At 31.2% G+C, this 57,671-nt stretch carries 52 protein-coding genes, 1 tRNA gene, 1 pseudogene and 1 riboswitch (2 of these 55 cut by a window edge); of the genes and pseudogenes, 13 read left to right on the forward strand and 41 right to left on the reverse strand.

What is annotated here, in order from left to right:
* The 5 genes in view from der to aspS are tightly spaced (at most 42 nt apart) and all read right to left on the reverse strand, a layout consistent with a single transcriptional unit that may run on beyond the window.
* Positions 1-706, reverse strand: the 5' portion of a protein-coding gene (gene der, locus PKN74_RS00255; RefSeq protein ID WP_472307403.1) for a ribosome biogenesis GTPase Der. It extends 692 nt beyond the left edge of the window; 706 of the gene's 1,398 nt are visible here — the first part of the coding sequence; it begins with the start codon at positions 704-706; its stop codon lies beyond the left edge, outside the window.
* A gap of 37 nt (positions 707-743) precedes the next feature.
* Complete coding sequence (locus PKN74_RS00260; RefSeq protein WP_472307405.1) at positions 744-2,330, reverse strand: S1 RNA-binding domain-containing protein; 1,587 nt, start codon at positions 2,328-2,330, stop codon at positions 744-746.
* 42 nt (positions 2,331-2,372) lie between these two features.
* Positions 2,373-3,218, reverse strand: a complete 846-nt coding sequence (gene ispH, locus PKN74_RS00265) for a 4-hydroxy-3-methylbut-2-enyl diphosphate reductase (protein ID WP_472307407.1) — start codon at positions 3,216-3,218, stop codon at positions 2,373-2,375.
* The gene (cmk, locus tag PKN74_RS00270) at positions 3,199-3,897 is read right to left on the reverse strand and encodes a (d)CMP kinase (protein ID WP_472307409.1); all 699 of its coding nucleotides are present in this window, start codon (positions 3,895-3,897) and stop codon (positions 3,199-3,201) included. The genes ispH and cmk overlap by 20 nt, the downstream gene beginning before the upstream one ends.
* A 15-nt stretch (positions 3,898-3,912) precedes the next feature.
* Positions 3,913-5,697 (reverse strand): aspartate--tRNA ligase, encoded by a 1,785-nt coding sequence (gene aspS, locus PKN74_RS00275; protein ID WP_472307411.1) that lies wholly within the window; start codon positions 5,695-5,697, stop codon positions 3,913-3,915.
* A 102-nt stretch (positions 5,698-5,799) separates the two neighbouring features.
* On the opposite strand from aspS, the gene PKN74_RS00280 reads away from it, so the two are divergent.
* The gene (locus PKN74_RS00280; RefSeq protein ID WP_472307413.1) at positions 5,800-6,807 is read left to right on the forward strand and encodes an S-layer homology domain-containing protein; all 1,008 of its coding nucleotides are present in this window, start codon (positions 5,800-5,802) and stop codon (positions 6,805-6,807) included.
* 55 nt (positions 6,808-6,862) lie between these two features.
* Here the strand turns inward: PKN74_RS00280 and PKN74_RS00285 are convergent, their stop codons facing one another.
* The 4 genes from PKN74_RS00285 to PKN74_RS00300 form a co-directional block, all read right to left on the reverse strand.
* Positions 6,863-7,516 (reverse strand): TIGR00153 family protein, encoded by a 654-nt coding sequence (locus PKN74_RS00285; RefSeq protein WP_472307415.1) that lies wholly within the window; start codon positions 7,514-7,516, stop codon positions 6,863-6,865.
* A gap of 31 nt (positions 7,517-7,547) precedes the next feature.
* Positions 7,548-10,307 carry an isoleucine--tRNA ligase gene (ileS, locus tag PKN74_RS00290; RefSeq protein ID WP_472307417.1) on the reverse strand — a complete coding sequence of 920 codons (2,760 nt, stop codon included), beginning with the start codon at positions 10,305-10,307 and terminating at the stop codon, positions 7,548-7,550.
* Between the two features lie 20 nt (positions 10,308-10,327).
* On the reverse strand, positions 10,328-10,687 hold the full coding sequence (locus tag PKN74_RS00295) for a response regulator (RefSeq protein WP_472307419.1): 360 nt from the start codon (positions 10,685-10,687) through the stop codon (positions 10,328-10,330).
* An 83-nt stretch (positions 10,688-10,770) separates the two neighbouring features.
* Positions 10,771-13,566 carry an ATP-binding protein gene (locus tag PKN74_RS00300; RefSeq protein WP_472307421.1) on the reverse strand — a complete coding sequence of 932 codons (2,796 nt, stop codon included), beginning with the start codon at positions 13,564-13,566 and terminating at the stop codon, positions 10,771-10,773.
* A 263-nt stretch (positions 13,567-13,829) separates the two neighbouring features.
* Between PKN74_RS00300 and PKN74_RS00305 the strand changes: the two genes are divergently transcribed.
* Positions 13,830-16,295, forward strand: a complete 2,466-nt coding sequence (locus tag PKN74_RS00305) for an ATP-dependent Clp protease ATP-binding subunit (protein WP_472307423.1) — start codon at positions 13,830-13,832, stop codon at positions 16,293-16,295.
* 18 nt (positions 16,296-16,313) lie between these two features.
* Here PKN74_RS00305 and rd read toward each other — a convergent pair whose 3' ends face one another.
* Genes rd through PKN74_RS00320 form a run of 3 tightly spaced genes read right to left on the reverse strand, consistent with a single transcriptional unit; the run spans position 16,314 to position 17,402 of the window.
* A complete protein-coding gene (rd, locus tag PKN74_RS00310; protein ID WP_472307425.1) occupies positions 16,314-16,478 on the reverse strand; it encodes a rubredoxin in 165 nt (54 codons plus the stop codon).
* Between the two features lie 47 nt (positions 16,479-16,525).
* Entirely contained in the window at positions 16,526-16,879 is a 354-nt protein-coding gene (locus tag PKN74_RS00315; protein WP_472307427.1) for a class II SORL domain-containing protein, read from the reverse strand.
* A 13-nt stretch (positions 16,880-16,892) separates the two neighbouring features.
* A complete protein-coding gene (locus PKN74_RS00320; RefSeq protein WP_472307429.1) occupies positions 16,893-17,402 on the reverse strand; it encodes a rubrerythrin family protein in 510 nt (169 codons plus the stop codon).
* An 899-nt stretch (positions 17,403-18,301) separates the two neighbouring features.
* On the opposite strand from PKN74_RS00320, the gene PKN74_RS00325 reads away from it, so the two are divergent.
* Both PKN74_RS00325 and PKN74_RS00330 read left to right on the forward strand, forming a co-directional pair.
* A complete protein-coding gene (locus tag PKN74_RS00325; RefSeq protein WP_472307431.1) occupies positions 18,302-18,646 on the forward strand; it encodes a hypothetical protein in 345 nt (114 codons plus the stop codon).
* A gap of 17 nt (positions 18,647-18,663) precedes the next feature.
* Positions 18,664-19,218 (forward strand): HD domain-containing protein, encoded by a 555-nt coding sequence (locus PKN74_RS00330; RefSeq protein WP_472307433.1) that lies wholly within the window; start codon positions 18,664-18,666, stop codon positions 19,216-19,218.
* Positions 19,219-19,220: 2 nt separating this feature from the next.
* Here PKN74_RS00330 and PKN74_RS00335 read toward each other — a convergent pair whose 3' ends face one another.
* Entirely contained in the window at positions 19,221-19,472 is a 252-nt protein-coding gene (locus tag PKN74_RS00335) for a hypothetical protein (RefSeq protein WP_472307435.1), read from the reverse strand.
* 271 nt (positions 19,473-19,743) lie between these two features.
* Here PKN74_RS00335 and PKN74_RS00340 point away from each other — a divergent pair, with 271 nt between their 5' ends.
* Positions 19,744-20,310 carry a 2'-5' RNA ligase family protein gene (locus PKN74_RS00340; RefSeq protein ID WP_472307437.1) on the forward strand — a complete coding sequence of 189 codons (567 nt, stop codon included), beginning with the start codon at positions 19,744-19,746 and terminating at the stop codon, positions 20,308-20,310.
* Here PKN74_RS00340 and PKN74_RS00345 read toward each other — a convergent pair.
* From PKN74_RS00345 to PKN74_RS00360, 4 genes are all read right to left on the reverse strand, one after another.
* Positions 20,307-21,149, reverse strand: a complete 843-nt coding sequence (locus PKN74_RS00345; protein WP_472307439.1) for a DUF368 domain-containing protein — start codon at positions 21,147-21,149, stop codon at positions 20,307-20,309. The two genes, PKN74_RS00340 and PKN74_RS00345, sit on opposite strands and share 4 nt — an antisense overlap.
* Positions 21,150-21,243: 94 nt before the next feature.
* Positions 21,244-22,080, reverse strand: a complete 837-nt coding sequence (locus tag PKN74_RS00350) for a PHP domain-containing protein (protein ID WP_472307441.1) — start codon at positions 22,078-22,080, stop codon at positions 21,244-21,246.
* Positions 22,081-22,121: 41 nt separating this feature from the next.
* Positions 22,122-22,394 carry a hypothetical protein gene (locus PKN74_RS00355; protein ID WP_472307443.1) on the reverse strand — a complete coding sequence of 91 codons (273 nt, stop codon included), beginning with the start codon at positions 22,392-22,394 and terminating at the stop codon, positions 22,122-22,124.
* 303 nt (positions 22,395-22,697) lie between these two features.
* On the reverse strand, positions 22,698-23,645 hold the full coding sequence (locus tag PKN74_RS00360; RefSeq protein WP_472307445.1) for an ROK family protein: 948 nt from the start codon (positions 23,643-23,645) through the stop codon (positions 22,698-22,700).
* 171 nt (positions 23,646-23,816) lie between these two features.
* On the opposite strand from PKN74_RS00360, the gene ispD reads away from it, so the two are divergent.
* The gene (ispD, locus tag PKN74_RS00365; RefSeq protein WP_472307447.1) at positions 23,817-24,500 is read left to right on the forward strand and encodes a 2-C-methyl-D-erythritol 4-phosphate cytidylyltransferase; all 684 of its coding nucleotides are present in this window, start codon (positions 23,817-23,819) and stop codon (positions 24,498-24,500) included.
* Between the two features lie 6 nt (positions 24,501-24,506).
* On the opposite strand, the gene PKN74_RS00370 is transcribed toward ispD, so the two are convergent.
* From PKN74_RS00370 to metG, 20 genes are all read right to left on the reverse strand, one after another.
* Positions 24,507-25,622, reverse strand: coding sequence for an amidohydrolase (locus PKN74_RS00370; RefSeq protein WP_472307449.1), 1,116 nt, complete (start codon positions 25,620-25,622; stop codon positions 24,507-24,509).
* Positions 25,619-26,758, reverse strand: a complete 1,140-nt coding sequence (locus tag PKN74_RS00375; protein ID WP_472307451.1) for an aspartate aminotransferase family protein — start codon at positions 26,756-26,758, stop codon at positions 25,619-25,621. Before PKN74_RS00375 ends, PKN74_RS00370 begins: the two co-directional genes overlap by 4 nt.
* A complete protein-coding gene (locus PKN74_RS00380) occupies positions 26,755-27,954 on the reverse strand; it encodes an aspartate kinase (protein WP_472307453.1) in 1,200 nt (399 codons plus the stop codon). The genes PKN74_RS00375 and PKN74_RS00380 overlap by 4 nt, the downstream gene beginning before the upstream one ends.
* A gap of 61 nt (positions 27,955-28,015) precedes the next feature.
* Positions 28,016-28,720 carry a 2,3,4,5-tetrahydropyridine-2,6-dicarboxylate N-acetyltransferase gene (dapD, locus tag PKN74_RS00385; RefSeq protein WP_472307455.1) on the reverse strand — a complete coding sequence of 235 codons (705 nt, stop codon included), beginning with the start codon at positions 28,718-28,720 and terminating at the stop codon, positions 28,016-28,018.
* A gap of 16 nt (positions 28,721-28,736) precedes the next feature.
* Entirely contained in the window at positions 28,737-29,384 is a 648-nt protein-coding gene (locus PKN74_RS00390; protein WP_472307457.1) for a 4-hydroxy-tetrahydrodipicolinate reductase, read from the reverse strand.
* Positions 29,381-30,259 carry a 4-hydroxy-tetrahydrodipicolinate synthase gene (dapA, locus tag PKN74_RS00395; RefSeq protein ID WP_472307459.1) on the reverse strand — a complete coding sequence of 293 codons (879 nt, stop codon included), beginning with the start codon at positions 30,257-30,259 and terminating at the stop codon, positions 29,381-29,383. The genes PKN74_RS00390 and dapA overlap by 4 nt, the downstream gene beginning before the upstream one ends.
* Before the next feature lie 27 nt (positions 30,260-30,286).
* Positions 30,287-31,543 carry a diaminopimelate decarboxylase gene (locus tag PKN74_RS00400; protein WP_472307712.1) on the reverse strand — a complete coding sequence of 419 codons (1,257 nt, stop codon included), beginning with the start codon at positions 31,541-31,543 and terminating at the stop codon, positions 30,287-30,289.
* A 24-nt stretch (positions 31,544-31,567) separates the two neighbouring features.
* The gene (locus tag PKN74_RS00405; protein ID WP_472307461.1) at positions 31,568-32,539 is read right to left on the reverse strand and encodes an aspartate-semialdehyde dehydrogenase; all 972 of its coding nucleotides are present in this window, start codon (positions 32,537-32,539) and stop codon (positions 31,568-31,570) included.
* Positions 32,540-32,619: 80 nt separating this feature from the next.
* A riboswitch (Lysine riboswitch) is annotated at positions 32,620-32,799 on the reverse strand.
* 105 nt (positions 32,800-32,904) lie between these two features.
* On the reverse strand, positions 32,905-35,190 hold the full coding sequence (locus PKN74_RS00410) for a POTRA domain-containing protein (RefSeq protein WP_472307463.1): 2,286 nt from the start codon (positions 35,188-35,190) through the stop codon (positions 32,905-32,907).
* A gap of 83 nt (positions 35,191-35,273) precedes the next feature.
* Positions 35,274-35,978 (reverse strand): FAD-dependent thymidylate synthase, encoded by a 705-nt coding sequence (thyX, locus tag PKN74_RS00415; RefSeq protein ID WP_472307465.1) that lies wholly within the window; start codon positions 35,976-35,978, stop codon positions 35,274-35,276.
* The gene (locus PKN74_RS00420) at positions 35,965-37,116 is read right to left on the reverse strand and encodes a tetratricopeptide repeat protein (RefSeq protein WP_472307467.1); all 1,152 of its coding nucleotides are present in this window, start codon (positions 37,114-37,116) and stop codon (positions 35,965-35,967) included. Before PKN74_RS00420 ends, thyX begins: the two co-directional genes overlap by 14 nt.
* A complete protein-coding gene (locus PKN74_RS00425; RefSeq protein WP_472307469.1) occupies positions 37,116-38,510 on the reverse strand; it encodes a DUF342 domain-containing protein in 1,395 nt (464 codons plus the stop codon). Before PKN74_RS00425 ends, PKN74_RS00420 begins: the two co-directional genes overlap by 1 nt.
* Positions 38,511-38,523: 13 nt before the next feature.
* Positions 38,524-39,336: an epoxyqueuosine reductase QueH gene (locus PKN74_RS00430; protein ID WP_472307471.1), complete on the reverse strand. Its 813-nt coding sequence runs from the start codon at positions 39,334-39,336 to the stop codon at positions 38,524-38,526.
* Positions 39,333-39,845 carry a ComEA family DNA-binding protein gene (locus tag PKN74_RS00435; protein WP_472307473.1) on the reverse strand — a complete coding sequence of 171 codons (513 nt, stop codon included), beginning with the start codon at positions 39,843-39,845 and terminating at the stop codon, positions 39,333-39,335. The genes PKN74_RS00430 and PKN74_RS00435 overlap by 4 nt, the downstream gene beginning before the upstream one ends.
* A gap of 6 nt (positions 39,846-39,851) precedes the next feature.
* Entirely contained in the window at positions 39,852-40,610 is a 759-nt protein-coding gene (locus PKN74_RS00440) for a hypothetical protein (RefSeq protein ID WP_472307475.1), read from the reverse strand.
* A 2-nt stretch (positions 40,611-40,612) separates the two neighbouring features.
* Positions 40,613-41,605, reverse strand: coding sequence for a dehydroquinate synthase/iron-containing alcohol dehydrogenase family protein (locus tag PKN74_RS00445; RefSeq protein ID WP_472307477.1), 993 nt, complete (start codon positions 41,603-41,605; stop codon positions 40,613-40,615).
* A gap of 16 nt (positions 41,606-41,621) precedes the next feature.
* Positions 41,622-42,065, reverse strand: a complete 444-nt coding sequence (gene rpiB, locus PKN74_RS00450) for a ribose 5-phosphate isomerase B (protein WP_472307479.1) — start codon at positions 42,063-42,065, stop codon at positions 41,622-41,624.
* A gap of 19 nt (positions 42,066-42,084) precedes the next feature.
* Positions 42,085-42,729: a transcriptional repressor LexA gene (gene lexA / locus PKN74_RS00455; protein WP_472307481.1), complete on the reverse strand. Its 645-nt coding sequence runs from the start codon at positions 42,727-42,729 to the stop codon at positions 42,085-42,087.
* Positions 42,722-45,154: a DNA gyrase subunit A gene (gyrA, locus tag PKN74_RS00460; protein ID WP_472307714.1), complete on the reverse strand. Its 2,433-nt coding sequence runs from the start codon at positions 45,152-45,154 to the stop codon at positions 42,722-42,724. The genes lexA and gyrA overlap by 8 nt, the downstream gene beginning before the upstream one ends.
* A gap of 16 nt (positions 45,155-45,170) precedes the next feature.
* Positions 45,171-47,141, reverse strand: coding sequence for a methionine--tRNA ligase (metG, locus tag PKN74_RS00465; RefSeq protein WP_472307483.1), 1,971 nt, complete (start codon positions 47,139-47,141; stop codon positions 45,171-45,173).
* Between the two features lie 454 nt (positions 47,142-47,595).
* Between metG and PKN74_RS00470 the strand changes: the two genes are divergently transcribed.
* A complete protein-coding gene (locus PKN74_RS00470; RefSeq protein ID WP_472307485.1) occupies positions 47,596-49,338 on the forward strand; it encodes a proline--tRNA ligase in 1,743 nt (580 codons plus the stop codon).
* Positions 49,339-49,421: 83 nt separating this feature from the next.
* Here the strand turns inward: PKN74_RS00470 and PKN74_RS00475 are convergent.
* Positions 49,422-49,498 (reverse strand) — tRNA-Ile (locus PKN74_RS00475).
* Positions 49,499-49,582: 84 nt separating this feature from the next.
* On the opposite strand from PKN74_RS00475, the gene PKN74_RS00480 reads away from it, so the two are divergent.
* The 3 genes and pseudogenes from PKN74_RS00480 to PKN74_RS00490 all read left to right on the forward strand — a co-directional run.
* On the forward strand, positions 49,583-49,756 hold the full coding sequence (locus PKN74_RS00480; RefSeq protein ID WP_472307487.1) for a hypothetical protein: 174 nt from the start codon (positions 49,583-49,585) through the stop codon (positions 49,754-49,756).
* Positions 49,757-49,807: 51 nt separating this feature from the next.
* Positions 49,808-51,388, forward strand: a complete 1,581-nt coding sequence (locus PKN74_RS00485; RefSeq protein ID WP_472307489.1) for a bifunctional aspartate carbamoyltransferase catalytic subunit/aspartate carbamoyltransferase regulatory subunit — start codon at positions 49,808-49,810, stop codon at positions 51,386-51,388.
* A 152-nt stretch (positions 51,389-51,540) separates the two neighbouring features.
* Positions 51,541-51,783 (forward strand): annotated as a pseudogene (locus tag PKN74_RS00490) (DapH/DapD/GlmU-related protein); the annotation flags it as partial.
* Between the two features lie 4 nt (positions 51,784-51,787).
* On the opposite strand, the gene murB reads toward PKN74_RS00490, so the two are convergent.
* The 3 genes from murB to PKN74_RS00505 are packed head-to-tail and all read right to left on the reverse strand — an operon-like array spanning position 51,788 to position 54,326.
* A complete protein-coding gene (gene murB, locus PKN74_RS00495; protein ID WP_472307491.1) occupies positions 51,788-52,711 on the reverse strand; it encodes a UDP-N-acetylmuramate dehydrogenase in 924 nt (307 codons plus the stop codon).
* 13 nt (positions 52,712-52,724) lie between these two features.
* The gene (locus PKN74_RS00500; protein WP_472307493.1) at positions 52,725-53,672 is read right to left on the reverse strand and encodes a sulfotransferase; all 948 of its coding nucleotides are present in this window, start codon (positions 53,670-53,672) and stop codon (positions 52,725-52,727) included.
* A gap of 54 nt (positions 53,673-53,726) precedes the next feature.
* Positions 53,727-54,326 carry an HAD family hydrolase gene (locus PKN74_RS00505; protein WP_472307495.1) on the reverse strand — a complete coding sequence of 200 codons (600 nt, stop codon included), beginning with the start codon at positions 54,324-54,326 and terminating at the stop codon, positions 53,727-53,729.
* A 469-nt stretch (positions 54,327-54,795) separates the two neighbouring features.
* Here PKN74_RS00505 and upp point away from each other — a divergent pair, with 469 nt between their 5' ends.
* From upp to dnaA, 3 genes are all read left to right on the forward strand, one after another.
* Complete coding sequence (gene upp, locus PKN74_RS00510; protein WP_472307497.1) at positions 54,796-55,425, forward strand: uracil phosphoribosyltransferase; 630 nt, start codon at positions 54,796-54,798, stop codon at positions 55,423-55,425.
* A 33-nt stretch (positions 55,426-55,458) separates the two neighbouring features.
* Positions 55,459-56,952 carry a murein biosynthesis integral membrane protein MurJ gene (murJ, locus tag PKN74_RS00515; protein ID WP_472307499.1) on the forward strand — a complete coding sequence of 498 codons (1,494 nt, stop codon included), beginning with the start codon at positions 55,459-55,461 and terminating at the stop codon, positions 56,950-56,952.
* 319 nt (positions 56,953-57,271) lie between these two features.
* Positions 57,272-57,671 carry the beginning of a chromosomal replication initiator protein DnaA gene (gene dnaA / locus PKN74_RS00520; RefSeq protein WP_472307501.1) on the forward strand. 965 nt of this gene lie beyond the right edge of the window, so 400 of the gene's 1,365 nt are visible here — the first part of the coding sequence; its start codon is at positions 57,272-57,274; its stop codon lies off the right edge, out of view.

The following is a 57,671-nucleotide window of genomic DNA, read 5'->3' on the forward strand; positions in this document are numbered from 1 at the left end:
TAAACTTTTGATTATCAATTTCAACTTCATAATCTATGGAATCCCGTGTAGTCCCCGGGATTTCCGAAACTAAGGCCCTTTCAATGCCAACTATCGAATTAAATAGAGAAGACTTCCCTACGTTTGGCCTACCAACAATAGCTACTTTTATTGTTTCTTCAGAAGTTGCTTTTGGTTCCTCAACAAATGAAGCTAGATCATTTTTTATCAAAAAATTGGTAATTTCATCCAAAAGTTCACTGATATTTTTATTATGTTCGGCCGAAACAGGTATTGCTTCACCAAATCCTAAAGAATATAGTTCTGGCCTTATCTCAATTTCAAATTTATCAAAGTTTTCAGCTTTATTAGCAACTAACAAAACTTTATCAGCGTATCTTTTTAAATTCTCAGCTATATGAAAATCTTCAGATGTGAGACCATTTCTTCCATCAACTACAAACAATATCAAAGCCGCTTCTTCTCTACTTTGAAAAATAAGCATTTTCTGTCTTTCTTCTATGTAACTTTCAGGATTTTCCAAAATACCACAAGTATCTACAACTGTAAAGGAAACTCCATCCCATTCAGTTTCTCCATACACAAAATCCCTAGTTACTCCCGGTAAATCATGAACAATTGACTTTCTTTCTCCAATTATTCTATTAAACAATGTAGATTTACCTACATTAGATTTTCCTACTATTAAGACTTTTGGTCTAATCATGTCGATACACCTCAATGCCGAAAATTATATATGTTTATTATTCTAAATCCCTCAAAATTTCTTCTGCTTCTTTTCCTTCAAAATTATTTAGATTAATTATGCTAACAACCATATTGCCTCTTTTGTTCTCATTTTCTAAATTTACCTCTAAAACTTTGACTTTTACTTCTTCTCCAATTTCAAAAATGTCCCGGACATTTTTTGAATCAAAAGATGCCTTACTCGAAGGTAAATATGCTTCTACGTTATGATCATCTACTAGAACTATTGCTCCTCGGTCAACAAATCTTGTAATTTTGCCTTTTACAATATCTCCTGGTTTTATTTCTTTTATCACTTTTTTCCAAGGATTCTCTGTCGATTTTCTTACAGATAATCTCATTTTTCTGTTGTCTTTATCTATGCTTAAAATCTTTACCATAACTGTGTTTCCTTCTTTTAAGTAATTGTTTACGTTATCGATAAAATTCCATGAAAGCTCAGAAACATGTAAAAAACCAGTTAATCCCTCTTTAACTTTAATAATTGCTCCATTTTCTAAAATCTTTTCAACAACCCCTTCAACAATTGTCCCTTCACTGTATTTCTCTTCAATATTTTCCCATGGATCACCCAAAGCAAGTTTATAACTCAAATTCATTTTTCTTTTATTTTTATCTATTTCTAACACTTTCACGCTAACTATATCTCCGACTTTTACCACATTTTCGATTCTCCCTCGACGTCCCCAAAAAATTTGAGATTCATGAACTAATCCTTCTACACCTTCTTCTATTTCTACAGTGAATCCAAAGGGGAATATTTTCGTTACTACTCCTTTTACAATACTTCCTACAGGATATTTTTCTTCCACTGTTTCCCAGGGGTCATTTTTTAACAGTTTCATAGAAAGATTTATTTTTTTATTTTCTTGATCGATATTTGTTATTATAGCCTTTATTTTTTTCCCTTTCTTTAAAAATTCTTTTAAATCCACTTTATTATTCCAACTAACTTCGTTTCGGGGTAGAAAAGCGGTTACATATTCTGATAATCTAACAAATGCACCAAAATCCTTTACATCTTCAATTATACCTTCTACTAACATTCCCATTTTATAAATATTGAAAAAATCATCGAGTTTTTCTTCAACATAATCTTTTCTAGATACAATTATGTTTTTCCCATTCTTCGCAATCACTTTTACTCCGACTTCTTCAGAAGGCATTTCGTCATATACCCTTAGTAAGGATAATGACCCAGGAAGAAAAGCCTTTACGGTTCCTTCAATCAACACAGTATAACCATTTTTTACTCTTTCTTTAAAAATGGCTTTGTAGTTTTCTCCTTCCTTTATTTCATTAAAAATTTTTTCCCACATAGCTTTCTTTTCAGATGCTAAATGTAAACCTTCTGCATCATTTACTTTCAAAATTTTAACAGTAATTAAATCTTCAATTTTGTAAGTTTCCTTTGACTTTGAAAGTTCATCCTGGGTTACAAAGACATCTCCTGGGCATCCTTCTAACGCAACCCATAGACCGTCATTATCTATTTCAAGAACTTTTCCTTCAAAAATTTTCCCTCTTTTCAATTCAATGATTTCTAGATCTTCCATTAACTCTTCAAAACTCTGTTTTTCCATATCAATATCCTCCTTACAATCAGATTATCCCACCGTTATAACCTAGGATTTAAATTTTTCTAAAAAATTTATAACTCTTTCTAGTTCAATTTCAGGTGTTGATGAACCAGTTACAATTCCTACAACATCTGATGAGTTGATATCAATTTGCTCAAGTTCCTCGACTTTTTCTATATGAAAAGTCCTTTTACAATTCTTTTTTGCTATGTTATAAAGTTTTTCGGTGTTAGAGCTATGCTTACCACCTATTACCAAAATAAGATCACATTTTTTAGATAGGGAAAAGGTTTCTTGTTCTCTAATAATTGTTTCTGAACAGATGGTTTTTTTAATCAAAACTTCCGAGAAAGAATTACATTTTATCATACCAACTATAAATTCTTTAAAATCGGATTCTGCCATAGTAGTTTGTGAAACAATTAATGTTTTTTTTACTTTGATTTCTAATGGTGAAGAAGTTATTAAAAGTTTTTCCTCTTCAACATTTCCTCTTAATCCCACTACTTCAGGATGATCGGGTTTGCCATACAACACTACATAGTAATTCTTTTTCTGTTTCTGTTTCACAAACTTCACAAGATTTTCTACTATAGGACAAGTCATATCCACTACTTCTAAAAAATTATTTTCTAAAACTTCTTTTTCTTTTTTTGTTACCCCATGTGCTCTTATAACAACAATTTTAGAATTAGAATCTTCTGGTATTTCTTCAAGATTATTTATAACCGTGGCTCCCAGTTCTTTTAACTCATTCATTACTTGTTTGTTATGAACCAATTCTCCATATATATAAACCTCTTTTTTTTCATCCAGTACCTTTTTTACCTCTTCGATTGCTCTTGAAACTCCAAAACAAAAGCCAGTTCTTTTAGCTACAATTATTTCCATATAAACCTTTCTCCTTTAAAAGACAGCTAATTTCTTCAACTACATCTTCGATTGTTTTGTCGGTGGTATCAATAATAATTGCATCCTCTGCCGGTTGTAAAGGTGAAATATCTCTTGTTGAATCGGCTTTATCTCGTTCTTCTATTTCTTTTAATACCTCCTCATAAGAAATATTTTCCTCTTTTTCTTTTAATTCTTTCCATCGTCTTCTAGCCCTTTCTTCTAAAGAGGCAGTTAAAAATATTTTTAAGTCGCTATTTGGTAAAACTACAGTTCCTATGTCCCTTCCATCTATTACAATGCTATTCTTCTCTGATATTTCTCTAATTATATCATTAACTTTTTTTCTTACAACAGGATTTTTTGAATAAATGGAAGCAAGCATTCCTGATTTTGAACTTTTAATTTTGTCGGAAACATCTTCTCCGTTTAAAAAATATCTATTATCTTTAATTTCTATTTTAACTTCTTTTAGAATTTGAACAATTGAATCGGAATCTTCAGGATTAATTTGTTTACAGTCTAAAAAACATCCAATAATTCTATATATTGCTCCACTACTTAAATAGAAAATGTTTAACAAATCAGATATTTTCTGAGCTATCGTTGATTTTCCTGAGCCTGCAGGACCATCGATAGCAATTTTTATTGTTTTATTATTTGAATTTTGAAATCTCATTCTTATCCCAACCACTCATCTTTCTTCTTTATCAATCGGCTCTCTCAATAAGGCTAAGTTTAATTCCTCTAACTGCTTTTTAGAAACTGGAGATGGTGCTCCCGTCATTGGATCAGAACCAGAAGCTGTCTTTGGAAAGGCTATCACTTCTTTTATTGAGTCTTCCTCTACAAGAATGCTCACTAGTCGATCCATCCCTATTGCTATTCCTCCATGAGGAGGGACACCATATTTAAAAGCTTCGATTAAAAAACCAAATTTCTCTTCAATTTCTTTTTCATCTAAACCTAAAACCTTAAACACTTCTCTTTGAATATTTCTATCATGTATTCTAATACTACCACTAGCGATTTCATAACCGTTTATTACCAAATCATAAGACTGAGATTTTATTCTCAAAGGATCAGTATCTTTAAATTTTTTAAATTCTTCCAAGTTTGGCATAGTAAACGGATGATGTTCAGCCACAATCTTTTGTTCTTCATCTCCCCAAGAAAACATTGGAAAATCGGTAACCCACAAAAAGTCAAATCCGACTTTTTTCTTCAATTCTTGTTTTATAATATGTACCCTTAATTGTCCCAAGATTTCGTTAACTTTATCTTTCTCTTCTAATATCATTAACATCACATCGTTCTTTTTAATTATACCACCTTCTATGAGTTTTATTATTTCAGTTTCTGCTGCTTTTTTTATATTTGATCTAATATCATCAGAATTAGCTATCCATATCATACCAGAACTTCCTAGGTCCTTTGAAAATTCAACAAGCTCGTCAAACTTACTTCTTGTAAAGTTCTCTGCTTTTTCAGGTATCACAAAACCTTTTAACAACGCTCCTTGGGTTAATTTTTCTTTTATGAATTTAACTTTGGTTTCTTTAAAATACTCGTTCAATTCAATGAACTCCATACCATATCTAGTGTCAGGTTTATCTGAACCAAATTTGTTCATTACCTCATCATATGTATATCTTTTGAAAGGAACTTCGATACTCTCATTTATAGCTTCCTGAAAAATTTCTTTAATTAATTGCTCAGTAAAATTAAAAATGTCTTCTCTTTTAACAAAAGAAGCCTCAATATCGATTTGGGTGAATTCTGGTTGTCTATCTGCCCTAAAGTCCTCATCTCTAAAACATCGGGCAATTTGAAAATATCTATCAAAACCTGAAACCATAAGTAATTGTTTGAACAATTGTGGAGATTGAGGCAAAGCATAAAAAGTACCTGGTTTTAATCTTGAAGGTACCAAAAAATCTCTTGCGCCCTCTGGAGTTGACTTGGTAAGATAAGGTGTTTCTATTTCTACAAAATTATTATAAGAAAGAAAATCTCTAGAGGCTTTCATAACTTTATGTCTAACAAGAAGATTTGATTGCATTTTTTCTCTTCTTAAGTCTAGGTATCTGTATTTCAATCTAAGATTTTCTGAAACCTCTTCGTCTTTGTTGACGTAAATAGGCGGAACTTCAGACTGAGAAAGAATTTCTAAGTGAGTCGCTAAAATTTCAATTTCTCCTGTCTTCATATTCACGTTAACATCCTTTTCTGGTCTTAGTCTTACCTCGCCTTCTATCGAAACTACATATTCGTTTCTTAATCGCAACGCTTTTTCATACACCTCTTTATTTTCATTGGGATCAAAAACTATTTGCGTCTTCCCATATCTATCTCTTACCAAAACGAAAATTAAGCCTCCCAAATTTCTTATTCTATCAACCCACCCATTTAGTACCACTATCTTTCCAGCGTCTTTTTTTGTAAGCTCTCCACAAGTGTGTGTTCTTTGTTGAAACAAAAATAACACCTCCTCTGATTATTCATTTTATTTTACCATTTTTTGTGGTAAAATAAAACTAGTAAATTACTAAGGACATTATAAAATACAGGAGGTGTTACCGTGAAAAAAGTAGGGATTTTATTTCTTGTAGTAATTTTGTCGGTAGGATTATTCTCACAAACTTTTAAGGACGTGCCTATTAACCATTGGGCCTATGATGCTGTAGAAAGACTGTCAAAAATTGGCGTTATCGAAGGATACCCTGATGGTACCTTTAAAGGTTTAGAAAACATGAACAGGTATCAACTTACAGTGGCTCTTTCAAGAACTATAGATTATATCACTCAATCCGTTGTAGGGCCAGTAGCTCAGAATGTATCAAATTTGGAGAAAAAAGTTAATGCTTTGTCTGTTCCTCAAGGGGTTTCTAGTGCGGAATTACAACAAATTCAAAGTAGGTTAGATTCAATTTCAAGCAACGTAGCTAACCTACAGAGTTCAGTCACAAGGCTAGACAATTCAGTTAAAGAGTTACAAAATTCTTATGAATTATTAGGCTATACAACTACAAAGATCACCGAATTAGAAAGAAAAATAGATAGTTTAACTGTACCAACTCCCGCCGTAAGCAAGAGCGACTTTGACAGCTTAAAATTACAAGTTTCTCAACTACAAACTTCTGTAAAGAGTCTTGAAAGCAATTATCAAAACTTGTCCTTAACAACATCTCAACTTCAAGATGAAGTTAAGAAAATCTCTGACGTTCAAAGCTCCCTTAGCAAAACCAATCAAGAAGTAGAGAAAATAAACGCTTTAGTTAGCAACCTTAATACGAAAATAGATACTAAAGCAGATGCAACCGATGTAGCTCAATTAAAAAATGATACTCAGCAATTAAATACAAAAATAAACACTAATACACAAAGCATCACTCAATTAAGTTCTCAGCTCCAAGTCGTTCAAAAGAATGTGACTGATTTATCCCAAGAAGTTGCTAATGTAAGGAAAGTTGCCGAAAGTGCAAGCAAAGGAAAAGGAATTAATTTTGTTGATATTATTATAGCGGTGGTAGTATCTACAGGAATTTCCTTTCTAATTTATAATCTAATGCCAGCGAATGGAAGTTAATCAATTCTTAATATTAAATACTAAAATATGCCGCGAGATTGTAGCGCGGCATATTTTATTTTACTCTTCTTTTTAAAACAATTACGGCAACCATATCAGAAGCATCTTCTGCCCTATCCGCTATATCTCCTATCTGTGAAAACAAATCTCTTAGCTCTAATTTTTCTGCCAATCCCAAATAATCCAAAGAGAAAAGCTTTTTAATCATGTCTTTTTCTAAAATATCTTCTTTATGTTCTAATTCTTCGACTTTTAATATGTAACTATTTGTTTCTTCAATATTTAAAAATAGAGTTTCTACTGCTTTCTTTAAATATTTATAAGTTTCTCTAACCAAGTGGTTCTGCTTTAATAAGTCTTCTCTGAACTCTTCAGGAATTTTAGGCCTTTGAAAATCAATGCACTCAGCAACGGATTGTACCTTATTCATAACTTTATCCACACTCTCTATTAAAGCTAAAAGCTCGCCTCTTAAATTTGGCAAAAATGCACCTTCATACATAACACTTATTGTTTTTCTGCGCAAAATATCAGCTTGGTTTTCAAATAAAGATACCTTTTGCACTTTTTCTTTCATTTCATCTAATTGATCAGCTAAGTATAATTCAATAACCTCTTGAAAAACGTCCATTCCCTCTTGAATTTTTTCTAAATGTTTAAAAAAAAGATCCTTAACTTTCTCTTCTTTTTTTCCAACAAAGAGTCGCATACATCACCCCCACTTTAAACCAATAAAATTCTTAAAATTCTTCAGATTTTAAAACTTCCGCACATCTTGGGCATACCTCAGGGTATCTTTCATCTTTTCCAGTTTGGGGATGTATCTTCCAACATCTTTCACATTTCTCTCCCTCGGCTTTCATTATTTTTATTTTGGCGTTTTTTCCTTCAAAACCATTTTCCACATCTCCAAACTCACATTGTGAAACTATAAAAAAATCAGCTAAAAAGTTTTCATCAAAATCCTTTAAAAACTGTTTTAACTTTTCATTTTGAACTTCTAAAATCACTTTTGCATCTAGCGAATTTCCTATTACTTTCTCCTTTCGTTTTTCTTCTAAAGCCTTCAGCACATCTTCTCTGAGAGAAAGGACGGCTTCCCATTTTTCTTCTAAGTTAGAATTTATGTATTTTTCATTGTATTTAGGCCATCGCTCTGCAAAAATTGTTTCATATTTTTTTATGCTAGTTGGAAGATGATCATAAACCTCCTCAGCAGTGAACGATATAATTGGTGCCATCATTTTTGTTAGGGCAACTAAAGCTTCATAAAGTACAGTTTGAGCAGATCTTCTTAATTTAGATTTTTTACCTTCTACATAAATACGATCTTTAATTATATCTAAATATATTGCACTCATATCAATAGTGCAAAAATTATTTATTAAATAATGAACTTTATAAAATTCATAATTTTCATAGGCATTTGTTACTTCTTCAATCAGTTTATGCAATTTCAACATTGCCCATTTATCAATTTCGTGCATTTCTTCATACTCAACAAAATCTTTTTCAGGATCGAAATCAAAGATGTTACCTAACAAAAATCTTAGGGTGTTTCTTAACTTTCTATATATTTCTACTTGTTGCTGTAGTATGTTATTAGAAATTTTAATATCCATTGTATAGTCTGAGGACGCCACCCACAATCTCAATATATCAGCACCATATTGATCTATCACATCTTTCGGATTTATAACGTTTCCAAGAGATTTAGACATTTTACGCCCCTCTTCATCTTTAATAAATCCATGAGTTAAAACTGTTTTATAAGGTGCTTTCCCATGTTTGGCTACCGACAAAAAAATTGAACTTTGAAACCATCCTCGATGTTGATCGCTACCTTCAAGATATAAATCAGCAGGGAATCTTTTTAATTCTTCTCTTGTGTTAACTACGGCTTCAAAAGATGCACCAGAATCTATCCATACATCTAATATGTCTTCTTGTTTTGTAAAATCAGAGCCACCACATTTAGGGCAAAAGAAATCTTTTGGCAATAAATCTTTAACATCCTTTTCGAACCATGCATTACTTCCCAGGTCTTTGATTATTTCTATAACATTATCTAATATTTGAACATTTAATATTAAATCACCACATTTCTTGCACTTTACCGCTGGAATTGGAACCCCCCAGGCTCTTTGTCTTGAAATTACCCAATCAGGTCTTTCCTTAACCATGGAAGTTATACGATTTTCACCCCATTTTGGAATCCAATTAACCTGTTTAATTTGTTCTAAAACTTTTTCTCTATAATTATTTTTTTCCAAATCGATAAACCACTGTTCTGTAGCTCTAAAAATTATGGGATTTTTACATCTCCAACAATGCGGATAAGAATGAACCATCTTATCAGAAGATAACAAAAAATTAGATTTTTTTAGGTCATTTATTATGACCTCATTTGCTTTCCAAATCTTCGAGCCTGCATATTTACCGGCTTCTTCTGTAAAATACCCTTTATCATTTACTGGTGAGATTATTGGAAGATCGTATTTTAAGCCTGTTTTATAGTCATCAACTCCATGGCCTGGCGCTGTATGCACACAACCTGTACCTTCATCCAAAGTCACATATTCGGCAAGTACAATTAAACTGTCTCTATTCATAAATGGATGAACAGCTTTTTCTCCTTCTAGTTTTTCCCCCTTAAACGTTTCTATTATTTTATATTGGTCAATTTTTATTTGTTCTAAAGTTTTAGTGATTAATTCTTTAGCTAATATCCAATATTCTCCATCAACCATAATTTTTGCGTATTCATAATCTGGATGTAAAGCAATAGCTACATTTGCTGGTAAAGTCCAAGGTGTGGTCGTCCATATTACTATATATGTATCCTTCTCATTCTTCATAGGAAATTTTACATATATAGAATCAGATTTTTGGTCATGGTACTCTACTTCTGCTTCTGCTAGAGCAGTTTCACACTCTGTACACCAATATATAGGTTTTTTGCCTCTATATACATTTTCAGTTTCTACTAAACTTTTAAGAACTTCTAAAACTTTAGCTTCATATTCAGGTTTCAAAGTCAAGTATGGATTATCCCAAAAACCAATAACCCCAAGTCTTTTAAAACTGTCTCTTTGAATATCAACATATTTCATTGCAAATTGTTCGCATATTTTTCTTATTTCGAGTTTATCAAACTGCTCAGCTTTTTCGCCTAGCTCTGTTATGACACTATGTTCTATTGGAAGACCGTGAGTATCCCATCCGGGAACATACGGAGAATTATACCCCTGAAGAGTCTTATACTTTATTACAATATCTTTTAATACTTTGTTAAGTGCTGTACCTATATGAATATCTCCATTTGCATAAGGCGGTCCATCATGCAATATAAATTTTTCAGCATCTCTTCTTTTTTCCATAAGATAGTTAGCAATGTTGATATCTCTCCATTTTTCCAAAATAGATGGTTCTAAGGAACTTAAATTTGCTTTCATTTTAAAATCAGTTTTAGGAAGATTTATTGTGTCCTTATAGTTCAAAATGTGCACCTCCACATTATTTATTTGATTTTTATTAGATTATTTATTGTGTCTATTAATTCCGTTAAATCCATCGATTTAACTACATATGCATCGGCAGCCCAAGATGCCATTTCGCTCTTGTAATGCGAATATGCCGTAAGAAATATTATTTTTTTGTTTGAATATTTCTTTCTTATTTCTGCTGCTAACTCTAAACCATTTACATCATGCATTTCAATATCCGTACAAATAATCTCTATATCTTCGTTCTCCTCTAAAATTTCCAAAGCCTTCTTAGCGTTTGGAGCACAATAAACTTCAAAACCTGCATCCTCCAATTCCTCTTTTATTAAAGTCCTTATATTTTCTTCATCATCAACAATTAATATCTTTGGCAACTTAATCCCTCCACTTTTTTCTTTCTTGGCAATAAATTCATCCATGAAACATGAAAACACATCAAAATATTTAACTTTTGATCCTATTTATCATTGTTATTACTGTTGTTGCTAGTATTATGAGTTAAAGGTATCTCAAATCTGAAAGATGTACCAGTTTCATCTGATTTCACTAAATAAATTTTACCTTTGTGTTCTTCTTCAATAATCTTTTTACATATGGCTAATCCCAATCCTGTTCCTTTACTTTTTGTCGTAAAAAAAGGCGTAAATAATTTATCTCTTACATCATCAGAAATCGGAGCACCGTTGTTTGTTATTTCAAAAAAAGCCCTATCTCCATCTATCCCGACTTTTATGTCGATTTTACCGTTCTCATCAACAACTTCTATAGAATTTTTTATTAGGTTTATAAGAACTTGTTTAATTTTATCTCGATCTGCTCTCACAAACAACTTTTCATTTAACCATTCAACGTTCAACATAATGTTCTTCTGTTTTATGAAATCTTCGTACATCAGCAAAACTTCTCTTATTACCTCTATTAAATCAAATTCTTCAACTTGCATTAATTTTACTCCCCGAGTATACTCAAGTATATCGTTGACAATATTTTCTAAACGATATAATTCTTCCAATATTATTTTGGTATATTTTTGAACGTATTCGTTATCTCCAGCCTTTTTATTAAGCCTATTTAAATATCCCCCTATAACAGTAAGCGGGTTCCTAATTTCATGAGCAATTTTTGCCGCCATTTCACCCATTGCAGCTAGTTTTTCCCTTTTTTCCATCTCTTTTTGTAAATTATACAATTCTGTAACATCATCAAAGACAATAATAATTCCTTCAATTACACCTAAATCTTCATTTCGTAAAGGAGAAAATTGTATATCAAAAACTCTTTCATCATCTGACAAACTTAGTTTGTAATTTTGAAGTTTTAGATAATTTCTAGAATGATATACTTTTTGAATTATATTTATTATATCATCTCCAAGAATACCTACTAAATCGACTATAGTAGTACCAATAACGTTTTCTCTAGGCCTCGAAAAAATATTTTCGGCTTTTTTATTCCATTCTGTAATTTTACCCCCTCGATCTACAACTATTATAGCCACTGGTAAATTTTGCAAAATATTATCTTTAAAGCGCCGATAGTAATCCATTAAATCTTTTTGTTCTTCTAGTCTTTTTGTTTTTTGACTCAATTCTTGATAGTTTTCGATCATTTCTATGGCTAAACCTACATTATCTTTGAACAATTTTATAATTTCTATATCCATTGGAGTGATAGGTTTCTTTGTTATTTTGTTGTCTACGATGATAACCCCTTTAGTTTCTAACATACCCGTAATCGGAAAAATCAAAAATTCATCTGTTCGCACAATATCATAAATATCTTCTAAATCTTCCCATTTTATTTTCAACATTTGTGGAACAACATGAATCACTTGTTTTTTTTCAACAACTCTTTCTAAAATGGGATGCCCTTTATAGGCCAAAACTTTGTTTTGCATACTTAAAGTCAATTTATTATTGCTAGGAAGGTTTATCCCTTCTTCTTTAAGATATTGAGTCAGGCTTCCATATTTTATTGCCTGTATATTCGCTTCTTTCCATATTTCATTAGCATCTTCATCTTCATCTGGACCTACCCATAACTTAGGAATTAAAAGACCACGCACATTATCTTTTTCTAAATAAAGAGCCCGATTGAACTTTAACCCTCTACCAGACGTTAAACCTAACAACATTATTTTTATAGCCATATTTTTGTCGTAAACAGATCTAACTGCTTGAGATATTTTATCTAAAGCATTCATCCTATCCAAGTATTCTTTTTGCATCTCTATAAGTTTTTCATGACTTTCTTTTAAATTGGTAAGTTTACTTACTTCATCCTGAAGTTTTCGGTATAACTTCATTCTGTGAAAAGAAAAAGCCAACCTTTTTGCAGAATCATTTAACACGCTAAAATCAGTTTCATCAAAATTTTTATAAGTTCTATAATCAAAACCTTCTTCCCTGTTGTATGCACTTAGCACCCCATAAATTTCGTCATTCTGTTCAACTATGGCATGAATTGAAGATTTTAAATCTATTTCAAAAGCTAAAGGATAATTTTCAAAATTCTCTCTTCCTATCAGAATAAAACTACTTCTTTCTCTTAATGCTTTTCCTTCCAAAGAATCTTCAATCTTTAAAGTTTTGAATTTTACTTTATCTTCTTCTAAACCTAAAAAATAATTCAATACCAATTTATTTTCTTCATATTTCCAATAAGCTAAACACTCTGCGTGTAAAGAATCTTTAATTAGATGTAAAACGTTTTTAATTAATATATCTTCCTCTGTTATTTCTTCTAAAACGCTAGTTAACTGGACCATTAAAGATATTTTTTCCTTTAACTCTTGAATTTTCAAAGTTTCTAAAACTAAATTTATCAATATAGAAAAATAATATAGTTCTTCTTTTAACAATTGTTCGTCTGTAGGATCTTCAAAAAAACCTACAGCACCTATCAATTTATCATTCAAGACGATCGGGTATAAATAGAGAGATAGCTCCTTGCTACTAATATCACTTGCATCAAAATTTTTTGAAGTGAATTTATAGAACACCTTCTGTCCTGCAGATAGTTGATTTTTTAGTTCATCATCATTTGTCAAATGAATTCGAATTTGATCGATATTTAATAAGGTAGAAGATAAAGATCTCAAGATTTCTCTGTTTACTTCGTATATAAACACAATATTTTCTAGCCCCAACTTGTATTTTAATCGATTTGAAATTTCCTCAAAAGTTGACTTTAGTAGTTTTCTTGGATCTTCTTTTGATATAATATTTAAAAGATTATCCATCACATTTATCATACCTCCTAAGTTTCTAAAAATTCAGAGAGAATTAAAGGTATCAAACCTCTAATCTATTCTAATTAATTATTAAAATTTTCTCAACACTACTAATAAATTATACCACTTTATTTATCAGAAAACCATAACAATTTTAATAAAAAAGTTAAAGATTTTCTTGACAAAAAAGAAGAAAAATATTATAATTGATATGAATTAGCAAATAAAGATTTCAAGTGATAAAACATTTTATTAATTTATTATTAACTTGGAGGTGAACAATAATGAGATTTAATCCAAATGATTTCACAGAAAAAGCTTTAAAAGCCATTCAAGAAGCTCAGAATACGCTATCGTACAGTGGAGGTAATATTTTAAAACCTGAACATTTGTTACTTTCAATTTTGAACTTGAATGATGAAAGTGTAGAAAGAGTTTTCGAAGGGAAAGACGTTAATCTCTTAAAACAAAGATTAGAAGATGCCATTTCTAGAGAAATGGGCATTTATTACTCTTTTCCTTTTGCAAGCCAACAAGGTATATATATATCAAACAATTTAGGAACCGCTCTTCAAATAGCAAAATCTGAATCTAATAAATTAGGTCTTAAAAAAATCCCCCTATTGGCTTTATTGCTTGGTATATTACTTGAAGGAACTTCATATGCATCTAAACTATTGTCATCTTTCACAACTGAACGAAAAATCAGAGAAGCTTTGAATGAACTAGTAGAAACGGGGGATGAAGAACTTGAGGAAGGAATAGCAGATCCCTTAAAAAAATATACCGTAGATTTAACAAAAGAAGCCAAAAAGGGGAAACTTACCCCAGTAGTTGGTAGAGAAAAGGAGATAAGAAGAGTCATTGAAATTCTTTCAAGGAAATCAAAAAATAATCCCGTTTTAGTTGGAGATGCTGGAGTAGGTAAAACAGCTATTGTAGAAGGTCTAGCACAATTAATAGTAAATGAAAATGCACCTGATTTCTTGAAGAATAAAAAAATACTACAATTAGATATGGCATCCTTATTAGCTGGAACAAAATATAGAGGAGAATTTGAAGAAAGACTTAAAGCTGTAATAGATAGTGTGAAAAAGAATAGTGATGAGATAATCTTATTCATTGATGAATTGCATAATATAATTGGTGCAGGAGTAGCAGAAGGTAGTGCTATGGATGCTGCCAATATATTAAAGCCTTCTTTAGCAAGAGGCGAAATTAAAGTCATCGGAGCAACAACTTATGATGAATATAGAAAATATATAGAAAAAGACAAGGCTTTGGCCAGAAGGTTTCAACCAGTGTATGTACAAGAGCCATCGGTTGAAGATACTATTGAGATATTAAGAGGTATAAAAGAATCCTACGAGAAACATCACGGAGTTAAAATATTAGACGAAGCATTGGTTGCGTCTGCAAAACTCTCTAGTAGATACATAACTGATAGATATTTACCAGATAAGGCTATTGATTTAATAGATGAAGCATGTGCAAGAGTGAAATTAAGAAGTTCTGGAAAACCTGAGAAGGTTTTGGAATTAGAAAGAAAAATGGCTCAATTAGAAGAAGAGATAAATAAATTAACATTAGAAGAAAAATACGAAGAGGCTTCTAAGAAAAAAGCAGAATATTTCGATGCCCAAAAAGAATTGGAAAACCTTAAAAAATTGGAAAAGAATCTAAAAAGTGAAATGAACAATATAGTTGATGAAGAAACTGTGGCATCTATAGTCCAAGAATGGACAGGCATCCCTGTTACCAAAATGCTTGAAGATGAAAAAAGAAAACTTGCCAACCTCGAAAATGAAATTCATAAAAGACTTGTTGACCAGGAAGAGGCCGTTAAAATTGTTGCTCAGCACATAAAAAAAGCAAGGGCCGGTTTAAAGGACCCAAGAAGACCTATTGGTTCTTTCCTATTCCTAGGTCCAACTGGAGTTGGAAAAACCGAGCTTGCAAAAACCTTAGCAGAAATCTTATTTGGTAGCGAAAATGCTTTAATTAGATTTGATATGAGTGAATACATGGAAAAATTCAATGTCTCAAGGTTAATTGGTGCTGCGCCTGGATATGTAGGATATGAAGAAGGAGGACAATTAACAGAAGCCGTTAGAAGAAAGCCTTTTTCTGTAATACTATTCGATGAAATTGAAAAAGCACATCCAGATGTCCACAATATTTTACTACAAATATTGGATGACGGTAGATTAACTGATGCACAAGGTCGAACAGTGAATTTTAGTAACACTATTATAATAATGACCTCAAATATCGGTTCAGATAAAATTAGTAAAACAAAAAGAAGCGTTGGATTCATTGAAGAAGAAAACTTAGAAGAAAGTTACGAAGCTATTAAAGAAGAAGTTATGTCACAAGTTAAAACTGTTTTTAGAGCGGAATTTTTAAACAGATTAGACGATATAGTAGTATTCAAACCATTAAGCATGGAACATATTAGAGAAATAGTTGATATTATGATAAACAGATTAGAAGACCGTCTGAAGGAGAAAAAGATACGAATTCAAATAACCGAAGCTGCAAAAGATGTTTTAGCAAAGGAAGGTTTTGATCCCGTATATGGTGCAAGACCTTTAAGAAGGGTAATCGAAAGGAAGATAGAAACTCCTCTTGCAAATATGATCATTGAGGACGAAATATCTGAAGGTGATTTAGTAATTGTAGATTCAAAAGACGGAGTAACCTTAGAGATTAGAAAAGCAGCAGGAGATATACTTACAAAACGGGACTAAAAAGTCCCGTTTTTATTTTTATTCATCAAAAGGTTCAAAATCCTCTTTTGAGGCACCGCAAATGGGACAAGTCCAATCATCTGGTAAATCTTCAAAAAGTATACCTGGTTTTATTCCAAAATCTGGATCTCCATAAGCAGGATCATATATATAACCACATATTGTACATCTATATTTCTCCATATTTATTCTCCCCTTTTTATTTTAATTTAATATGTTTTTACCAATGACTAATATACTTCAACTCTTTTAGTATTTTCCCATAATCCATGAATGTTACAGTAAGAAAGAGCAATCAAAGTACCTGTTTTTGAGAGATTGATTGTAGCCTTCACATGCGGCTCTCCTACAGTCGGACCGAAAATAAATCTTCCTATATGTACAGTATTGGGATCATTATCGTAATGCACAAACAAATCTATCCATACAATATGATGTTCAATTGTGTTAGGGTGCTTTATCTCTTTACCCACCTGAACTTCCACCTCAAATTCTTCATTAGCTTTAACTTTTTCCATACAATCAATTGTAGGAACATGTTTTTCATTTTTGAAATCTTGAATTTTAATAACATCCCCTAACATTTTAACTCCCCCTTTAAAATTCTATAAATTCATTTTTCGGAGCACCACAAATTGGACATTTTTCTGGTGCTTCGCCTTCGACTGTATATCCACAAACATTACAAATATATATCTTTCCTTTTTCAATATCCTTTCCTTCTTTAGTGGCTTCCTTAGCATTCTTATACCATTCTTCATGAATTTTTTCTGCTTCTAGGGCAAAATGTGTGCTCCTCACAGCTTCACTCTCGTTTTGAAAGCGAGCAACATTATTATACACTGGATACATTTCATGAATTTCAAAATGTTCACCATCGATAGACTGTTGTAGATTATCTTGTATAGAACCTAAATGACCTAATGCTTTAAAATGATTTCTAGCATGAACATACTCTGCATGAGCAATAGCCCTCCACATCCGAGCTAAATTTTTCAAACCTTTTTCTTCAGCGTCGTCTGCAAAAATTAGGTACATCATATGTGCTTTGGACTCACCACAAAAAGCCTCCTCCAAAAACCGTCTAGTCATCTCTCTTTTAACCATAAATCATCTACCTCCTTTTTCAAGACATGATTTAAAATTCTTTTTAAATTACAGATTTCCTACTTTATGCTTATTATAGAAATCAATATGGAAAAGTCAATTTTCATAAAATCCCCTTAATCCGAAGTTTTGTTAATTTAAAATTTTTACTTTTATATTCTGTATTTTAACAAAAAATCAACAATTCTCTGTGCTTTTAACCATTTAAATTCTTTATCTTATCTTTCAAAGATTTGTAAAGATTTATATTATTAATTGTAAATTACACTGATACATCTAAATTCTAACAAAAAAATTAAAATAGGTCGTCATTGCATCAAATTAAATTCTAAACGTTTTTTGAGAAATTTCTTTATTTTGCTATAATAACTTAGATTTTGTACTTTAGAAAAGTGAAGGTAGAAAAGATCGACCTTCAGTTGTATAAAATAACCCCCGATCTTTAAAAAATCTTCTAGGCTTAAATTGTGCAACCCGGGTTAATCATTTCATCAAAAATATTTAATAAGATTATTAATACACATATAATAAAGTAATTTATTTTATTACAAACCTTTAAAAATTATACCATAAAATTGGTGAAAACATAACTACTTCTTACATGTTAAACACCAAAAATGATATAATTAAAATCAAAGCTCAAAAACCATTGAAAAGGTTAACACTTTGTATAATGTAGTGAAAAATAATTGTAAAAAGGAATATATAGGTGAGTTCACGAGCGGCGGTCCGTCTTCCCCTTTTTCGTTAAAAGCGTCAAAATTTTATAAAAGCTTAAGGTGAGCTTATTTGAATGAGAAAAATTTTTAAAAATCTAAATTTAAAATAATAATAGCTTTAAAATCTAAGTTTTATCATTTCTAAAGAGTTATTAAGAAAGAAAAAAGGAGGATCTTTTAGTGTCAAACTTCAATAAAAATGATCATGAAGTAACTGAATCTAAACAATTAGAAACACAATTAAAAGAAAAAATAAATACCCTAGAACAAGAATTAAAACAGTATAAAGAAACACTCGAAAATCTGGAATATAATACTTTAAAATTGAAGAGCCATTTGAAAAATCTTTCTCGATATTTAAAAATTTTATTCTGGCTTCTTTTGGGATTATTTGGTTGTGGTATTGCCTTCATATTATTAATGCCACCCGTTGTGATTGGTCTGTGGATAATTTTTGCTGCAATACTTATTGTTATAGCAATTTTTTATTACTTAATAAAATTGACTTTTAGCAAATTTGATTAAGTGAAGGAGTGATATTTTTGAATAAGGAAGAAGCTCTGCAATTACTTGATGAATATATAAAAACTGACACCCTTATCTCTCATTGTTTGACAGTTGGAGCGATAATGAAAGAATTGGCTGAAAAATTGAATGAAGATTCTGAAAAATGGGAAATTGCTGGTATATTACACGATTTGGACTATGAATTGACCAAAAACAATCCTGATATTCATGCTATTAAAACGGTGGAAATTCTCGATGATCTTGTGGATCAAGAGGTAAAAGACGCTATTCTTGCACATAATGAAAAAAAGAAGGTTGAAAAAGATATGGAAATAGCTCTTTATGCAGCTGATCAACTTTCAGGACTAATAATTGCAGCCGTATTAGTTAGACCAGACAAAGATATAAGTGGTTTGTCAGTTAAATCATTAAAGAAAAAATTCAAAGATAAAGCTTTTGCAAGAGGTGTAGAAAGAGATAAAATTAATGAAATTACACAGTTAGGAATATCTATAGAAGATTTTTTTGAATTGGCCATAAAAGGTATCTCAAAAATAAAAGACGAATTAAACCTAGACTCATATTCGTAATTTTATATTTTATTTTTTTTATCCTCGCTGTCTGAGTCCTTTTTTAGCTCGTCAAGTTCTTTTACTCTTAGATTTACTAATGTAAAAAACGAAACACTCAACACGCCAAAAGTAGCAAAAACCCATATAATAAGAATCAACCAGAAAATTTTTTCTAAAAAAAAGTAAAATAAACTAATGATTCCTATCGATATAACAAAATAATAAATTAAGAAATTAATAATTCTTTTTGATTCTTTGCTTAGTTTTTTCATTGTTGGAACTTGTTCCTCCTTATCACAAGATTAGAATCATCTCAAAAGTTCTAAACTAAGTATTTTATAGATATTCTAGATGAAGATTATTAATCTTTTTGATCGTATCAATTACAAATTTTTTAACTTACTCTGTACTTGCATACAGGATGGGACGAAGAGCAATGATATAATTATCATTTAAAGTCAAGAGTTTTTTAGAAAATTTACATTTTCTAAAGCACCAAACAAAATCAATTCAAAGGAAAGTAGGTGATTTTTTATACAAGCATTGTTAAGCATCCTGCCACAACCTCATTATGACAAGGTTTTAAAAATATGGGAAGATCTCGAAAATAGATTTAATATAAAATGGGTAAAAGATAATATTTCTATCCCTCATTTAACTTGGAACGTAGCAGAAAAATACAATATTGAAAATTTCAACGATGTAATAAAAAAATCAATAAAAAGTTTAGACTCAATTACCATAAAAACACAAGGTTTAGGATTGTTTTCTGGAGAAAAAATCACTTTATATATTCCTCTAAAACCCACAAAAGAGTTACTCCACTTCCACGATTTTTTATGGAATTTGGTAAATGTTAACGACACAAAATTGAATAAATACTATTCACCTGCAAATTGGATCCCACATATAACTCTAGCCGTTGAAGATATTGATAAAAAAAATGTTGGTCAAGTCGTTTCTTATCTTTCCAAGAAAAAATTTAAATTTCAAATAAAACTGGATTCTGTTTCCATAGTCCACAGATATGTTGGTAAAGAAATTGAAATCGAAAATAATTTTGGGATACCAAGAAAATCTAAGAAAAAAATTCAGACTAATATAAATTAATTAGCCACTCCTTTTCTTCCAAACCATTCTATTAATAATGAACATATTATACCCATAAACACATAAATAAAAAAGAAAAGCCAATTATTAACTTTCAAAATAGGAGCTCTTAAGCCTCCTATCATCATACCAATAAGACACATCATCGTGTACAAATAAAATTTATCAAGCAACCATTTTAAGAGTTTACTCATAAAAGCTAAGCCTACTGCTGCACCCAGAATAAAGGTTAATATGACACCTATCTTAAACTCATTTACTGCATTAACAATATATGAATACTGATTCATCATTAAAAGAACAAAAGCACCTGATATTCCAGGCATGATCATCGCTGACATTGCACATACACCAGAGACGAAAATAATTGGTAAACTATGTTCCATTATCAAAAATTGAGCTCCTGATATGTAAAAAGCAATCACAAAACCTAAAAATAAAAAAAATACACAAATAATAATATTAGTGCGATCTTTTTTTATTTCATTTTTCTTTTTAAAAAAATCAGTTATTAAAAATAATATTCCACCAATTATTAAACCTGCAAAAAAAGAAAAAATAGCATTTGGATAATTAGTCATAAAAAAATCTATAAAGCCCAGCGATAGTAATAATCCTATAATAACGCCTAGATATAAAAAAATTAAGAATTTAAATTCTTTACTCGTGAACAGTTTTTTAAAATTAAATAAATTTGAAAAGAAAAAAGACCATGAATTGACGAAATCCTCATAAATTCCAAGCATTAAAGCAATTGTAGCTCCCGAAACTCCAGGGATAGCATCAGCGATTCCCATTAACAGCCCATACACTAGAGTAATAAGTTTTTTTACGACCATATACCCTCCTCATAAAAAACCCCGCTTGAAGCGGGATAAGTTGGGGATTTTATTGGGGGTTATTGATTTCAAAAAGTATTTTACAGTTAATAACTTAATATTTCCTTAAAATTTTTAAAAAAGCACTTAATTCTTTTTCATCAACATCTACTCCCAATTCTATTCCCATTTTATTTTTCCCATGAAAATCAGATCCCGCTGTAATAAATAAATCGTATTTTTTTGCTACCCTTTTATACTCTTCTACCATCTTCCTTGTATGATGTGGATAATATACTTCTATTCCCGCCAAACCAGCTTCTTTTAATTGCTTAACAAGTTTTTCTAGTTCTTCACCTTCTAGCTGAGTTTGATAAGGATGAGCTAATACTACAACTCCTCCTGCTTGCGTAATCAACTCTATTGAATCGCTGTAAGATAGTCTTTTTTTATCCAGATAGATGCTTGCGCCCCTTTTAAGATATTTTTCAAAGGCTTCTTGAGTATCTTTAACATATCTTTTTTTAACCATTAAACTAGCAAAATGTGGTCTTCCTATTAATTTGCCTCCAGCTTCCTCTTCTAATTCTTTTTCCGTTATATCAAAACCTATTTCTTGCATTTTTTGTAACATTTTTAAGTTTCTTTCTTCTCTAAATTCTTGTAAAGTTTCTAAAACCTGATTTAATTTTTCATTCTTGATATCGAAAGCATAACCTAATAAATGTAAAGTGGTAGGAAATTCTGCACTTATTTCAATACCCGGAACAAAAACCAAATCGTTATTAAATATTTTATGTTCCAAATAATCGATCTCTTTAATGCCAGCTAAAGTGTCATGATCGGTGATAGATAAAATTTGAAGCTTTTTACTTATAGCCATATTTATTAACTCTATGGGAGTATTTGTCCCATCAGAACCTGTCGAATGAACATGTAAATCTACTTTCAATTTCTTACCTCCACAAGAACAAAAACTTGAAAAAACTATTGTTAAGATTTTTTCCAAATAATTTGGTTTCTTTTATCGTCATATATGCATTCTAAATCTTCTGGTAAATCAATATCTTCTATATGTTTAACAATAGCTTCTTTGATTAAATCTTCAGGCAAAGACGTGATTAACCACAAATCCGTTAAATAAATTCGATTATTTTCTCTAATTGGTGCTTTGTATATAGCACTTTCAATTGCTTTTGCGAAAACTGCTAAAGGCACTTCTTTAACGAAACCTTTACCAGATTCTTCTCCATATAAGTTATTCACAAAAAATTCACTTCCTCCTTATAATACTAAACTTTACTCACTTTAGAAATTCTAAAACCTAGCTTTTATCAAATGTTTTAAATTTAAATTTTTTATAAAATACCTCCACAATTCTAATCTTGATCAGTAGTTTATTTTTTAACTTCTTCTTTATTTTGACTGGGGAATAGGAAGAGGGCTCCGGCCTTGACCCACTTTAAATTCAAAACATTATTTTCAACAATTATTTATTTCTAAAGTATCTAATTCTAAACATTAAATACTGAATTCCTCAACCTTAATTTTGATTAATAACAATATGATTTATATGGCCCTTCCAGCATACAAAGCAGCAGAAGCTGCCCCTAATATTCCAGCATCTTCAACTAAAAATGATTGCTCAATAGTATATGTACCAGCAAAACTATTCATTACAAATTTTTTTACTGTTTCTTTTAAGGGTACAAATAAAGTGTCCCCTGCCTTACTCATTCCACCACCAATAATTATTTTTTCTGGATTAAAAGCATGGATATAATTACCAATTGCTTGAGCTAATGCATCTATAGCAAAATTAACTACAACTCTCGCAAGGGGATCACATTGTTTATAAGCTTCAAAGACATGCCTTGACTCAATTTTCTCTTTACTCCCAGCTAATTTTAGAACTAAACTATCAGGATACCTTTCGAGCAGTTTTTTTGCTTCTCTAGCTATCGATTTAGCAGAAGCAACAGCTTCTACACATCCTCTATTTCCACAGCCACATTGTGGGCCATTAGGGATGACTACCATATGACCCAATTCTGGAGCTAATCCATCTTTTCCTGTAATAAATACTCCATTACATACTACTCCCGAACCTATTCCTGTTCCCAAAGTTAAAGCAATGAAATCCGTTAAACCTTTTGCTTTCCCAAAATACCATTCTCCTAGAGCGAAGGCATTTGCATCGTTTTCAACAAAAACATCCACCCCAGTATTTCTTCTGATGTGTTCCCCCAGTTCAAAGTCATGCCATTCTGGAAAATTAGGAGAAAATCTTACCACACCTTTACTTCTATCTATAGATCCGGGCGAACCAATGCCAATTGATCGAACTTCCACGTCTTTCATCAACTCTTGTGCTATTGAAGTAATGTTTTCTATAACTTTTTCATTACCTTTTTCCACTTCTGTGGGATGTGATATCTTCTTAACTATACCTTTTTCAGAATCAACTAAACCTGCCTTTATTTCTGTACCACCTAAATCAATCCCTACTACCAACAAATTCATCACTCCTTGGTTTATTCTTTTCTAGAACTTTTTCCTGTTATTTTATTATACCAAAATGATAAAATTAATTAAGCCAAAAAAGCAAAATCTTAAACTTTTCAAGTAAAATTAACAATGCTATATTAGTACAAATAACAAAAAATCTTTTCAAAAAGGAGGAAAAATATGGTTTGCGCTATAATTGTTGCTGGTGGTGAAGGTAAAAGAGCCGGTTATGAAATTCCTAAACAATTCCAAAAAATAAACGGAAAATCTGTCTTAAGAATAACAGCTGAAAAATTTCAAAATTCTTGCTCAATTGATAAATTTATCGTAATTGCCCACAAAAGTTTTTTTGAAGAAACTATAGAACAAGTTCATGATTTTGATAAATTACTTTCTGTTGTTGAGGGCGGAGATTGCAGACAGCAAAGTGTTTACAATGGACTAAAGTTTTTGAAGGAATTAAAAATTGGTGTAACCCATGTAGCTATCCACGATGCTGTAAGACCATTTGTTAAAATAGAAAAAATTTCAGAATGTGTCGCAAAAGCAAAAGAAAAAGGAGGAGCTATCCTCGCTCAAAAGGCTGAACATTCTATGTCTAAGGTACAAAACTTTAAAATAAAATCTTTACTAAATAGGGAAGAGATCTACCTTCATAATACTCCTCAAGTTTTTGATTTTTCAAAACTTTTATTTGCTTATTCACAAGTTAAAGACAAACTATCTGATTTTACAGATGATGCTTCCATCTATTACCACTGTGGCTTCAGTATTTATATTGTCGAAGATGATAAAAATAATATAAAGCTAACCACTCGAGAAGATTTTTTATTAGCTGAATATTTATTAAGAGTAGGTCTTTAAATATTTTTAAATTTCTATAAACGTTTTTAAAAGATTTATCCCTATATCAATAACCTCATCGGGGGGCAAAAATTTTGGACTGTGAAGTCCATATTTTTCACCTTTTGATGTTCCTACCCAACACATTAAAGATGGATACCGTTTTGAAATAAAACCAAAATCTTCTGCTGTCATCTTCAATCCACATTCAACAAAATCAAATTTTTGAGAAAGTATCGGTGCAAACTTATTAAACAACTCTTTATCATTCTCTACTTCTGCATATAGAGATCCCATATCTAGAGTATAACTAACCCCGGTTATTAAAAAGATACCTTCTAAAATGTTTTTTAGTTTCTGAAAGTATTCCAAGTTATTTTCCAAATTTATGGTTCTTACGCTTCCCTCTAATTTTGCTTCATCAGGAATTATATTAATTGCTCTTCCGGCATTTACTTTTCCAATCCCAAAAATGAATGGAATCATTGGGTCTCTGGGAATCTTCTCTACAGATTCCAAAAATAATCTAAGAGCATTTAATGCATTTTTTGAATACTGTGGAAAGGCAAGATGAGATGCTTCTCCCTGAAAATTAATTAATACTTCCATAGATGAAGCAAACATAACTCCAGCAGTTGATGCAATAGTTCCTAGTGTATATTCATCTGTCACATGTAAAGCAAACACATTTTTTATGTTAAACCTTTCTAAGAATTTACTTTCAATTATTTTTTTCGCTCCACCTTTTGACTCTTCAGCTGGTTGGAAGAGGAAAATTATGTTCTTTTTCAACTTATTTTTAACTACATCTAACAAAAATCCATAAAGAATTGCTGTATGAACATCATGACCACAAGCATGCATATATTCATTTTTTGACTTGAATTTAGCATTAGTTTGTTCTTTTATATTTAAAGCATCAATGTCTGCACGAAAAAGTATATATTCATCACTTTCTTGACTATAACTGTATTCAACAATCAATCCGGTTGGTAAGGGTTTATAAATCTTTAAATCAACTTGATAAAACCTTGCCATTTCTTCAATATTTGTTTCTAATAGTTGCGTCGTTTTAAATTCCTCAAAGGCTAACTCTGGATAACTATGCAGTTCCCATCTTAGTTTATAAGGAGTTAGAATCAATCTAAGATAACCTCCAATTTATTTATCATCTCTTCAATTTCAGTATAACTAATGTTCAAAGCTGGTAAAAGACGAACAACTTTTCCTTTGACAATATTAAGTAGTAAACCAATATCCAACGCATTACTAATTAAATGAGGTTCTGATTCTTTTAACTCGATACCTATCATCAAACCCTTACCTCTTATTTCTTTTATCTTTGACAAACTTTTACAGCTCAAGCTCTGAATGATGTATTCTCCTTTTTTTGTTACATCTTCAACAAGAGCTGGAACCTTTTCTAATACATATCTAGCCCCAGCTAATGCAACAGGGTTAGGGGCAAACGTTGAACCATGTTCTCCTTTTTCAAAAGCTTGAGATATATTTTCTAAAAATATAGTTGCTCCTAAAGGTAACCCTCCTCCTAAAGATTTAGCCACTGTTATTATATCAGGAGATAAACCATAATGTTGGTAGGCAAATATCTTTCCCGTTCTTCCTAAACCTGCTTGTATTTCGTCACAAACTAAGATGAAATTATACTGTTTTTTATACTTTTCAATCGCTTTTGCAAATTCAGGAGTAATTGGAACAACTCCTCCAGAACCAAGTATAGGTTCAACAAAAACGGCTAAAGTTTCTTCCCCAAAAGATTCAAAAAAATTGTCTAACTCGCTTAAATCATTGAATTTTAATTCAACAGTATTTGGTATCAGCGGTTCAAAAGGCTCTCTTAAATTTTTAAAGCCGTTTATAGATAAAGATCCTAATGTTCTCCCGTGAAATGAATTCTCAAAATAAACTATTTTAGTTCTTTTAGCAGTTGCTCTCTTTTTGACCGCCTTTAATGCGGCTTCTGTAGCCTCAGTACCGGAATTTGTAAAATATACTGTTCCATTTTTTCCCGTAAAATTTACTAACTTTTGCGAAACAACTAAAGTGTCTTCATCCAAAAAGAAGTTAGAAACATGCATATATCTATCCATTTTTGCCTTAAGAGTTTCTAACAAACCTGGATCAGAATGCCCTAGACTCATGACGCCAATTCCAGCAAATGTATCTAGATATTTCTGACCTTCCTTATCAAAAACGTAAACTCCCCTTGCTCTTTCTATTTCAACAGGAAATGTATCATACATTCTTAAAAAAGTCATAAATTAAACTCCTTTGACAAAATTTCGACTGCTTTATTTTTGTATTCCGAAGGAATTAAGCAAGAAATTTTAATTTCAGACGTTGTTACTAAGGTTATTGGGATGCTCTCCATCGCTTTAAAAAATCTAGAAGCGACACCTCTAGCTTTTCTCATTCCGACTCCCACAATTGATATTTTAACCAATCCGTTTTTGTAATTGATTTTTGTTCCCACAACATTTTTTAAGAATCCATTAAATACTTTGTCTACATTTTCCAAGCCACTTTCAACAATGCTAAAAGAAACATTAACCTTATCTTGATCGTTTATCATAGAAATCATATCAATATTTAAGTTATTTACAGCAGCGACTTCGAAAACTTTATTAATTAATAAAAAATCCGTAGGTAAGTTTACTATAGTAACTTGAATTTGGTTGTCATCTGCACTTAATCCTGTAACAACAGGTTCTTCTAAATAATTTTCATAACTGCTCACGACGTAACTTCCCTCCTCATCACTAAAAGATGACGCACAATAAATTGTAACGTTGTATTTTTTCGCTATCTCGACCGATCTAGGATGCAAAACTTTTGCCCCCAATGCCGCCATTTCTAGCATTTCATCATGGGTAACATATTTTAACTTTTTTGCTTGAGGATAAAGTTTTGGGTCAACGGTATAAATCCCCGGATAATTACTATAAATTTCGCAAGGAGCGTTTAAATAAGCCGCTAAAGCAACAGCAGATGTATCTGAACCACCTCTTCCTAAAGTTGTTAAATCACCTTCTTCAGTGATACCCTGAAAACCTGTTACCACAAGCACATCGTATTTTTCTAGGCTCTGATAAATATAGTCTTTATTTATTTTTTTTATCTGAGCTTCAGTAAAATCAGATGTTGTTATTAATTTCAACTGAAAAGCGTTTACTGATTTAGCTCTTATCCCCATCTCATTTAAAACCATAGACAATAAAGAAGCACTTATCTGTTCACCAGTTGTTAACAGCATGTCTAGTTCACGCGGTTCTGGCTTTTGTACTACTTCATTAGCTAATTTAATTAAACGATTAGTTGTATCGCCCATTGCCGAAACTACAGCTAGAACTTTGAAACCGTTAGAAACTTTTGCTTTAATTTTTTTTGCAACATTTCTCATCCGTTCTGCATCTGAAACAGAACTTCCTCCATACTTTTGAACAACTATATTCATTTTTAATTTCACCCCGGTTAATTTAATTAAATATAACTTGAAAAGCTCGATCTTTTAAACCTTAATTTTCTAATTTTCTCAATTCTTCTATTAATTGAGTCTTTGATCTTGTTCGTTCGTCAACTTTTTTAATAAATTTTGCCGGTACACCTGCGACCACTGAAAAAGGCTCCACATCAGATAATACTACAGAACCAGCCGCCACAATTGAACCTTTTCCAATCCTTATTCCTTCAAGGATAACGGCATTGGCGCCTATCATTACATCATCTTCAATAACAACAGGTTGAGCACTGGGGGGTTCAATCACACCTGCCACTATAGCTCCAGCTCCTATATGACAATTTTTACCCACTTGTGCTCTTCCACCAATCACTGCATTCATGTCTATCATAGTATTTTCACCTATACTAGCTCCTATGTTTATTATTGCTCCCATCATGATAACACATCCTGCACCAATTTCAACCATATCTCTAATAATTGCCCCGGGTTCTATTCTAGCGTTATATTTTGAAAGATCTGCTAATGGAATTGCAGAATTTTTTCTATCCATTTCTATTTTATACTTGTTAATATAATCTTTGTTATTTTGATATAAGCTTTTGAAATCTTTCTCATCACAAAATAAAATTCCAAATTTGTCATCTCCATAAAATTCTAAGTTTAAAAAGTCTATTAAGTCTAATCTTCCACTAAGATATACCTTTATAGGTGTCTTCTTTTTTGAGTTAGCTATAAAATTAATAATTTCTTGCGTGTTCATTTACATTTCTCCTTTCTTATTCATCAAACATCACATTTGTAAAAGTGTAAAATCCACCATCTTTACCTAAAACAAATTCTGCAGATTTATAAACACCCTCAGCAAACGCCCTCCTAGATAGTGCCCTATGAGAAATGGTTATAACTTCACCCAAATTTGCTAAATAGAGAGTATGATCACCAAATATATTGCCTAATCTTAAAGAACTTATTGGAACATCTTTATTGAGGTGCTCTTTTAACATTTTTGCAGTTCCAGAGGGTTTGTCTTTTTTGAACCGATGATGAACCTCTACTATCTCCATGTCCCATCCCTCAAGATAATCTTTTAAAAGATCCACTGTTTTTAAAAATAATTGTATACCCATCGAAAAGTTATAGCTTTGAACTACGGGAACCTCTTGAGCTAAAAGTTTAAGCTTTTGTAACTGTTCATCACTTAATCCTGTTGTTCCTATAATCAAAGGAACTTTAAATTTTTTCACAAACTCTATAGTTTTTTCTAGTGCATCAGGAAGTGAAAAATCAATAATTAGCTCAGGCGCTTGAGTAAAAAACTCTCCTTCTTTATCATAACCCCAAACAAATTCATGCCCTTTCTCTTCAAACAAGGCCTTTATTTCTTTTCCCATTCTACCTTTGTATCCTACTATTCCTACCTTCATAGCATTCCCAGCCTCTCCATTTCTCTTTTAACAAGAGCTTGAGTTTCAAGAGTAGCAGGTACAAGAGGTAGTCTTACAACATTTTTACATAATCCTAAAAGAGAAGTGGCATATTTAACCGGAATAGGATTGACCTCTCTAAATAAAAGTTTATTCAATGCAACATAATTGTTATTAATTTTCCTGGCATTTTGCAAATCATTTGCCAAAAGCGAATGTGTTAATTCTACCAATGCCTTTGGAGCAATATTTGAAGTGACAGAAATAACCCCATCTCCTCCCAAAGCCATGATAGGCAACACTTGATCATCATTTCCTGAAAATACCTTAAAAGAATCCGGCTTCATTGAAAACAATTCAACAATTTGAGAAATATTACTACTAGCTTCCTTTATTCCAATTACGTTATTGGCAACATTATGAATTTCTATTGCAGTTTCAGGATTTACATTTATCCCAGTTCTCGATGGAACATTATAAATTATAATAGGTAAAGAAGTTCTTTCTGCAACGTACTTGTAGTATTCCACAAGTCCTTTTTGAGTACTTTTATTGTAATAAGGAGTTACTATTAGTAAACCATCGGCACCTGCTCTTTCAGCCATCTTATTGTATTTTAAAACATGCTTTACATTGTTAGTTCCTGTTCCAACTATTACAGGAATCTTGCCATCCACAATCTCTAAAACCAAATTGACTATTCTCTCTCTTTCGTCATCTTCAACAGCTGGGGCTTCCCCTGTTGTTCCTAAAACGATTAAACTATCAACTTTGTTTGTTAATTGAAATTTAACAAAATTTCTCAACGACTTGTAATCAACTTCTTCATTTTCATTGAAAGGAGTTATCATAGCTGTTCCAACACCTTCAAACATTAAAAACCACTCCCTTTCTATAATTTTTTAATCTTTACTTTCAAAAGATAATGTGGCAAAATAATCCTTTAACGTTTCTGCTCGTCTAATTAATTTAAATGATTGTTCAGTTGTCAACAAATACTCAGCAGATCTTAATTTTCCGTTGTAATTAAATCCCATCGCATGCCCGTGGGCTCCTACATCATGAAAGATCAATATATCTCCTACTTCTAATTTTGGTAAAAGTCGATCTTCCGCCAGTTTATCGTTATTTTCGCACAATGAACCTACTACATCATAAATTTCGGCTTCTTTATTCTCTATACTTTTATTCAAGACAGTTATATGATGATATGCCTTATACATTGCTGGTCTTAATAAGTTTGCCGAGTTTGCATCAATGCCAGCATATTTTTTGTATGAATTCTTTATATGTAACACACGGGTAATTAAGTAACCATTCGGCCCTGTTATATACCTTCCATGTTCCATATAAATTTTTGGAGGTTTTAATCCATTTTTTAAAATAATTTGTTCATATAATTTTTTTATTTCATTAGAAATATAGAAGATGTCTAGTTCGTTTTCATCTGGCTTATATGGTATTCCATAACCACCACCTAAATCCACAAAATCAAAATCTATACCTAGAGTTTTATTGATTTCTAACATCAAATTAAACATCATTTCAGCAACCTTGATATGGTTTTGAGGATTTAGTTCATTTGAAACAGCCATAATGTGAATACCAAATTTTTTAGCACCATATTTTTGAAGTGTCTCAAAGCCTTTGTACAAATCTTTTTTTGAAACTCCAAATTTAGATTCTTTTAAATTACCAATAATATAATTTCCAAAATCTCCACCCGGATTGTATCTAATTGAAACTAATTCAGGTATATATAAACGGTCTTTCAAAATTTCGATATGTCCAACATCATCAAGATTTAATATTGCTCCTAAAGACAAAGCTTTTTCATATTCTTCTAAAGGGGTATCGTTTGATGTGAACAATATATCTTCTTGCTTAAATCCTGTTCTTTCAGCCAGGCATAATTCAGCCATCGAACTACAATCTACTCCACATCCTTCTTCTTTAACTATACTCAAAATATGAGGATTTGGAGTAGCTTTTACGGCAAAAAATTCTTTAAAATCCGCCCACGAAAAGGCATCTTGTAACGTTCTAATCCTATCTTTTATTCCTTCTTCATAATATAGATAAAACGGTGTTTTTGTTTTATCTACAAATTCTGAAATTTTTTGTTCATTAAAAGGAAGCGTCTTTTTCAACGAGAACACCACCTATATTTTTTACTTTCATAGTCAATTTAATTCCCTATGTTTTAGTAGAATTCTAATAGCATTTGTTGCTGCTCCAACTCTTATATTGTCAGCAATTACCCACATTAAAAACGCTTTTTCTTCAGGTTTTCTAAGCCTTGATACATAAGTGTTATCTGTACCAGCTACTTCGATAGGCGTTATATATTCTTCAGAATATATAACGTTGGGAGTCGCTTCTATCAAGTCTATTAGTTCGTTAATCGAAGCGTCTTTTTCTGTACTAACGAATATCGATTCTGAATGTCCATATAACACGGGAACTCTAACCGTTGTTGGAAAAATCTTCATATTCTTATCAACAAAGATTTTCTTTGTCTCTTCAATCATTTTTTCCTCTTCTTTGGTAAATCCGTTTTCTAGCTTGTCACCAATAAGAGGTATAACGTTGTTATATATCATTTTTGGAAAATGTTTAACCTCTTTACTTCCCTGTTGTTGACTTAACAACTCTTTCAAACCTTTGTTGCCAGCGCCCGATACCGCCTGATATGTAGAGACAACAATTTCTTTTATTTTTAACGATTTGTATACATTATTTAAGGCAAGAACCATTTGTATTGTAGAGCAATTAGGATTAGCTATTATCCCTCTATATCCTTTTAAGATCTCTCCATTTATCTCTGGAACTACAAGTGGTATATTTTCTTTCATTCTAAAAAATGAGGAATTATCTATTACGACATTGCCTGCTTTTTCTGCAATAGGAGCGTATTTTTCAGATACACTACCGCCGGCAGAAAAAAATATGTAGTCATATCTTTCTTTCATTTTTTCTTCTTCTAACTTTTCAACAGTATAATATTGAGATCCAACTTTTATTTTCTGTCCTTCTGATCTCTCAGAAGCAAATAACCTCAATTCCCGAATTTCATCTATCAGTTTATACTCTTCAAAAAGTTTCAAAAACATTCGTCCTACTTCTCCAGTTGCTCCTACCACTGCTATTTTCAAAACATTCACCTCCCATCCCAATAAATCATAAAACATAAAACCTCTCAACATGGAGAGGTTTTATATAAAGATATTATTTATATTTTTGCGGCTCTCCACGTTGTAAAAAACGTGACAGTTATGTAGGTGTTCCCTACATACCCAGGAGTTATAAAAGTTGAGGCTACTTTTTATACTCCTTCGGCAACCTTGCCTTTCACTTCTTTTCCGCCTCATCAATAAGAGAAGCTACTAATCTTGGTTGCGCCTCCGCTCTTAATTAATTAACTTTTCCTAAGAATAACATAATCACATGACAAGTTTATTAGTGTATCATTACATTTTGTTGTCAATTATATATTAAAATTTTTATAATTAAATATTTTTTAAAACACTTGACCTAAACCTATCCAGAAATTACCTTTTAAATCTTTATTCCATCCATATCCAAAACTAAACTGACCTAACATTGGCACTGTTATTTTTAAGCCACCACCAAAAGACCAAATAGGTTGCAAAAGAATAGATGAAACATCATCGGTTGCGTTTCCCCAATCAAAAAAACCAAATAAATCCAAAGGAACATCCCCTTTTGCAAGCTCATACACAAATTCTGTATTAAATAGTAATAGAGCAGCATCTCCTTCTATTTCGTAAAAATCATAAGTTCTTACTGAATTAAATCCCCCCACTCCAAAGTCTGGATACAAATCTTTTTCATCAATTACCGTTGCTAATCTTAACCTGGAACCCAAGGTGAATTTGTAATAACTTTTGAAAAATTTACCTTCTAAATTAACCCCTAAGTAATTATTTTCTATGGCGCTTAGTTCAAAACCCATAATGTCGTTCACTTTGAAGTAATAACCATTATATGGTCTATAAGGACTATCAACAGTGTTGTAGACGTATCCTATCGAAGTATCAATAGTATTTAAAGATATTACTTCGCTTGTTCCATTATCGTTAAATTTATAATGATTATAAGATAAAGAACCTGTCAAGTAAGAAAAATCATATATTTGATACCTAGGACTTATTCCTAATTGAAATTGATTAGTAACATCTTTGCCTTTTAGTAAATGAGAAACTTCATCTGGATGAATCATATATCTAATATTAGTACCAAGATCTAAATTGCTTCCAAAAAGTTTAATAATATCAAAATCAAATTCAAACATGTACTGATTTTTAAATGGAAGAAAATCAGCCTTTATATCAAAAGTCTCACCATATCCAAAGGGATTAGCCCACTGAACTTCTAAAGTACCAGTAAGACCTTTATACCACTTTTCTCCTTTTTCCTTGGGTGGTGACCATTGAATTCCTCCGATTAACTTTCCCAATTTTTCTTTTTCGATTGGGGTAATCTTAAAACCGATTATATTTTCATCTTGCTGATACGGAACAATTTCTACATTCTCAAAAAAACCAGTCCCAACAAATGATATGTAAGTATCTTGAAGTTTTTTCTGATTAACGGGCTCCCCAGGTTTAATTTTTACCAAAGAATCGACTATATATTTTTGGGTCTTAGCATTTTCTTGTTGGATAATTTCCACATCTCCAACTTTTGCTTCTTTTATTTCAAATATTAATTTCTGTTCCTCTTTTTTGTATTCTGGCATTACAGTTGTATATAAATATCCTTCTTTAATGTAAAATTGCTGAACTGCATCATACGCATACAAAAGATCTAAGTTAGAGGCATAAGATACAGGATTTACATATTTGGTTGCTTGTTCATGCAATCTAAATGTTTGTATACTCTCATTTCCAATGAATTCTATTTCTTCAACAAAAACAGGTTCTTCCTCGATTAACTTTCTCAAGCTTCCTTCCAGAACTAGTATTAATTCTCCACCTTTATTTTCATCAATTTCTACTATTTCAAAAGACACTTGTACATCATCACCGAAAAGAGGTATCTGACTTAAGGAAATGTATATGTTTTGTATTTTTTGTACACTAGGATATGTTTCCTTCGCGCTAGGTCTAAATAAAAAGAATTTCTTTTTCCAATCCTTTTTAAAATCAAAGTTTATTCTTTTTTTTATTAGTTCTTTGTCCAACTGAGCTAACTCTCCTCTGAGGTCGAGATCCCAAATACAATATTCTTTTATAAGAAAAACTAAAGTATTTGATTCATACTTTTTTTTGTTAACTTCAATAGGTTCTAGCTTAACACCTTGATCATTAATTTTTAGGTTAGTCATGATCTCTACGAATTGATACCCATTTTGGACGTACAAATTCTGTATATTTTTCATTGAATTTTGTAATTCATTAAAATTAATAGGAACGTTTTCTTTTACTGTGATTACCGATTGGATTGTCTTTTTATCAATCAGCTTATCTCCCAAATACTCAATTACTACTTTTTCAGGAGCTGGATTAGGAGTAAAAAATAGAGACAAGGTGCCAGTTTCTTCATTTAGATTATATGACACCGTTGAAAAATACCCTAGATTAACGATTTCTTGCAAAGCTAGTTTAATATCTACTTCACTTGTTAATGACCCCACTTTTATACCGTAATTTGTTAATATTCTTTCTATTTCACTAGATGCATAAGAAACATCTATATTATAGGTAATATCGGTTAGAAAAGTTATAGAAAAAGCAAATCCTATAATGAGCAGCATAATCAAAAGTCCTAACGTTTTCTTCATAACTGTACCTCCCTATTGCCCTGTATTGTTATACTTAATAAATTTTTACATGTTATATTATAAAATCCTAAAAATGAAGGACATTATAACTTGTCTAAAACATCTCCTTGATATGCATATTTTATATATGCTTCATAAGTCCAAGGACAAAGTTTTTGAAAAAAATAAGCCAAAGCTATAGCGTATTGTTGTATCTCCCATTGTGCATGGGAAGAAGCTCGCAAGTCTAAAAAATGCATTAATGCTCTAGCGTTTGTGGTAAGATAAAATTCAGTATATTCTCCAACTGGTAATATAATCCTCGCTAATTCTTTAGTAACTCCTATATTAATAAGTTTTTCATAAGCTTCATACGATTTTTCATAGGCTTCTTCAATTATTTCTATGACTTCTTTTTTTAACTTTTCATCTCCGACAACAATATTTTTTTGTTTATCGTCAGTATCTTGGAATCTGATATTAGTAGGTATATAAAATTCATCAACATTTTTTGAGGTATATCGTCTACTTATCTCGTTAGGAGACATGCCTATTCTATGTCTAAACCACTGCCTTACAACGAAAATAGGCGCTTTTACGTAAAATGTGAAAGTAATGTGTTCAAAAGGTGATGTATGACCATTCTTCATCAAATGTTCTATAAGTCTTTTATCTTTTTCATCGGTAGATATATCTTTTCCATGTGATACCCTTGCTGCTCTAACTGCAGATCTATCCCCTCCCATGTAATCGACAATTTCGACAAAGCCTTTATCCAGCACCTTTAAAATTTTTTCACTGTTGCCCATTTTCTATCTTTTTCTCCTCTTTCAAAAATTTGTAGAGAATAAATAAAATAACAACTAAAATAATTAACAACGGTAGGTAAGTCACAATAAAATTTCTTTTTTTTAGTGTGTGATCTACTAATTTTAATGCATTTACTATTTGTTCGTTATCTGGATCAAAGATTAAAGCTTTTGTAAGATAAATTTTAGATAACCCAATGTTGTTTTTCATATCATGTTGAATTAACAAAAGGCCTAACTTTGCCAACGAATCTTCGTTTTTTTGATCGTAATATAGGGAGATCTCGTAATTTTTCTTTTTCTGAGTATAGGTATCGGAAATATCTCCCAGTAGTTCATAGCTTTTCGAAAGGATATTTTTCTTATCTGAATTTTGGATTAACAAATCAACGATAGTTCTTGCTTTTTCTTTCTCATTTGAATAATTATAAGAATAGGCTATTAATAATAATATTGTTTCACTTTTTTGGGGTTCTTTTTCATAAAGTTGAGCTAATTGAATTATTTTATCGTATTTGGATAATTCAAAAGCTTTACTAATTAATAACTCTAAAATTTTAACATTATTTGAATAAAAAGAAAAAATTTTTTCTAAATTAGAAAAAATAAATTCCTTTTCTTTATCATTTGATAAATCCCATCGAATTATTGATTCGTAATAAACACAAAATGGATTTTCTCCCTTACTCTTTGTTATTATATCAAGAGAGCTTAAAATAGCCTTAGATATCTCAATATCTTTCGTATTTTTATATTCATTAAACAAAAAAATAACTCTTATGGAATTAACGACAACCGAATTTGGATATTTTTTAAGGGCGGCTTCGATTTTGTTTATTGTATCTTTTTCATTTCCCTTTTGATATCCTCCGAGAATATCTAATATTGTTGAATCATCTGGTTCTAAGTATAAATTTATATGTGTTCTTGATTGATCTGCAATAGTTTTAAACTGAATATTTCCGTCTTCATAATACTTTAGATACATCCCTAAAACATTTAATGCCATTTCATCTGAGACAAGCAATTGATCAGGATCAAGAATATATACAAATTCATCCAAAATACCAGAAAATATAATAATAGAAAAATTCAACATACAAAAAGTTACCATCAAAATTTTCATAATTTGTTTCACTAATAGTCACCTTGCTTAAAAACTTCTGCTTTATAACCGTGTAAAACAATTTCTTCATTTTCTAATTGAAAGATAACTTTGGTTAAGGGTTTTGTAGGAACAAATTTCTTCTTATGAATTATTATTTCCACACCAGGATAAGCCACATCTCTTGCTATAATAAAGGCTTCTTCTCTTGAATCTTGTATTTGAGATTTTATTTCTCTTATTCTTTCCTGAGTCTTTTCAATTTCCTCAAGTAACACTTTAAAGGTATTAAGTGATTTTTTATAATACTCTAACCTTTGTTCATCAAGTTTATCCATCTCTTTTAACTTTCTTAGTCCAGTTAATATAGAACTAATCTTTTTAAGATTTTCTGTATCTGAAGCCAATTGATTTTCCAACTTAATTAACTCTTGATTCAATTCTGGTGGAATCCCAACTTCACAAATGGTTCTAACGTGCATAACACTACCTAAAATATCAGATTCTATAAGTTTAGTAGCTAAAACACTTCCTCCGGCTATTCGTCCGTTTTTGCCTTCTACAATAACATTTTTACCCGATTTTATCGTGGAATTTAAAATGGATGTGGAAACAATTAGAGTTTCTTCAACTTCAACAAATGAATTTTCTATATAATTACACTTCAAATTTTTCGCTTTAACAAAGCCTTTTCCAGCACCCTTAACGCCAAAAATATATGCGTCCCCTTCACATATGACAGTAGCTGACTCAACTACTCCTTTAATTTCTAGATAATCCCTAGCTTCGACTACAAAGCCTGCTTTAACATCCCCACTTATATACAATTTTCCAGGAAATCTTACATTACCTGTTGAATAATCCACGTTTCCATTAATTTTATGTTCATCAAGAACATCAATATATATTTCTCCGCTTTTGTCTTGAGTAGTTATGAACTTTCCATCCATTTTAGATATTATTTTGTTATTTTCTATATAAACATTTTTGCCTAGTCTCAATTTTAACTCTTTTCCCAATAATCCTTCCACAATTCCGCCTTTAACATTTTTGCCATCTTCTCCTTTTGTTGGTGGTATAATTTCTGCCAGTTCATCTCCTTTGTTAACTATAACCAGCTCACTAACTTCTTTCATATCTATTTTTGAGGTTTCTTTATTTTCAATTTCTTTTTCTATGATTTCTCGAAAAACTATTTTCGCATCTTCCCCAATTCCTGGAGGCGTCCCATAAGCTATAGTATAATCCTTATCATATTTTGGATTTGAAATTATGTGTTGGATAACTTCATTCATTATACCATGAACAATACCTTTTTCTCTTAAAAATTCTTCTATCTCATTTATGGTTGGGGGACGACCATCATTTATTAATTTTAATGAAGCTACCATTGCATCTTCTGATATTTTAATTTCATATCTCGCCACAATGCAGGCCTCCTCACCAAACTATAATTTTAGTTTTCCAATCGCCTATTTTGTATCTACCACTTTTTAAAATGCCAAAATCGCTTGCTATTTCTTTTCTTATTAAAACAATTTGGGGCTTCAAATATTTTAAAGAATTTATTCCTTCTTTCACTAAAAATTCATAAGGAATATCTTCAGGGATTCTTAAAAGGTCTGTCTTATAATAATTGAAAAAAGCATTGGCATAGTCTTCACCCACTACTTTTTTTAATTCTTCATAATTATTTCTTCTCGACTCTTCTTCATATTTTTTTGATTCTGATAACGAAAAAGCACATCCACAATAATCCTGTCTGTAAATATTATAAGTTTTACACATTTTCGAAGACTCTTTAATACCGTTGTTAGATCTAAAATTTATATATTGAAATCTTATATTTTTGTTACTTAATTCTATTTTTTTTACGATGTTTAAAATATCGTTATGAGATTTTCTAGGCGAAGCTAATAGGGAAGAAGTATACTGCGAAAATCTATACTCATTAGCAAAAATAAGGGAATTTTCTAACCTCAGTTTTATACATTCAAGGCATCTATTGTATTTGTTGAACTCATGGCCCTTTATTCTTTCAAAATATATAGATGGTTCGTATTCTCCTTCAATAAGTTCAAAGTTCCACACCATTTGAAGTTTCTTAACTTCATTGAACCTTTTTATATATTCCTCTTCAGGATAAATATTGGGATTGTAAAAGTAAACTATTGGCTCGTAACCTAACGCCTTTAGCTTTTTATAAGAAATGGTTAAATCTGGGGCACAACATACGTGAAGCAATAACTTCAAAATGTTATCTTCCCTTCTATTTTTTTTAAAGTAGAAGTAGAAATACCTATTTTTCTTAATTCATCACTATTCTCTATCTTTTTTAATAATCTGTAATCAACTATTTTTTGGGCGCTAACTTTACCTATCCCTGGCAAATTCATCAGTTCTTCAAGTGTAGCTGTGTTAACATTTATTTTTTTATCCTTTATTTCGTAAACATTTCTTGAAAGATATATATAATCTTTAATGTTTAAAAAAGTTTTTTCTCCGATACCAGGGACATTCTTTATATCTTCGACGGATGAAAAACCATATGTGTTTCTATATTTAACAATCGCATTGGCTTTTGAAGGGCCAATATATGGAAGCTTTACTAATTCTTCAACATTTGCTGTTAATAGATCTATTTTTAAAGTGGCGAATCCTTCACTATAGCGATCTTCAGTTGGGAATCTTTCATAGTTAATCAATCCAATCGTACATATCATAACTATAATCAATAAAGGAAAAAATAATTTCTTTTTCAAAGATTATCACTCATTTTTCCCCGTAAAATGTATTGCTTTACGAAAGCGATCTTTAATGCCCAATCCAGTTAATTCAAAAACCTTTTGTTCATCCATATTTTTCATATATTCATCAGATTCAGAACCGGTTTCAAATAATCCAACAACAATTGACCAATAATCTGCATTACTTGGAGTGTACTTCCCATTGTAGACAACTGCTGGTATTCCTCCTTCTCTTAAAGCCATAGTAGGAAAAACTGCAAGAGCAGGAGAATTAAAAAGATAAATTTGAATTGTATATAGATATTGTTCTTCGATTTCACCAACTAGATCATAATCTTGCCTATATAAATAGTATTTGTTTCCATTTTTAAAAATAAAATAATTAATCCCGTTTTCTAAAGCATATAAGGCTTCTTCAAAAGCCTTTCTTTCATTGTCAAATATTTTTACAGCTCCGACATTACTAGATTTTAAAAGCGTGACGGAATTACTTAGAAGAAATTGATAGTTCAATTCTCTAACATTATAGTTAACATTAGCTTTTACCTTCCCTACTTGTAACTCAGGCAAAATAAGTTCTTTCTCGTAATAGTCCTGATTATTATCAATCTCAAGTATTTGGGATGTAATGTAATCTGAACCCAAGTCGTTTATTTGAATGGCTAAGAAATTCATTTCATTTTTAAGATAAATAGTATATATGGTTATAGCAAAAGTTATTAAAGGTAATATAAAAACTATAATTAGCAAAAAATTAAATCCGCCAGCTTTCTTTTTCAATTTCATGCACTCCTTACAAAAACCTTAAATTCGGGTAATAATTCTTCTATTTCAGTATAGTTAATATAATAACTTATAAATCCATCATCTGTTAATAATATTTCGTTCAACGGAATAGAAAACTTTTTTGCTTTCAAATTCCTTAAAGGTAAATTTGAAAAACTTAATGAATTTTTTATGTCATTAACAATGCTTTTAAAATTAAGCTCGCTCAAATATCCAAGTTTATGACTGAGATAAGACAAAAAAACAAATGATAAACATTCACTTTCAACGAAAAAATTATTCATTTTAAAATCAGGTTCAATTAAAAATTTACTTAATCTTGTTCCCGGAAAAACTAGATCGTTAGAATAGAGAGAAAGTACGAATCTGATCGCTGTGTAAAGATATTCTTCTAAATCTAATTTTATAAAATTTTTAGAATATTTTAGGGATAACTTTGCGAAAGTTTTATCAAACAATAAGCCAACTAAATAGCCAAATATAAATTGTTTTTTCATAACAGACTTATCCAGAAATTTACAAAAATATGGATCTATATAAACAAGATCAGGATAGCCAGAAACTTTTAAATAATTCTTGGTGTAATTCATGTCTAAATTGAATTCTCCAGAAACTGGCAAATATATCATAGAAGATAATGTAGTGGGAACAATGATTAAGCTGGCTTTAGGAAAATCTAAGGTGTTATATGTGAAACCTACCATATCTATTAATGACCCTCCACCCACAACAATTATATTACTATAATCTCCATTTGTAATCAATTTACATAACTCAACATATTTGTCAAAATATTTAGCTTCGGGACCTCCTTTAACAAAAACAACGTTATCGCCATCGTAATTAAAATATTTTTTTAAACCCGAATCCATTATCAATAATGATCCATATCTTGAGAGATATTTAGATAAGAATTCTTCATAGTAGTTCATGTTTATGTTAATATGAATATCTTTTTCTATTCCTTTTGAAAAACTAATACTCTTCATTATCTTCTTCCTTCTTCTAATTTTGTTCCTCTATATTTGATATCTTGTCTATCCTTCTTTGGTGCCTGCCGCCCTCAAATCCGGTGGATAAAAATGTGTCAACTGTCCATTTTGCCAAGTCATACCCCATTAATCTTCCTGCTAAAACAAGAACGTTAGCATTGTTATGTTTACGAGCTAGTTCTGCCATCGATGGATATAGACATAATGCACCTCGTATCCCTTTTATTTTATTTATCGAAATGGACATACCAATTCCTGTACCGCAAAGACCTATTCCATAATCAACTTGACCGCTAGAAACTGTCTCTCCTAGCATTCTAGCGTAGTCAGGATAATCGACAGGATCTTTAGTGTAGGTTCCTAAATCAATTATATCAATTTTCTTTTCTTTTAGATAGCTAACTATCTCTTCTTTCATCTCAAAAGCAGCATGATCGGATGCTATAGCAATTTTCATTTTTACCTCCCAATAGAATTTACATAACCCTTATTAATCCTACCATTTTACCTTGAATTTCTAACTTATCCTTGGTTATTTTAATTTCTTGTGAATCTTTATTTTCAGGTATTAACAGTACTTCCTTTTCGTTTAGTTTTTTAAATCTTTTCAAAGTCGCTGTTGATTTATCAACTAACGCTACAATTATGTCTCCATCTTGAGCATAATCTTGTTTCCTGATTATTACATAATCTCCGCTTGCAATATGAGCCCCAATCATAGAATTTCCTTCAACCCTTAGAGAAAAATATTGAAAATTTTTCGGGAAAAAATTGCTAGGAATGGGAATAAAGTCTGTAATTTTCTCTATAGCTTCTATTGCATCACCAGCAGTGATCTTTCCTGACACAGGAATTAAATTTTCCACTGCAAATACAGTTCCACATTTAGAAGTAAGTCTTATTCCTCTAGAAACACTCTCTCTTTCTAAATAACCTTTATTTTCTAAAATTATAAGATGTTTGTGTGCTGCTCTCGGACTTCTGAATTCAAAATGTCTCATGATATCTCTTATGCTTGGAGCAAAACCATTTTCTCGCATGTATGAAATAATATAATTTAAAACTTCTGATTGTCTTTTTGTTAAATCTTCCATCAAACTTTTCCTCTCCTTCTCATTCATCCTTTACCTCTATTGCATCGACTACTTCATCATCTTCATCTAACCGAACAACAATAACACCTTGAGTAATTCTACTTAACACAGTAATATTATCTACATTTACTCTAATAGCTTTTCCCTTTTTTGTAAATATCAAAACATCTTCTCCATCTGCTACAGACATCGCTGCAACTATATTTCCTATTTTTGAAATATCTCGAACAGTTTTTAAACCTATGCCTCCCCTATTTTGTGGCCTGTAGGAACTAAACTCAACCCTCTTTCCATACCCTTTTTCAGTAATTATGAGTAATTTCTTATCATCATCCACTAAAACAACATCAACAACCTCATCACTATTTTTCAATTTTATTGCATTAACCCCCATTGCTTCTCTTCCCATTCTTCTTACCTGGGAAGAATTAAAATTGAGGGCCATACCTTTTTTTGTTACGACTAATAAATTTTTATCTTCGCCCTCTAAAACCATCGCATCGACAACTGTGTCGTTTTCTGCTATATTTATAGCTCGAATGCCAGAACTTCTTGCATTACTAAATTCTCTTAATGATGTTCTTTTTACCTTTCCTAATTTAGTAAAGATCAAAATATCTTTATCGTAATCACCATCCAAAGATATAGGAATTAGAGTTTTTACTTTTTCATCACCCGAGATGCCTATGTAATTTGCAATATGTGCTCCCTTAGAACTTTTTGATCCCATTTCAACTTCATAGGTATTTATTTGGTAAGCTTTACCTGCAGAAGAAATTAACATTAATTTTGATAGTCTATTCGTAAAGACTAATTCTTTTACAGTATCGTTCTCTGATATTTTTAAGCCTTTAGCTCCCTTTCCACCTCTGCCTTGAACCTTATATTCATTTGCAGGAATTGCTTTAATATAACCCCATTTTGTCAAAACTATTATGACATTCTCATCTTTGATTAAATCAACTTCATCGGCTAATTCACCTTTATAATACACTATTTCAGTTCTTCTTTCGTCCCCAAACTTCTTAGCCACTTCATCTAGCTCTTCTTTGATTATATTCATTAACTTTTCTCTATCTTGGAGAATATTTGTAGCATCTTTAATTTGATTGTATAAATCATTTAACTCTTTGATTAGATTGTCCGTCTCTAGCTTCGATAAACTAATAAGTCTCATGTCTGCAATTGCCTTTGCCTGCTCTTCACTAACTCCAATTGTTTCTTGCAAGTTCTTCAATGCTTCTTGAGGATTCTGCGAATTGCGAATGATGTCAATGACTGTATCAATTCCTTGAACAGCTTTTATTAGACCTTCCACAATATGAGCCCTTCTTTTTGCTTTTTCTAATTCAAAATTAGTTCTTCTAGTTACAACTTCAATTCTATGACCAATAAAAGCTTGCATTAACTCCTTGAGGTTCATCAATGAAGGTTTACCTTTATTAATAACATTCATTTGAGTATAAAAATAGCTCTGCAGATTTGTATGCTTAAAAAGGTCGTTTATCAATCTTTTAATGTTGGCATCTCTTTTTAATTCTATAACCAACCTTGTACCTTCTTTGTCACTCTCGTCTCTAACATCTTTTATCCCTGGATCTTTTTTATCGTCTTTCTTTTTTACAGCATACTTAACAATTTGCTCAATGACATTCGTTTTGGAAACTCCATAAGGTATTTCTTCAAATACAATTGATGTTCCGCTTTCTTTTTCTTCTATTTTATATTTTCCGCGAATAGTTATTTTACCTTTCCCAGTTTTGTAGAGTTCTTCTAAATTTTCTCCATCTACTATAACACCTCCAGTTGGAAAATCTGGACCTTTTAGATATTTTAGTAGATCTTTGATTTCCACATCAGGATTGTCTATCAATAACTTCAAGGCTTCAACTAGCTCGTTTAAATTATGTGGTGGTATGTTAGTTGTCATTCCAACTGCGATACCACTTGAACCATTCATTAAGAGATTGGGTACTCTAGTTGGTAAGACTATCGGCTCCTTTAAACTTCCGTCAAAATTGTCTCTAAAATCAACTGTATCCTTTTCTATATCAAGTAACATATACTCACCCACTTCCTGCATGCGCGCTTCGGTATAACGCATTGCAGCAGCTGGATCACCATCAACAGACCCAAAATTTCCTTGACCTTCAACTAAAGGATATCTCATAGAAAAAGGTTGGGCCATTCTAACCAAAGCATCATATATCGCTGCATCACCATGTGGATGATATTTACCCATCACTTCTCCAACTATACGAGCGCATTTTTTGAAAGCAGAATTATGCCTCAAAGACAATTCACTCATTGAATATAAAATTCTTCTTTGAACAGGTTTCAATCCATCCCTCACATCAGGAATAGCTCTACTAACTATTACACTTAAAGAATATAATAAATAGGAATTTTTTAGTTCGTCATTTAAATCTTTTTCAATTATTTTGTGTTCCATCACTTAAATGCCTCCATTACGAAATCTTTGCTCCCGCAGCTATTTCTCTATCAACTGTTAATAAACTTAAATTTCCATTTTCATCTTTGGCAGCTAAGAGCATACCTTCAGATAATTCACCCATTAATTTTGCTGGTCTTAAATTTGATATTACCACTATCTTTTTATTAATCAAGCTCTCTGGAGAATAGAATTCCTTAATTCCTGCAATTATTTGTTTTTGTCCTAATGGGCCAATATCTATAATTAATTTAATCAGTCTATCTGATTTCTCAATGTTTTCTGCGTTAACAACTTCTGCCACTCTTAGATCTAACTTCTTTAAATCTTCTATTTTAACAAAATTCATAACGTTTTCTAATTCATGCTTTTCTTTTTCAACCACTTCAACTGCCTCCTTTTTTTCTTCGTCTATATCAGTATCAGTATTCACTTTTATTACTCTTTCCCAATTTTCTACATCGATTCTTTCAAAGATAGGCTTACCTCTTTCAATTTTTTTACCAGAGTTTAACAATCCTATTTTGAGATTTTCAGATTTTATGTGAGATGAATTGTATCCAAGTTTACCTAAGATTTCTTTGGATGTTTCTGGCATTATAGGATAAAGCAGTATACCAATAATTCTTATACTTTCTAATAGATTGTACAACACGCTAGCCAATCTTCCTTTTTTATCTGGTTCCTTAGCTAGAAGCCATGGTTCTGTTAAATCTATATACTTATTTGAAAATCTAACTACTTCCCAAAGAGTTTCTAATGCTTGAGTAAACTGATATGATTCCATATGATTTAGAAACTGTTCCTTCTTACTTTCTACTAGATTAAAGAGTTCATCATCAACTTCATCTTTTATTCCTTGTTTTGGGATAACTCCATCAAAATATTTTTCAACCATTGTCAAGGTTCTATAAATTAAATTACTCAAATCATTAACTAAATCAGCGTTGTATCGTACAATTAAATTTTCCTCCGAAAAATCTCCATCTTTCCCAAAATTAATATCTTTTAGCAAATAATATCTTATTACATCTTTTCCATAAACATTCATCAATATTATAGGGTCGATAGCGTTACCTAAAGATTTGGAAATTTTTTGACCGTTAATAGTTAACCATCCGTGTGCAAAAATCTTCTTTGGCAAAGGTAGACCAACAGACATAAGCATTGCTGGCCATATTATTGAATGAAATCTGTTTATTTCCTTTCCTATCAAATGTAAATCCGCTGGCCAATATTTCTCAAACTTTTCTTTATCATCTGTATATCCAATTGCACTAACGTAATTTATTAATGCATCTACCCAAACGTATACAACATGTTTAGGATCGTTAGGCAGAGGAATACCCCAATCAAAAGTTGTACGGGTGATACTTAAATCCTTTAATCCTCTTTTCAAAATTTGCATCATTTCATTTCTTCTAAATGCCGGCTCTACAAAATCAGGATGTTCCTCATAATATTGAATAAGAGGTTCATTATATTTTGATAACTTAAAAAAATAATTTTCTTCTTCAACCCATTTTAATTCTCTTTTACAATCAGGACATAATTTGATATTGCCTTCATCTAACACTTCATCAACGTTCCAAAATGATTCATCATGAATACAATACCAACCTTCATATTTCCCCTTGTAAACATCTCCATTATCGATCATTTCTTGAACAAAGAGTTGAACAGTTTTTACATGATAATCATCCGTTGTTCTAACAAAATGGTCATAACTTATATTCATATCATCCCATAATTTTTTAAATTTTGAAGATAGTTCATCCACGTATTTTTGAGGTGAAAGATTTCTTTCCTTCGCTGCTTGTAAAACTTTTTGACCATGTTCATCTGTACCTGTTAAGAAAAACACATCATATCCCATCATCCTTTTAAAACGAGCAATGATATCTGCTACAATAGTTGTATAAGCTGACCCAATGTGAGGTTCACTGTTAACATAGTATATTGGGGTTGTGACATAAAATTTAGACAAAGAGGCCACCTCCGACTTTTACTGCTTTTTTTATTTATCTTTGTTTATTTTTGCATTTATAACAAAAAATTGGCTTAAATTAGTAAAATTAGCCTAATTAATTATACCACAAATATTTTCTTAAATCATTTATTTAAAAGATTATGGTATCTATTTTCTATCATCCATAATTATAGCTTTTAGGGTACAAGCTCACCATGTATAGGTAAGAATTTTATGCATGCTGTAAACCTATTATCCCTTGTAAAATTTTTGAAATCTCTCTTTATTTTTTATTTTGTTTGGAATTTAAAACTTCATCGTAAATTTTGATAAAAATAACCTTTTTTAAAAATAGAACCATTAACTCATATGATATAATAGAAACAAGGTCTTTTGAACATTTTTTATACAAAATTATAAGAATATATCTTATCTAAAATCAAAACAACACAATTTAAGTGGAGGGATATCATTGCTTTTTTCAAAACTTTATGCTCCAACATTGAAAGAATCTCCTGCAGACTCAGACATAAGAAGTTACGAATTATTAATCCGGGGAGGCTTCATTCGCAAAATATCTTCTGGGGTGTACAGTTATCTTCCGCTCGGATGGAGAGTTATACAAAAAATAGAAAGCATTGTTCGAGAAGAAATGGAAAAAATAGGTTCCCAAGAATTAATGCTTCCAATTATCCATCCGGCTGAGCTTTGGAAAATGACTGGAAGATGGGATGATTATGGACCTGAGCTTATGAAACTAAAGGATAGAAATGGCAGAGAATTCACTCTCGGCCCTACTCATGAGGAAATTGTAACGTATTTAATGAAAAATGAATTAAGGTCTTATAAACAATTACCGCTTAGTGTTTTTCAAATTGCTACGAAATTTAGGGACGAGATAAGACCTAGATTTGGTGTTTTAAGGGCAAGAGAATTTATAATGAAAGATGCTTATTCGTTTCATCCTGACTATGAATCACTACATGAAACTTATGAGCAATTCTACATCGCATATGAAAATATCACTAAAAGATTAGGAGTCAAGTATGTAATTGTAGAAGCCGATACAGGAGCTATCGGCGGTAACGTTTCACATGAATTCCACGTTCTTGCTAAAAATGGTGAAGGTAAAATATTCTATTGTGAAAAATGCGGATATGCGGCCAGTGATGAAAAGGCTATTTCAGGGGAAACTTTTTCCCCCAATAGTAACGAACCTAAAAAAGAGATGACGAAAATCGATACAGGGGAATTAAAAACTATCGAAGAAATAGCTGACCTTTTAAAACTACCTAAAAATAAATTAATAAAGTCGATGGTTCTAAAGTCTAAAAACGATTGGGTTATGGCACTAATTCGTGGTGATTATGAACTCAATTTATCAAAACTTCGTTCTCTTCTTAAAGATCAGACTCTAGATTTTGCTGATCCAGAGGAAGTTTATGAGAAGTTCGGTGTTAATATAGGAAACATTGGTCCTATAAATGTCCCAAATGATGTTAAAATAATTGCTGATTTAAGCGTGAAATCTGTTGTCAATGGTGTCGTTGGTGCCATGGAAGAAAAAATGCATTATATAAACGCTACCCCCCTTGAAGATTTCAAAGTCGATGAATTTCGTGATATTAGATTTGTAAAAGAGGGTGAAAAATGCCCTCATTGCGATGACGTTCTAAAAGAAACTCGAGGCATAGAAATAGGACAAGTCTTTGAACTGGGTGATAAATATTCTTCAAAAATGAAAGCTTACTTTATGGATGAAGAAGGTAATCAAAAACCTTACATTATGGGTTGCTATGGTTGGGGTGTTTCTAGAACTTTAGGAGCTGTAATTGAACAACTAAATGATGAACATGGCATGCTTTGGCCACGAAGCATTGCCCCATTTGAAGTGGCAATAATACCTGTTACTTCAGCCAACAAAGAAATCACCAAGATTTCAGAACAAATTTACGATTTTCTAACGAAAAAAGGTGTAGAAATCCTAATAGATGATAGAGAAGTTTCGGCAGGTGTTAAATTTAAAGATATTGATTTAATAGGCATACCTCTCAAAATAATTATAGGAAAATCTTATGAAGAAGGTAATATAGAATTAAAACTTAGGTATGAGGAAGAGAGCACATTAATAGATTGTTCTGACTTAGAATTAGTTTATAAGGAAGTTTTAAGAAAATTAGACGAATACGATCCATCACAAGCTCTGAAAATTTAAATACCCTAAAAATTGACAAAAATTTGAAAAAATAGTAAAATATAGAGGGAAAAAATAAAAGCCGAAGGATCTTCGGCTTTTATTGGTGGGCTCGGGTGGATTCGAACCACCGACCACCCGGTTATGAGCCGGAAGCTCTAACCAACTGAGCTACGAGCCCTAATCTGTATTTAATTATAGCATCAATTACTAATTTTGTCAATACTTTTAGAAATTAATAAAAAATAATAGAGGAGAATGTAAAATGAGTGAGGGTTTGAAAATTCAGAATTCTAACGAAGATCCTATTAAAATACTACTTGATAAATATCCAAGAATTATTATACTAAAAGCAGTTTTTAATCTTCTGGATTCAAATGAAACCGTTAATTTAGAAAGTTTAGAAAGTGAAATAATAAAATTACTTACTAAAAAATAAATGGACCTTTTAAGGCCCATTTATTTTTTTATTTTTAAGGGAGGGAAAATATTGAAAAATGATTTTCTAGGTAGGAGTTTAACAGTTATGAATGACTTTACCATCGAAGAAGAAATGTTTTTGTATCATCAAACAAGAAAGTTGAAAGAAAAATGGAGAAACAAAGAAGATTGCTCGGATTTTGAGATAAAACTTCCATCTGTAGGAATTTATATTGTTTTCACTGAACCAAGCACTCGAACAAAAGAATCATTTATTAATGCTGCTAAATTTCATAAAAAAGCAAAAACAAATATATTCGAGGCTGAACACTCTTCTTTTAACAAAAATGAAAGTTATATTGATACCTTTAACATGCTAACAGGATACTCCGATTATTCAATTTTTATTGTAAGAACAAAACTAGAAGGAACTTGTAAACTTTTAGATGAAAAGGTCTCCGATTTTGCACTAAGGCATAAGTTGAACAAACCTTCTTTTATTAATGCTGGTGATGGAAAACATGAACATCCTACTCAAGAACTCTTAGATGAATATACATTTCTAGAACAGTTGAACTTCGATAACTCTTACATACACATCGCTCTTGTAGGCGACCTACTTCATGGCAGAACTGTTCACTCAAAAGTTTCAGGATTAAGAATATTTAAAAATGCAGCAGTAGATTTAATAGCACCTGAAGAACTTCAAATGCCAAAACACTATGTAACTAAAATGAAAGAAAACGGTTTTGAGGTACGGATATTTGATTCTATTGAAAACTATCTTAAACAAGAAAATATCGCTAAAATATGGTATTTCACACGTCTTCAATTGGAAAGAATGGGTGAAGACATTTTAGAAAAAGAACATTTATTAAGAAAAAGCGTAACTTTCAGAAAAGAGTTTCTTCCCCTTCTTCCAGAAAACACTAAATTTTATCACCCCTTACCAAGGCATAAAATTTACCCAACTATTCCAGCCTTTTTAGACCCTTTACCTTTGAATGGTTGGGAAGGACAAGCTATGAATGGTTATTGGACAAGAATAATTTTACTTTCCATGTTTGGAGGAGCAATAACCGCACCTTTCGATACATCAGTAAAAAATGTGGAAATAAACGAACAAGATTTTATTGTTTCTGCCCCCATAAAGGATGGAACTAAGGGAATTACGAAAGATGGAAAGAGGGGTATTAAACCAATCGAAAATGGAACAGTTATCGATCATATAGCAAAAGGAAAAAGTCTTGATAAAATATATGAAACCATTGTCAAAATTCGAAAAATTTTAAAATTATATGTTTTAGATAGTGCTGATGGAATATTTAAATCAGCAGATGGCAATTTCAAAGGATATATCAGTTTACCAGATGTATATCTTTCCCAAAAAGATATTAAAAAATTATCTGCCATTTCTCCTAATACAACTGTGAATATAATCAAAAATAGTCGAGTTTGCGAAAAATACAGAATTTCACTGCCACCACGAATATACAATTTTGAAGAATTAAGATGTAAAAATGAAAGCTGTATTACCAATCCTATAAACGGTGAAAATGTTCAAGTTTCATTTGTTAGAAACAATGATAACGAATTAATATGCGAGTATTGTGAAACTCCTCATAACTTTGAAGAGATTTGGAATGTTTAAGAGGTGATAAAATGTCTTGCCATATAGCTAAATCGGCACAAGTGTATGAAAATGTAGATATGGGTTACAATGTAATAATTGAAGAAAACGTAAAAAATTGAAAAAGATGTAAAAATAGGCAACAACGTTATTATTAAGAAAGATACTAAAGTAGAACCGAAAAAAGAATAGCTCTATTTAAGGGACCTACAATTAAGAAAGGTGCAAGAATTGGAGCAAATGCGACAATCCTACCAGGGATAGTAATAGGCGAAGATGCATTGGTAGGGGCAGGCTCAGTTGTTACAAAAAATTTAGAGCCTAGAAAAATATACATCGGTGTTCCGGCCAGAGAAACTAAAAAGGTATCTGACGAAGAACTCTTAGAAAATCAAAATTATTACATTTCTAAATAACAAGTTATTCCCATATTTCTGGTTCTACTTTTAAATCCACTTGATACTTTTCTTTAATAACTTTTTTAACGTAATCAATAAGAGCCTTAACCTGGCCAAATGTAGCATTGCCTTTATTTATTATAAATCCAGCATGTTTAGTGGAAATTTGGGCGTCTCCTATGGAATAACCTTTCAATCCAAGGCTTTCCAAGACAGTGCCTACATAAAAGTCAGGTTTTGGCCTTTTAAATGTACTACCAGCAGAAGGCATTTCTATAGGTTGTTTACTGTATCTTTTAATTGAAAAGTCTTCTATTCTGCTTTTTATATTGTTTAAGTTATCTTTACATAAAATTTGTTTTGAAGATAAAAGAACAAGAGGAAGATCTTGCAAAATACTTTTTCTGTAGGAAAACTCCAATTCTTTGTTTCTCAAGATTTTAATTTTTAAATCCGATAAATCAAACACTTCTGCTTCTATAACTACATCCTTCATTTCTCCACCATAAGCTCCAGCATTCATGTATATAGCTCCACCTACAGTTCCAGGAATTCCACAGGCAAATTCTAGACCACTGTACCCTCTTTCTGACACTAGATGAGATAGACTCGCTAGGTAAACACCGCATTCTGAATCAACCAGCAATTTCTGCCCATTCATTAATTTTTTTTCTTTTACTCCTGTGAGATATTTTGTGGAAACCATCACGAAATTTAAATCGTCATCTGTGACAATTAAATTTGTACCTCCTCCAATAATTTTAAAAGGGATATCTTTTTCCTTAAGTAGAATCAGAGTTTCAATAAATATCCTTTTAGTTTTGGGGAAAAACATGTAAGGCGTCTTTCCCCCAACTCTAAGACTTGTATGACTTTTTAAATATTCGTCTTTTTTTATTTCACAACCTTTAACGTACAGTTCTTTACATATTTCATCCAATTCCATGAAATATACTCCTTCAAGCAAACTCTTTTTCATAACTTAAACCCAATTTATTAATCCACTCAGGTTCTTTTCCATAACCAAATCTTTCCATCAACTTTCCACAATGTTCGTGCATTTTTTGAGCCATTTTCCTATCCCATTCCTTCCAATGAGGTAATTTATAGTTGTCTGCACTTGAATTTAATTTTTTATCTAGTAATTCCGGTTTAAACTGGTATTTTCTACTAAAACCATCGGAAAATTTACTACAAAATTCTAAAAAATCTAAAAAAAATTCGTTTCTGCTTTTACTCAAAAATAGGTCCTCATATCGATACAATCGAAAGTTTTTCTTATCTTTCATACTATCAAGAACAAATGTATTTAATTTATTGTAATACCAACAATATCTTTCAAACTTTGACATGTTTTTCCATTTATCACAATATGGATCATCTTTGAAATGATACGGTCTCATACTCATTTCTAAAAAAGCTAAATCTACTGTTTTATACAAGAGATAAACCGGTGAACTTATAGCTGACCTAATCCATGTTCTAGGATCTCTTATAATAAAAACGATTTTACAATTTGGGAATACATCTTCTAGGAGATCTACTACACCATGTAAGTGATTACTCGATTCGACATAAATACTTTCCTTCGTCTCTTCTAATATTTGTTTTCTTAAACCTTTTATATATTCCTTTGTTTTTTCATCGGATATCTTCCCTATACGACGATAGGTACTTAATTTACACATAGATTTTGAAGGTAAAAATTGTCCTACAGTCATTTGAAATAATCCAAATCGTTTTATATCACGTGCCCACTTTTTCAAATCTTTAAAAAATACATTTGCTGGTTCATGCACCGAATAGCAATCCTCTATCATTTGATTTAGACTTTTTGCTAAAAATTGAGTCCCTGTTCTTCCTGTGGATGTAATGAATACGCAATGCTTGTTAAAAACCGATTCCATATAACTCACCATCCTATAATATACTCTTAAACTATATTGTATATTTTTGTCAATTCAATTCTTTAATAGTTTTTCTAATTGTTCTCTCAACTGACTAGGATCTTTGTACAAAATGCCTTTTATACCTACTTGCTCAGCCACTTGAACATTTTGCAAAACATCATCTATAAAAACTGTTTGCTCTGGAACTAAATCATATTCATCTAACAAAAGTTTAAATATCTCTTTTTCGGGTTTCAAAAGATTAACTTGATAAGAAATTATCATACCATCGAATAATTCAAAAAACGAATGTAAAGATGTTATGTAATTGAAAGCGTGTTCGTGAAAATTTGAAAGGACGTATAATTTCTTGCCCTTAGATTTTAGTTCATACAGAAGAGAAATATTTTCTTCGATGGGTATTAGATATTTATGCCAGTTTTCAAGAAGCAATTTGAGTTCCTTTTGTAACTCTGGATTTTTTTCTAACCATATCCTACAAGCTTCTTCATAGCTAATTATACCTCTATCCAATTCCGACCAAATTTTTGTTTGAAAAACACCTTTAATTATCCTTTTCTTTACTGATTCGTCTTCAAATAGATCCTCTAAAATTTCTTTTGGATCAAATTTAAAAAGTACATTCCCTAAGTCAAACACTATATTGTCCACGATACTCCTCCTTAGCTAAAGTTTTGTAGTTACTTCGAAAAATACTAAAATGTACATTTATAAACATACATTTTTATATAATAAGAAATGTGTTCAGTGAACCTCCTAACCTCAAATTCTATTTCTACTTTCCAAAAAGATTTCTGTTTTTAAAATGATAATATAGTTTTCATCCAACATAAATTGTATTTTTCCTTCTCTCGGAACATTACTAGAACAGGAATTGTTTCATTATGTCTCTTTTTAAAATTGTATGATGTGTAAACAGAAATCAACTTAAAAATAAAATCTAAATACATGGAGGTTTAAGAGCGTTTTTTTACTTGTTATAATTTCTCATTTAAAAATTATAACATATTAATATTAACTGAATCAAAGTTAAACTTTAGAAAATTGATAGTATAAGCATGGTAAAATAAGTAAGATTAAAATTTTACAAAAATCATACTTCGGAGGTGTAGTTAGATAGATGAATAATCTTCATATAGTTGATCATCCTTTAATAAAGCATAAACTATCTCTAATGAGAAATAAAGATACTGGACCAAAGGAGTTTAGAGAACTTCTAAATGAAATTACATTACTTCTAACTTATGAAGCTTCTAGAAACCTTCCCACAGTAGAAATTGAAGTAGAAACCCCATTGGCAAAAACTAAAGGTGAAATTGTAGAAGACAAAAAAGTAACCATAGTTCCTATTCTGAGGGCAGGCTTAGGGATGTTAGATGGTATTCTTTCATTAGTGCCAAATGCTAGTGTTGGATTTTTGGGTGTTTTTAGAGATCCAGATACCTTAACTCCTGTAGAATATTATGTAAAATTTCCTCCGTTAACAGAAGAACATCAAATTTTCATTGTTGATCCAATGTTAGCTACTGGACGATCTATGAGTCATGCTATCAAACAAGTCAAAAAACATGGAGGAAGGCACATAACTATAATGTGTTTAATTGCAGCTCCTGAAGGTGTTTGCGTAGTCATCCGTGATCATCCAGATGTGGAAATATATACCGCTGCTTTAGATGAGAAATTAAATGAAAAAGCTTATATCATTCCAGGTTTAGGTGATGCTGGAGACAGACTTTATAGAACAAAATAATTTTAAAATAGCTTATTTCTTAGGAGGCATGTAATGTCAAAATTACTAGAGCATACATTTTTGTTCTCTTTAGCCACTTTGATTAGCAGAGTTTTAGGATTGTTTAGAGATGCTGCTTTTGCTCATTTTTTTGGTATTAGTGCTCAATATGATGCATATTCTATTGCAATTCTTTTCCCTTTTTTTCTTAGAAAAATTTTCGCAGATGGAGCTTTATCTTCCGCTTTCGTTCCTTTGTTTAACAGAAAAAACGGTGAAGATGCACAAGTTTTTTTTAGTACAACCTTTTGGTCTGTTTTAATTATTACTTCTTTGCTTTATATTCCTGTGAGCATATTTTCTGACAAAATAGTGCTAGTTTTAGGAACAGGATTGTCTCCTTCTATAAAAAGTTTAACTTCGTTTTTGCTAAAGATATCTTATCCTTACATTATTTTTATATCACTATGGGCTGTAATTACAGGTGTACTTAATTCTAAAGATATTTATTTTGGTCCAGCCTTTGCTCCCGCTTTATCAAATATTGTTATTATTATATTTATCTTCATCTCTCCATACTTTGTGCCACAGATTTTAGGACCCACAATAGGTTTTACAATAGGCGGAATTGTAGAATTCTTACTTGTTTTTTTCCTATTAAAAAAAATACGTTTTCCTATAACCTTGGATTTCAACGTACATGATTTAAAACCTATCTTGAAATTATTTGGCCCAGCCCTATTAGGCGTAGCAGTTGGAACTTTAAATACTTTGATAGACACCAATATTGCTACTTGGACAGGAACAGGAGGAGTATCGACGATTGAATACGCATTAAGAATTTACCAATTACCCCTAGGAATTTTTGCAGTAAGTGTTGCCAATGCTCTTCTTCCAAAATTATCTTATTCTGCTAGTGTAAAGAATGAAAAAGAATTTCAGCAAACTTTAGAAAGTAGTCTCGAACTAATGTTATTTTTTATTATACCTGCTACCTTCGGCTTAATATTTTTAAATAAAGAAATTATAGCTCTTATATATCAACACGGTAATTTTACTTACCAAGATACCTTGATAACTGCAAAAACTCTTTTATGTTATTCACTGGGGCTACCTTTTTATGCCTTACACACAATTTTCATTAGAAAGTTTCATTCACAATTAAATACAAAATATCCTTCAATAGTGGCAGCGATCATGCTTTTGATAAATGCAGTCTTAGATGTGTTACTATCAATAAAAATCGGGGTCGCGGGTATAGCTTTGGCTACATCAATTTCTGGAATTTTTGGAATGATCTTAACGGGTTATTCCACTTTCAAGTCTTTGGACTTCCAAAATTGGATCGAAATTTTAAAAATATTTGGTGCAAGCTTACTTATGTCATTATTTATTTTAATTTTTAAAAACCTTTTTACTTCAAGACTATGGACAATACTTTTGATTGTTCTGGGTGCTTTGGTATACATTGCAAGCACTTATTTACTTGGTTACAAAAAGCTGTCTACAGCTATAAAATTGGTTTTTAAAGGAAAAAATAAAAAATAACTCTTATGAAAAAGATGATTTGTGTTAAACCTTAAAATTTATTTTTTTAAATTTAACGAAAAATATATCTATTTTTACCATGCTAAATAAACGTATACACTTGTCCAATTTTAGAAATCATAAATTAAAATAAAATCTTAACATTATAATTTTCTAAATTTATATTCTAAACCATTTAACCATGGGGGATATGAAAAGATATATTCAGATAACCTGCATGAAAACTAGAAAATCAGATTTTTAATCAAAAATTTTCTTGATTAACCTCTCCCTATATGATAAGCTATATATGGGCTTATTTTTAAGGGGTGAAAAATGAATGGATAAAGATGAATTACTTGAGAAACTTCGTGCAAACCTCTCTCGAGACACTTGGAACAACTGGCTTACTTCTGCAGAAATATTAGAAATAGATGATAAGAAAGTTGTTATGGGTTTAAGAAATATATTCATTAAAGAAACCGTAGAAAAAAGGTTTGGTACGATAATTCAAGACACTATTTCTAATATATTAGGTAAAAAAGTTTCTGTAGAGTTTAGAGAGATACCTATTACTAAAGAAAGCAAAAATTCTATTTCTGGGCCAATTATTAAAAATAGACCTTTAAAACTTTCTGAATTCAATCCAGAATTCACTTTTGACAGCTTTGTGGTAGGCGAATGTAACAGAATGGCTTATTACTCAGCTTTAGAAGTTTCAAAGAATCCAGGTAAATTTA

The sequence above is a fragment of the Defluviitoga sp. genome (assembly GCF_035349255.1).
Classification (GTDB): domain Bacteria; phylum Thermotogota; class Thermotogae; order Petrotogales; family Petrotogaceae; genus Defluviitoga.

What these genes read in the sequence shown, in the direction of transcription:
- PKN74_RS00345 (WP_472307439.1), bottom strand. Translation starts at nt 21,149, where the DNA reads ATGGTCGTAAAAAAACTTATTACTCTAGTGTATGGGCTGTTAATGGGA.
- murB (WP_472307491.1), bottom strand. Translation starts at nt 52,711, where the DNA reads ATGGAATTGGATGAAATATGTAAAGAACTGTACGTTAAAGGTTGTGAA.
- PKN74_RS00260 (WP_472307405.1), bottom strand. Translation starts at nt 2,330, where the DNA reads ATGGAAAAACAGAGTTTTGAAGAGTTAATGGAAGATCTAGAAATCATT.
- murJ (WP_472307499.1), top strand. Translation starts at nt 55,459, where the DNA reads ATGTCAAAATTACTAGAGCATACATTTTTGTTCTCTTTAGCCACTTTG.
- rd (WP_472307425.1), bottom strand. Translation starts at nt 16,478, where the DNA reads ATGGAGAAATATAGATGTACAATATGTGGTTATATATATGATCCTGCT.
- gyrA (WP_472307714.1), bottom strand. Translation starts at nt 45,154, where the DNA reads ATGGAACACAAAATAATTGAAAAAGATTTAAATGACGAACTAAAAAAT.
- thyX (WP_472307465.1), bottom strand. Translation starts at nt 35,978, where the DNA reads ATGGGCAACAGTGAAAAAATTTTAAAGGTGCTGGATAAAGGCTTTGTC.
- PKN74_RS00500 (WP_472307493.1), bottom strand. Translation starts at nt 53,672, where the DNA reads ATGGAATCGGTTTTTAACAAGCATTGCGTATTCATTACATCCACAGGA.
- PKN74_RS00305 (WP_472307423.1), top strand. Translation starts at nt 13,830, where the DNA reads ATGAGATTTAATCCAAATGATTTCACAGAAAAAGCTTTAAAAGCCATT.
- PKN74_RS00300 (WP_472307421.1), bottom strand. Translation starts at nt 13,566, where the DNA reads ATGATAAATGTGATGGATAATCTTTTAAATATTATATCAAAAGAAGAT.
- PKN74_RS00390 (WP_472307457.1), bottom strand. Translation starts at nt 29,384, where the DNA reads ATGAAGGTAGGAATAGTAGGATACAAAGGTAGAATGGGAAAAGAAATA.
- PKN74_RS00380 (WP_472307453.1), bottom strand. Translation starts at nt 27,954, where the DNA reads ATGAATATAGTTGTTCAAAAGTATGGAGGAAGTTCTGTTTCAGATGCA.
- PKN74_RS00375 (WP_472307451.1), bottom strand. Translation starts at nt 26,758, where the DNA reads ATGACTTTTTTAAGAATGTATGATACATTTCCTGTTGAAATAGAAAGA.
- dapA (WP_472307459.1), bottom strand. Translation starts at nt 30,259, where the DNA reads ATGTTTGAAGGTGTTGGAACAGCTATGATAACTCCTTTCAATGAAAAT.
- ispH (WP_472307407.1), bottom strand. Translation starts at nt 3,218, where the DNA reads ATGGAAATAATTGTAGCTAAAAGAACTGGCTTTTGTTTTGGAGTTTCA.
- PKN74_RS00320 (WP_472307429.1), bottom strand. Translation starts at nt 17,402, where the DNA reads ATGGTTAAAAGAGAGATGACTAGACGGTTTTTGGAGGAGGCTTTTTGT.
- cmk (WP_472307409.1), bottom strand. Translation starts at nt 3,897, where the DNA reads ATGAGATTTCAAAATTCAAATAATAAAACAATAAAAATTGCTATCGAT.
- PKN74_RS00315 (WP_472307427.1), bottom strand. Translation starts at nt 16,879, where the DNA reads ATGTTAGGGGATGTTATTAAAATTCAAGATTTCAAAAATGAAAAACAT.
- PKN74_RS00480 (WP_472307487.1), top strand. Translation starts at nt 49,583, where the DNA reads ATGAGTGAGGGTTTGAAAATTCAGAATTCTAACGAAGATCCTATTAAA.
- ispD (WP_472307447.1), top strand. Translation starts at nt 23,817, where the DNA reads ATGGTTTGCGCTATAATTGTTGCTGGTGGTGAAGGTAAAAGAGCCGGT.
- PKN74_RS00285 (WP_472307415.1), bottom strand. Translation starts at nt 7,516, where the DNA reads ATGCGACTCTTTGTTGGAAAAAAAGAAGAGAAAGTTAAGGATCTTTTT.
- lexA (WP_472307481.1), bottom strand. Translation starts at nt 42,729, where the DNA reads ATGAATGAGAAGGAGAGGAAAAGTTTGATGGAAGATTTAACAAAAAGA.
- upp (WP_472307497.1), top strand. Translation starts at nt 54,796, where the DNA reads ATGAATAATCTTCATATAGTTGATCATCCTTTAATAAAGCATAAACTA.
- PKN74_RS00410 (WP_472307463.1), bottom strand. Translation starts at nt 35,190, where the DNA reads ATGAAGAAAACGTTAGGACTTTTGATTATGCTGCTCATTATAGGATTT.
- PKN74_RS00445 (WP_472307477.1), bottom strand. Translation starts at nt 41,605, where the DNA reads ATGAAGAGTATTAGTTTTTCAAAAGGAATAGAAAAAGATATTCATATT.
- dapD (WP_472307455.1), bottom strand. Translation starts at nt 28,720, where the DNA reads ATGAACACGCAAGAAATTATTAATTTTATAGCTAACTCAAAAAAGAAG.
- rpiB (WP_472307479.1), bottom strand. Translation starts at nt 42,065, where the DNA reads ATGAAAATTGCTATAGCATCCGATCATGCTGCTTTTGAGATGAAAGAA.
- PKN74_RS00335 (WP_472307435.1), bottom strand. Translation starts at nt 19,472, where the DNA reads ATGAAAAAACTAAGCAAAGAATCAAAAAGAATTATTAATTTCTTAATT.